Source organism: Solibacillus sp. FSL W8-0372, assembly GCF_037969735.1.
Classification (GTDB): Bacteria; Bacillota; Bacilli; order Bacillales_A; family Planococcaceae; genus Solibacillus; species Solibacillus faecavium.
Genome location: NZ_CP150204.1, coordinates 616,200 through 673,870, shown reverse-complemented (window position 1 = coordinate 673,870; position 57,671 = coordinate 616,200). Strand labels below are relative to the sequence as shown.

At 36.5% G+C, this 57,671-nt stretch carries 40 protein-coding genes (2 of these 40 cut by a window edge); 9 read left to right on the top strand and 31 right to left on the bottom strand.

Annotated elements, in window-relative coordinates; genetic code table 11:
• The 11 genes from flgL to MKY13_RS03145 all read right to left on the bottom strand — a co-directional run.
• Positions 1–310, bottom strand: the beginning of a protein-coding gene (gene flgL / locus MKY13_RS03195) for a flagellar hook-associated protein FlgL (protein ID WP_191698677.1). 650 nt of this gene lie to the left of the window's left edge; 310 of the gene's 960 nt are visible here — the first part of the coding sequence; it begins with the start codon at positions 308–310; the stop codon falls past the left edge of the window.
• Positions 311–343: 33 nt separating this feature from the next.
• Positions 344–2,092: a flagellar hook-associated protein FlgK gene (gene flgK / locus MKY13_RS03190; RefSeq protein ID WP_339215261.1), complete on the bottom strand. Its 1,749-nt coding sequence runs from the start codon at positions 2,090–2,092 to the stop codon at positions 344–346.
• A 147-nt stretch (positions 2,093–2,239) separates the two neighbouring features.
• A complete protein-coding gene (locus MKY13_RS03185) occupies positions 2,240–2,743 on the bottom strand; it encodes a flagellar protein FlgN (protein WP_339215259.1) in 504 nt (167 codons plus the stop codon).
• 33 nt (positions 2,744–2,776) lie between these two features.
• Entirely contained in the window at positions 2,777–3,037 is a 261-nt protein-coding gene (gene flgM, locus MKY13_RS03180; protein WP_191698680.1) for a flagellar biosynthesis anti-sigma factor FlgM, read from the bottom strand.
• 167 nt (positions 3,038–3,204) lie between these two features.
• Entirely contained in the window at positions 3,205–3,615 is a 411-nt protein-coding gene (locus MKY13_RS03175; protein ID WP_339215257.1) for a TIGR03826 family flagellar region protein, read from the bottom strand.
• Positions 3,616–3,716: 101 nt separating this feature from the next.
• On the bottom strand, positions 3,717–4,322 hold the full coding sequence (locus MKY13_RS03170) for a phosphoribosyltransferase family protein (RefSeq protein WP_339215255.1): 606 nt from the start codon (positions 4,320–4,322) through the stop codon (positions 3,717–3,719).
• Entirely contained in the window at positions 4,315–5,418 is a 1,104-nt protein-coding gene (locus MKY13_RS03165; protein ID WP_339216841.1) for a DEAD/DEAH box helicase family protein, read from the bottom strand. Before MKY13_RS03165 ends, MKY13_RS03170 begins: the two co-directional genes overlap by 8 nt.
• A gap of 1,275 nt (positions 5,419–6,693) precedes the next feature.
• Positions 6,694–7,536 (bottom strand): DegV family protein, encoded by an 843-nt coding sequence (locus MKY13_RS03160; RefSeq protein WP_339215253.1) that lies wholly within the window; start codon positions 7,534–7,536, stop codon positions 6,694–6,696.
• A gap of 171 nt (positions 7,537–7,707) precedes the next feature.
• The gene (locus MKY13_RS03155; protein WP_339215251.1) at positions 7,708–8,223 is read right to left on the bottom strand and encodes a nuclear transport factor 2 family protein; all 516 of its coding nucleotides are present in this window, start codon (positions 8,221–8,223) and stop codon (positions 7,708–7,710) included.
• Between the two features lie 256 nt (positions 8,224–8,479).
• Complete coding sequence (locus MKY13_RS03150; protein WP_191698686.1) at positions 8,480–9,154, bottom strand: response regulator transcription factor; 675 nt, start codon at positions 9,152–9,154, stop codon at positions 8,480–8,482.
• 22 nt (positions 9,155–9,176) lie between these two features.
• Entirely contained in the window at positions 9,177–10,340 is a 1,164-nt protein-coding gene (locus MKY13_RS03145; RefSeq protein WP_339215249.1) for a sensor histidine kinase, read from the bottom strand.
• Positions 10,341–10,501: 161 nt separating this feature from the next.
• Between MKY13_RS03145 and MKY13_RS03140 the strand changes: the two genes are divergently transcribed.
• A complete protein-coding gene (locus MKY13_RS03140; RefSeq protein ID WP_339215247.1) occupies positions 10,502–11,137 on the top strand; it encodes a YigZ family protein in 636 nt (211 codons plus the stop codon).
• Positions 11,138–11,271: 134 nt separating this feature from the next.
• Positions 11,272–12,321, top strand: a complete 1,050-nt coding sequence (locus tag MKY13_RS03135) for an LCP family protein (protein WP_191698689.1) — start codon at positions 11,272–11,274, stop codon at positions 12,319–12,321.
• Positions 12,322–12,438: 117 nt separating this feature from the next.
• On the opposite strand, the gene MKY13_RS03130 is transcribed toward MKY13_RS03135, so the two are convergent.
• Positions 12,439–13,494: an MraY family glycosyltransferase gene (locus tag MKY13_RS03130; RefSeq protein WP_191698690.1), complete on the bottom strand. Its 1,056-nt coding sequence runs from the start codon at positions 13,492–13,494 to the stop codon at positions 12,439–12,441.
• Between the two features lie 510 nt (positions 13,495–14,004).
• Here MKY13_RS03130 and secA2 point away from each other — a divergent pair.
• Both secA2 and MKY13_RS03120 read left to right on the top strand, forming a co-directional pair.
• The gene (secA2, locus tag MKY13_RS03125) at positions 14,005–16,365 is read left to right on the top strand and encodes an accessory Sec system translocase SecA2 (RefSeq protein WP_191698691.1); all 2,361 of its coding nucleotides are present in this window, start codon (positions 14,005–14,007) and stop codon (positions 16,363–16,365) included.
• A gap of 4 nt (positions 16,366–16,369) precedes the next feature.
• Positions 16,370–17,275, top strand: coding sequence for an accessory Sec system S-layer assembly protein (locus MKY13_RS03120; RefSeq protein ID WP_339215243.1), 906 nt, complete (start codon positions 16,370–16,372; stop codon positions 17,273–17,275).
• 558 nt (positions 17,276–17,833) lie between these two features.
• Here the strand turns inward: MKY13_RS03120 and MKY13_RS03115 are convergent.
• A complete protein-coding gene (locus MKY13_RS03115) occupies positions 17,834–18,385 on the bottom strand; it encodes a C40 family peptidase (RefSeq protein ID WP_191698693.1) in 552 nt (183 codons plus the stop codon).
• A gap of 319 nt (positions 18,386–18,704) precedes the next feature.
• On the bottom strand, positions 18,705–19,670 hold the full coding sequence (locus MKY13_RS03110) for a C40 family peptidase (RefSeq protein ID WP_191698694.1): 966 nt from the start codon (positions 19,668–19,670) through the stop codon (positions 18,705–18,707).
• 310 nt (positions 19,671–19,980) lie between these two features.
• Here MKY13_RS03110 and brnQ point away from each other — a divergent pair, with 310 nt between their 5' ends.
• Together brnQ and MKY13_RS03100 are read left to right on the top strand one after the other, a co-directional pair.
• Entirely contained in the window at positions 19,981–21,300 is a 1,320-nt protein-coding gene (gene brnQ, locus MKY13_RS03105; RefSeq protein ID WP_191698695.1) for a branched-chain amino acid transport system II carrier protein, read from the top strand.
• 140 nt (positions 21,301–21,440) lie between these two features.
• Entirely contained in the window at positions 21,441–22,808 is a 1,368-nt protein-coding gene (locus MKY13_RS03100; RefSeq protein ID WP_339215240.1) for a S41 family peptidase, read from the top strand.
• A gap of 45 nt (positions 22,809–22,853) precedes the next feature.
• On the opposite strand, the gene MKY13_RS03095 is transcribed toward MKY13_RS03100, so the two are convergent.
• The 4 genes from MKY13_RS03095 to MKY13_RS03080 all read right to left on the bottom strand — a co-directional run bounded on the left by MKY13_RS03095 (position 22,854) and on the right by MKY13_RS03080 (position 27,524).
• Positions 22,854–23,450: a TetR/AcrR family transcriptional regulator gene (locus MKY13_RS03095; RefSeq protein WP_191698697.1), complete on the bottom strand. Its 597-nt coding sequence runs from the start codon at positions 23,448–23,450 to the stop codon at positions 22,854–22,856.
• A 290-nt stretch (positions 23,451–23,740) separates the two neighbouring features.
• Positions 23,741–25,258: a murein biosynthesis integral membrane protein MurJ gene (gene murJ / locus MKY13_RS03090; RefSeq protein WP_339215238.1), complete on the bottom strand. Its 1,518-nt coding sequence runs from the start codon at positions 25,256–25,258 to the stop codon at positions 23,741–23,743.
• A gap of 35 nt (positions 25,259–25,293) precedes the next feature.
• Entirely contained in the window at positions 25,294–26,382 is a 1,089-nt protein-coding gene (locus MKY13_RS03085; RefSeq protein ID WP_339215236.1) for a glycosyltransferase, read from the bottom strand.
• Positions 26,379–27,524: a polysaccharide pyruvyl transferase family protein gene (locus MKY13_RS03080; RefSeq protein WP_339215234.1), complete on the bottom strand. Its 1,146-nt coding sequence runs from the start codon at positions 27,522–27,524 to the stop codon at positions 26,379–26,381. Before MKY13_RS03080 ends, MKY13_RS03085 begins: the two co-directional genes overlap by 4 nt.
• 332 nt (positions 27,525–27,856) lie before the next feature.
• Here MKY13_RS03080 and MKY13_RS03075 point away from each other — a divergent pair, with 332 nt between their 5' ends.
• Positions 27,857–28,801 (top strand): nuclease-related domain-containing protein, encoded by a 945-nt coding sequence (locus MKY13_RS03075; protein ID WP_339215232.1) that lies wholly within the window; start codon positions 27,857–27,859, stop codon positions 28,799–28,801.
• Positions 28,802–29,797: 996 nt separating this feature from the next.
• On the opposite strand, the gene MKY13_RS03070 is transcribed toward MKY13_RS03075, so the two are convergent.
• Positions 29,798–32,068: an S-layer homology domain-containing protein gene (locus MKY13_RS03070; RefSeq protein WP_339215230.1), complete on the bottom strand. Its 2,271-nt coding sequence runs from the start codon at positions 32,066–32,068 to the stop codon at positions 29,798–29,800.
• A 206-nt stretch (positions 32,069–32,274) separates the two neighbouring features.
• Positions 32,275–33,765, bottom strand: a complete 1,491-nt coding sequence (locus MKY13_RS03065) for an O-antigen ligase family protein (protein ID WP_339215228.1) — start codon at positions 33,763–33,765, stop codon at positions 32,275–32,277.
• Positions 33,766–34,087: 322 nt separating this feature from the next.
• Here MKY13_RS03065 and MKY13_RS03060 point away from each other — a divergent pair, with 322 nt between their 5' ends.
• Both MKY13_RS03060 and MKY13_RS03055 read left to right on the top strand, forming a co-directional pair.
• The gene (locus MKY13_RS03060; protein ID WP_191698704.1) at positions 34,088–34,354 is read left to right on the top strand and encodes a multidrug ABC transporter ATPase; all 267 of its coding nucleotides are present in this window, start codon (positions 34,088–34,090) and stop codon (positions 34,352–34,354) included.
• 295 nt (positions 34,355–34,649) lie between these two features.
• Positions 34,650–36,662 (top strand): S-layer homology domain-containing protein, encoded by a 2,013-nt coding sequence (locus tag MKY13_RS03055; protein ID WP_339215226.1) that lies wholly within the window; start codon positions 34,650–34,652, stop codon positions 36,660–36,662.
• 274 nt (positions 36,663–36,936) lie between these two features.
• On the opposite strand, the gene MKY13_RS03050 is transcribed toward MKY13_RS03055, so the two are convergent.
• From MKY13_RS03050 to MKY13_RS03000, 11 genes are all read right to left on the bottom strand, one after another.
• Positions 36,937–38,937, bottom strand: a complete 2,001-nt coding sequence (locus tag MKY13_RS03050) for an N-acetylmuramoyl-L-alanine amidase (protein WP_339216839.1) — start codon at positions 38,935–38,937, stop codon at positions 36,937–36,939.
• Positions 38,938–39,135: 198 nt separating this feature from the next.
• Positions 39,136–39,291, bottom strand: a complete 156-nt coding sequence (locus MKY13_RS03045) for a hypothetical protein (protein ID WP_339215224.1) — start codon at positions 39,289–39,291, stop codon at positions 39,136–39,138.
• A 126-nt stretch (positions 39,292–39,417) separates the two neighbouring features.
• Complete coding sequence (locus MKY13_RS03040; protein ID WP_339215222.1) at positions 39,418–40,356, bottom strand: C40 family peptidase; 939 nt, start codon at positions 40,354–40,356, stop codon at positions 39,418–39,420.
• A 281-nt stretch (positions 40,357–40,637) separates the two neighbouring features.
• Positions 40,638–41,699 (bottom strand): S-layer homology domain-containing protein, encoded by a 1,062-nt coding sequence (locus MKY13_RS03035; RefSeq protein WP_339215220.1) that lies wholly within the window; start codon positions 41,697–41,699, stop codon positions 40,638–40,640.
• A gap of 229 nt (positions 41,700–41,928) precedes the next feature.
• Entirely contained in the window at positions 41,929–46,023 is a 4,095-nt protein-coding gene (locus MKY13_RS03030; protein ID WP_339215218.1) for a hypothetical protein, read from the bottom strand.
• Between the two features lie 405 nt (positions 46,024–46,428).
• The gene (locus MKY13_RS03025) at positions 46,429–48,993 is read right to left on the bottom strand and encodes an S-layer homology domain-containing protein (protein WP_191698710.1); all 2,565 of its coding nucleotides are present in this window, start codon (positions 48,991–48,993) and stop codon (positions 46,429–46,431) included.
• 396 nt (positions 48,994–49,389) lie between these two features.
• Entirely contained in the window at positions 49,390–50,052 is a 663-nt protein-coding gene (locus MKY13_RS03020) for an S-layer homology domain-containing protein (protein ID WP_339215215.1), read from the bottom strand.
• 187 nt (positions 50,053–50,239) lie between these two features.
• A complete protein-coding gene (locus MKY13_RS03015; RefSeq protein WP_339215213.1) occupies positions 50,240–53,158 on the bottom strand; it encodes an S-layer homology domain-containing protein in 2,919 nt (972 codons plus the stop codon).
• Positions 53,159–53,335: 177 nt separating this feature from the next.
• The gene (locus MKY13_RS03010; RefSeq protein ID WP_191698713.1) at positions 53,336–56,110 is read right to left on the bottom strand and encodes an S-layer homology domain-containing protein; all 2,775 of its coding nucleotides are present in this window, start codon (positions 56,108–56,110) and stop codon (positions 53,336–53,338) included.
• Positions 56,111–56,143: 33 nt separating this feature from the next.
• Positions 56,144–56,392 carry a hypothetical protein gene (locus tag MKY13_RS03005; protein WP_191698714.1) on the bottom strand — a complete coding sequence of 83 codons (249 nt, stop codon included), beginning with the start codon at positions 56,390–56,392 and terminating at the stop codon, positions 56,144–56,146.
• A 117-nt stretch (positions 56,393–56,509) separates the two neighbouring features.
• Positions 56,510–57,671, bottom strand: the 3' portion of a protein-coding gene (locus tag MKY13_RS03000; RefSeq protein ID WP_191698715.1) for an S-layer homology domain-containing protein. It continues 1,547 nt past the right edge of the window; 1,162 of the gene's 2,709 nt are visible here — the last part of the coding sequence; its start codon lies off the right edge, out of view; its stop codon occupies positions 56,510–56,512.

The following is a 57,671-nucleotide window of genomic DNA, read 5'->3' as shown; positions in this document are numbered from 1 at the left end:
GTGTATTTGTATCATTTGCCGCTTGAATGATTAGCTCTTTCACACGGATTAGTGATGTTCCTACTTGGTCGAGAGCTTCATCAGTACCATCCAACCAGGTATTAGCTTGGTTCAAATTTCGTTGATATTGCTGATTTTTATCTAAATCAACACGGTATCCCATTCCTTTTACCGCAACTACTGGATCATCAGACGGGCGATTAATAATACTACCCGAATTTAATTGTTCTTGATACTTCGCCATTTTATTATAGCTATTATTTAAGTTACGAAGCATATTACTAGAGAGCATCGATTGTGTTACGCGCATCGTATTATTCCCTTCTTCCTAGCATGTTTTATATTATAAACCTACGCGGCCCATGCCGTTTATAATCTTGTCCAATGTTTCGTCGATCACAGTAATCATACGTGCATTCGCATTGTATGCTTGCTGGAATGTAATCATATTTGTCATTTCTTCATCCAGCGACACCGAGTTATGAGATGCACGATTGTTTTCGATTTGTAGATGTAACGTTGTTGAATTGTATTCATTTGTTACTGCTTGCTTTCCTTTTACACCAAGTTCTCCTATTAGTGATTTGTAATAAGATTGGAATGTGCCACCTTGTAAATTACCTAAAACAGCTGATTGCAATGCGGAAAGGCCGAGTATGTTTTTATTGTTACCTTCTTCTATTTTAAACATTAGTAATCCTGTTACAGGATCCACAGCTTGGGTATTGGTAGTTTGATCAATTATTGGTTCTAACCCACCTGCTGCGGCAACTTGTTTTGGATCAGTAATTGCCACCTGCATGTCTCTTGCAGTTGTTCCACCAAAAAAGTTAACTCCTTGTAGTCCTGTAAGATCTACCCCACCTGAGTGGACTGAATTAAATTGATCAATGATTTCTTTTGCCAATCCATCAATTTTTTTCATCATTTCAGGGTAAGTCCCTTGCACATTTTTAGCTGCATCTTCATAACCATAAGCATCGATTAATGCAGCTAATCTGCCTTTACTTGGTTCAAGAGCATTATGACTCACGTTCTTTTCATTACGTGGGTAAAGAAATTCCGGAACACTATAGTTTTGATCATAATCCGCATGATTCGGATCTTTAGCATTTGGATTATACGCTGGATTTATAGATTTAATAGGTACACTTGTCATCACAATATGAGAAAACGGTGAATAGCCTGCTGTTTGTGAATTGTCCACGTCACCATCGATTTCCTTATAAACGATATTACCTGCACCATCAAGAATCGGATTGCCTGTAGCATCTAGATCTGGTCCTACCGATGACAAACTCCCAAACTCTCTCCCTCGCACTAAATCAATTGAATTACCACTCGCATCTTTATACGTTATTGTCATACTTCCTTCAGCGATTGCTAGTGCATTACCGCCTGATTTTTCCAAAGATATAGAAACAGGAATAATATCGTTTAATTGATCGACTAAAACATCACGCGTATCGTAAAGATCATTTGGCATATATCCATTTGGCTCTACTGTTTGAATTTGCTTATTAATATCTGCAATTTGCTTCAGTAAGCTATTTACTTGATCCGTTACAACATTAATCTCATTCCCAATATTCCCTTGAATTTGCTTCAGCTGGGTATCCATATAGTTGAACGAATCAGCTAATGATTGTCCTTTTGAAATCATTACTTTACGAGCTGCTGTATCTTTAGGGTCGTCAATAACATCCTCCATCGACTTCCAAAATTCCGTAAACGCTTTGTTAATCCCAAACTCTGAAGGCTCGGCCATAATATCTTCCATCTGCGAAATTGACTTTGTTGTCGATTGCCAATAACCCAATTTATTCGTTTCTTGACGGTATTGTCGGTCCACGAATTCATCCCGAATCCGCTGAACAGAGCTTGCCTGCACCCCTGTTCCGATATGCCCAGCTGTTTTCCCGGTATTTAAGCCAGTACCTGGAAATCCTGGTGTTGTCTCCATATTAACTCGTTGACGAGAATAGCCTATTGTATTGGCATTTGAAATATTATGTCCTGTTGTATAAAGTGCTGATTGCTGTGTGTATAGGCCACGCTTACTTGCCTCAAGTCCCATAAATGTTGAACGCATTGTAGGACCTCCCTTTTAAGTATGTTTTTTAGTATTTATTAGAAAAACAGTGGTGTGTTATAAAAACGAACATTGCCTTTGTCTATGTCGGTTTTTTATCAAAAAACGCATGTATCGCTCCCGCTGCATGCGGAAGCTTACATGCGATTAGGCTTTAAATTCATTGAACGATCGTTTTGTAATTTCTGAATTCCCACGTATTTCAGCTCCGGAATAGTTGAACTGTTCTGTACGCTGTGGGCGCATCGCATCTAATGTGACGTTAATAAATTGTAGCGAATTAAGCACCATTTTTTGATTTAAGTCATTTTGCATTTTCAGCTGATTAAGTAAGGTAACTAAACGCTCGCGTACACTTACTAATGCTTCTTTTACTTCACTGTTTTCAGCAGCATTGATTACATCGGCAACAGACGGTGTGTCAGTGAGAGCAATTCCTTTTGCTCGGAGGTAATCCGTTACCATCGACTGACGCTGTTGCTCAAGTGTATTAATTGCCGCTACATGTGCCTGTTCATTTTTTATGAGCTGATCAAGCTTTTCCATATCACCTTGCTTAATGTACTCCGTTTTCGCAAGCGCTAGCTCAAGTAGACTTTTATGCATTTTCTCTAGCTTTTCCAACGTGGCGACGATATTGGCAATTGACATGTATTTAAGCGCTCCTTATTTCTATTTTTTTGATTAACCGCGGTAAAATTTGAGCATATCCTCTGCAACTTTTTTCGCGTCTACTTTGTAATTTCCTGAATCAATATCTTCTTTAATTTGTTTCACACGCTCTGCACGTTCATTGGCATATGTTGAAGATGCCTGCATTTCTTTTGCTTTTGATGATATTTCAATATGATCTGCAAAAGTTTTTGGAGTCTCTGCGTTTTTCACCGGACGAGCCTGCTTATTATAAGTATTGATCGCCTGAACATTAATAGGATTAATTTTCATTTTATAGACCTCCCTTTCATTAAAAGCATTGTCTGTTCTTTATTTCGACTACTTCATTGAATTGTTTATGCTTTATTCGAAAAAACACTACGAATGTATTAAAGTTATAAGCTTATTTTATGAAAAATAAAAACGAAGTCCTATTGAAACGACTTCGTTTTAAGACATTATTTTTTGTCTGAAAGATATGTGGTGCGGTCACGGCGTTTAATATCATTGCGAAACTCTTGGGCTGCTTCAAATGTGCGTAATTCTGATTTCATTTCACCTTGACACTTTTCACATAGTTTACCTTTGTTTGTTAAATGACCACAATTATCACATGGATAGCCTAGACTTGGGAATACGGCTGGGTGTAAACGACCTTTTCTCACCCATTTATATAACATTTCACGTTCGACCCCAGTCGCTTCTATAATCCGGTCTACATTCGCTGCTCGGTTTTCACGCTTACGTAAAAAGCGATAGACGATTTGGTACATATCCTCTTCCTTTTGCGCACAGTTATGGCATACCTCTCTTAAGCCTGTATAATTGAAAAACGAATCACACATAGGGCAATTCCTTAATTCCGCCATAGTTCTCCTCCTATTTCTTTCAACACTCTCTTTATTCATTATACATATTGCTCTGTCATTTTTAATGACAACTTTCCAAACTCTTTTAAAGGTAGTCATTGTTAGCCATGGATCAGTGTCAAGCCTTCCACCGTTTTTGCGCCAGCTTGCAGTAACGCCCTTTTCGCATGGTTTAAAGTTGTACCTGTCGTATAAATATCGTCCATTAAGAGTAAAGTTTGATCTTTTATTGCCTTTGCATTCACAACTTCAAAGAGCTGTGGTGTCTGCAATCTCTGCTCTCTTGTTTTTAACGCTTGCTGCTCATTTGAAAGCTTCTTTAAATGGTGAGCAAAGGGAATATTGGCTGCTTTGAGTAATTCATCAATGTGGGAAAATGTTCTTATTTTTAAATTTTCCGGATGCATTGGAATCGGGATAATAATCCGTTTCTCATTTTTGAGTTGTTCATGGAGAATTCGGTTGAATGCATGAGCAAGAACAATATCATGCAGAAATTTATACCGGTGCAAGTAATCTTTCATCGCTTCATTATAATGGTATAAAGACACAACTCCTTCTTCCTGTTGCTGTTCGATTCGATGAAAGCGTTGTTCACAACGGGGGCAAATTGTCTGGGTTAATGTATTTCTGAGAAGCTCTCCCCATCCAAAACTTTGGTTTAGTTCACGTTCACAAAGTAAGCAATGCTGAATGGGTTTATTCATAATGATTCATCTCCAGTATTTTCTTGCGCGCCTGATCCATTTCCATCGTAATGCCATGATGGAAAAATACAATATCACCTGATGGATACTTCACATTCCGTCCGACTCTCCCGCTAATTTGAATCAGTGCACTGGAGGTGAAAACTGGATTTTCCGATCCAACGACTGCTACTTGTACATTTTTTATCGTAATTCCGCGCTCTAATATCGTTGTCGTCAATAAACCTTTCCTTTCTTCATTGCGCAATTGTAATACTTTTTCTTTTCGGTCATGGTCTTCTGAATGGACACTTTCAATTGTAGGGTCGATTTCCTGAAATAGGGGTGTCGCTTGTTCCATTAATTCAATCGTCGAGAAAAAAATTAGGAATGGCTGATGATTTTGAAGCCGTTGTTCTACCCATCCTTTGAGTTTTTGAGGGATTTGTTGTTTGTGAAATGCTTTTTCATAATTCCAAAGTGCCTGATACCGTGGGACAGGTAGTAAATGTCCATGAAATCTTCGTGCGATAAAGGAGTAACCCCATTTTTCATTTCTTTGCTGAATGAGTAGTTTTGTTGAAGGGGTGGCGGTCACAAAGGCGATTGGTGCGTCAGCTTTTTTCGCTTTCATTACTGCACGCTGCAATGCTTCATCATATGTGTAAGGAAATGCATCGGCTTCGTCCACAATCATCACGTCAAATGCATTTTCAAATCGGTAAAGCTGATGTGTCGTTGCAAGTATTAACTGCGCAAATTGTGTGTCATTTTGTGCCCCGCCATATAGTGCATGAATCGTAATATTTTGAAAGACTTGCTGGAAGCGTGGATAAAGCTCTAGCACTACATCCGTTCTCGGTGTTGCTACACAAACTCTTTTTCCTGCTTTAAGTGATGCGTAAATGGGAGCGAAAAGGATTTCTGTTTTGCCAGCGCCGCATACTGCGAAAATAAGATGGTTGCGGTTATGCTGTATGCTTGTCGTGAGTTCGTTTGAGGCTTTTTGCTGATGAGCCGTGAGTTTTCCCGTCCAAGTAAATTCAACATGGGATTTCTGAATTCGAGAGCGGGGCTGCTCATTTTTCCAAATTATCAGTTCATCACAGCTACACATGCGCCCCATTGTAATGCAATGCCGGCAATAATGACACGTTTTCTCGCATTTAGCACAGTGAAAGGAAATAAATTTTTGCCGTTGTTCATTTATACAACGCCTGCATTTTAGTTTGGGCTTTGTAGTAACAGCAGGAGTGATTTCAAAATATCCCCGTTTAATATAAGATTCGATTTTAGCTTGTGGAAATGGGGTGTTGCGACGCGACCAAATTCGACCAGTGAAGAAATTCTCGATCGCAGGTTCCGGGATGAACCCATAGTAGAGGGTAGGTTTTTGTGAGTTGGATGCGGCGGTGGAATTGGAGTTTGCATTGGGACGGAATAATCGGTAATGCTTTTTAATAATTGGTGTAGGTGTTGTGGACATAGTTTTCGCTCCTTTACGGATTATTTTGTATGAAATTTTCAAATATCTATTGACCGGGTTTCTTTTCGTGTTGCTGTTTCTACTTTTCTCTATTCGAGTTCTACTATCTGCTCAAAAGCTTCCCCTTTTCTTAGTTCAGGTTCCACTTTCTGAAGGATATTTTCTAATATCAAATGCTAGGGCTACTTTTCAAGATCTAGTTTCTACCTTCCCCTGCTTACGTTCTACTTTCAGCTCAGAAGTTGCTACTTCTCTAAGCTCGGGTTCTACTTCCTAAATGAAGTTTTCTAATATCTAGTACCCAGGTTACTTTTCGTGCAGTAGTTTCTCATTTTCCTTGTTCATGTTCCACTTTCGGCTCAAAAGCTTCTACTTCTCTAGACTCAGGTTCTACTTTCTGAATGAAGTTTCTAATTTCAAATGTCGGGGTTACTCTTCGCTCCGCAGTTTCTACTTTTCCTTGTTCACGTTCTACTTTCGGCTCAAAAGCTTCTACTTTTCTAGACTCAGGTTCTACTTTCTAAATGCTATTTTCTAATATCTAGTGCCCAGGTTACTTTTCACCCGCAGGTTCTACTTTCCTCTGTTTACGTTCTACTTTCTGCTCAACAGCTTCTACTTCTTTGAGATCAGGTTCCACTTTCTTAATGAAGTTTTCTAATATCAAATGCACGGGTTACTTTTCACCCTGCAGTTTCTACTTTTCCCTGTTCACGTTCTACTTTCTGCTCAACAGCTTCTACTTCTCTTCGCTCAGTTTCTACTTTCTAAATAAAGTTTTCTAATATCTAATGCCTAGGTTACTTTTCTAAGCCCAGGTTCTACTTGCCGCCTCAAATTCTCCTCCAAATAAAAAAACAGCCACTCTACCAATAAATTAGTAGTGACTGTTTGTGCATAGTTTCATTACTTTTTCATCCAACCGATTGCAATAGCACCTTCACCTAAGTGTGTGCCGATTACCGGACCGAAATAGCTAAGCGTGAAATCGACTGTTGGATAAGCATCCGCTAGTGTGCCCATCCATTCGCGAGCTTCATCTTCACAGTTGGCATGAATAACTACTGCTTGAAGTGCACCATGCTTTTCTACTGCTGATGCTAATTGCTCTTCTACACGGCGTATTGCTTTTTTGCGTGTACGAATTTTTTCGAATGGGACAATTACTTTGTTCTCAAATGTTAATATTGGTTTTACTTGCAGTAAGCCACCAATTAATGCCGCTGCTGCCGATAGTCGACCGCCGCGTTGCAGATGCTGTAAATCGTCGACGATAATGTATTCATCCATCGTATGTTTCAATTCATTTAAGTGAGCAATGATCTGTTCCCCTGATGCACCTTCCAAAGCTAGTTTAGCAGCTTCCTTCACGTACATTCCTTGCAAATATGCCGCAACTTCCGAATCAAATGCGTAAATTTTCGTTCCTTCCACCATACCGCTTGCTTGTACAGCGCCTTGGAAAGTTCCGCTAATGCCGCTTGATAAATGGATAGTTACTATCTCATCATATTCTTTTCCTATTGTTTCAAAAAGCTCAACGAATTTTCCGACTGATGGCTGTGTTGTTTTAGGGAATTCTTTAGCACCACGCACTCGGTCATAAAACTCAGAAGCTGTAATATCAATTTCTTCATCATAAAACGTTCCTTCAATATTAACACTCAATGGAATCATATGAATATTGTACGTTTTTCGTTCTTCAAGTGTTAAATAGGCTGTACTATCTGTCACAATTGCTGTTTTCATTGCTCTCCCACTCTCCTATGTTCACTAGTTTACATGAACTCTATGTAATTGTGAACGAAAAAATGCCTTTTCTGAAGAGAACTTCCCTGTTTCATCGCATTTTTGTTATATGAAAAAAACATCTCGGCGATCATTTTCGCAAGATGTTTCTTCATGTATATATAAAATTTATTATTCACTGCCAATATAATAAATGCTTGATACTTTCCAGCCGTCTTCTTTCATAAATACAGTTACTTGACGACCAACCCCGGAAAGCTCAGCACCTGTTTTTATCTCTTTTGTTTCAGTCTTTAAATTGGAAAACACCTGTGCCTCTTCTTCACTGTAGTTTACAATTGTTATATCTTCTGCTGTACGCTTTACATCATATTGATTAAATACTGCGGATACGGCTTGGATATCTTCCTCATAATTGAAGCCTTTAGCATTTTTTGAAATAATATTTTTATAACGTTCTAAATCCTTTTCATTAAAGGCTTTTATATATTCATCAAAAGCAGATATAATATTCTTTTTTTCTTCCTCAGGAACTCCGGTAGCTTCCTGAATTGAATCACCTAAAATTTCAAAACCAACCGTACCTTCATCGATCGTTTTTTGCAATTTTTCCGGTGATGCGTCTTTTTCGTCCCCACAAGCTGCAAGTACAAATATCGACAGGACAGCTATTAACCACTTTTTCATATTTTCACAAACCTCCCGCAAAATATTTTAGCATACTACTATCTAAAATTCGATGTCCCGAACATTCTCTTAAGCATCTATAACACATATAGACGAAAGTTGTTCACAGATGTTTCTTATATTGGTGATAATCGAAGTAAATATAGCTGGGAAAATTAGCAAAACTATGAGCTTTATTAACGCAACGTACCAAATATTATTGCAAATAAAAAAACAGAGCTACCAAATTGGCTCTCTGTTTTATCATTACATAATTTTATCGAACCTCTACCCAGCCGTTTTTAATTGCTGTTACAACGGCTTGTGTACGGTCATTTACATTCATTTTTTGTAAAATGCTTGATACATGGTTTTTAACCGTTTTTTCCGAGATGAAAAGCGTCTCACCAATTGTACGGTTTGATTGACCATCTGTAAGTAATTGAAGCACTTCACATTCACGCTTTGTTAATAAGTGGAATGGACGGCGAATTTCTGTTTGGTGGAAATTCCCTTTATTTTCGTGCTCAGATAAGCGGCGGAATTCCGCTACCAAGTTTTTCGTTACTTTAGGATGCAAGTATGAACCACCATTTGAAACGACTTTAATCGCTTCCACGATTTCATCGGCATCCATCTCTTTTAGCATATAGCCTAAAGCACCTGATTTTAAAGCATGTGTTACATATGATTCGTCATCGTGAATTGATAACACCATTACTTTTGCATCCGGGTATTCTGCGATTAAGTCAGCTGTCGCTTCTACACCATTTTTGCCAGGCATATTAATATCCATTAATACTACATCAGGCTGATTTCTTTCATATAGATTTACTACATCTGCTCCATCATCACCTTCAGCAACAACCTCAAATGTATCTTCAAAATCTAAAATTCGTTTTACCCCTTCACGGAATAGTTGATGATCATCAACAATAATAATTTTCGTCATAAAAAAACCCCCTGGACACTATTTAATATATCTCTTCATTTTTTGATGGTAATGGAATTTTCATTAAAATGGTAGAACCTTTACCAATATTACTACTAATTTTTATAGAGCCTTTTAATAAATCAATTCTTTCTTTCATTCCTATAATACCAAATGCTCCCTGTCGAACATTTTCCGTATCAAACCCGGATCCGTTATCTTTCACGACAACATTTATTTCGGCTTCCAACCACTCAATTTTAACAATAATCTGAGTAGATTTTCCGTGTTTTATTGCATTATTTACACTTTCCTGCACTAAACGGAAAATCGCCACCTCATAATTAGAAGGAATTCTGCGCTCACTATTGTACGAGATGAATTGAATTTCCGTAGTCGGATTGTATTCCATCAGTGTAGATAAGTACTTTTTTAGTGTCGGGCCAATCCCTAAATCATCAAGTGCCATTGGACGTAAATCATAAATAATGCGTCGTACTTCAGATAATGCATTACGAACACTGACTTTTAAATCATTTATTTCGTTTAATGCAGCCTCTACGCCCTTTTCTCGGTATGTACGGTCAATCAGATTCGAGCGCATGAGTACATTTGCCATCATTTGTGCTGGCCCATCATGAATTTCCCGAGACAGACGCTTTCGTTCTTCTTCTTGAGCAGCAATTATCCGTATACCAAAGTCTTGCTTTATTTTTGCTTGTTCCAGCGCTGCCCCTACGTTTTTTAGATCGGTTGTTAAAAAATTTATAACAACATTTACTTGATTGACAATATGGTCCGCTCTTTCAATCGTATCATAAAGTGTACGCAATCGTCTTTCTAAATCGTCTCGCTTATCTCTAAGTTGTTTTTCACGTTCACGGCAAATGGTAACTTCTAATTGGAGCTTGCTTGTATTTTCATAAGCCTCACGAATTTGTTGTTCGGAATGTTCATTAAAATTTCTGCTCACAACAACTAACCGTTGTCTAGATAATTGCAATTTTCTTTCTAAGTTATCACTCTCATCGATGATAATCTTTATTTCTTGACGAACAATCTCTAATTCTTGTTGCATATCTTCGAAGCTTCTTCGACTTTGTTCACTTATTATAAATATATCATCTTTGGAATTTGTAATAGTTTCTAACATTCGATTAAATATTACATCCAGCGAGGCAACATCTATTTGATTATTTTCAAGCACTTTTTCCCCACCTTACTTCCCAAGAATGCGAACTGCTCTATCTTTTTATTATATTTACTACTATTATAGTACATACATATTATAGCATTATTCAAATATTTTTTAAGTTAAATTATGACCACAAATTAAAGACACTCATGGTAAAATAAGGAGAATATATAATGATAAATAACTATTTAACCGTAAAAGATTACGGAGAATCGGAAATAATCATATCAAAATCACGTTTTTTGACATATGTCAATCGTGCAGAGACAGAAGAGGAAGCTCTGCTTTTTATAGAAAAAATTAAAAAAATGCATGCCGGAGCTACTCATAACTGCTCTTGCTATCTGGTGGGTGAGCACGATCAAATTCAAAAAGCGAATGATGATGGGGAACCAAGTGGCACTGCAGGCGTTCCTATGTTAGAAGTTTTAAAAAAACAAGGTTTAAAAGATACGGTTGTTGTCGTAACCCGCTATTTCGGTGGCATAAAACTTGGTGGAGGCGGCTTAATCCGCGCCTATGGTAAAGCTACGACTGAAGGGATAGCCGCTGCCCAGGTTGTCGAGCGTAAATTGCATTATTTGATGAAAATTGGGATTGATTATGGATTTTTGGGGAAAATAGAAAATGAGATTCGTAGTTCGCACTATATGTTACAAGACATACTCTATGCAGAAAATGTTGAAGTTTGTGTGCACGTTCTAAAAGAGGAAGAACAGATTTTCACCGATTGGATAACGGAATTGACGAACGGGCAGGCAACAATAACAAATGAGGACGCACTGTTTATTGAGTTTTCTAAGGAGTAACGATGCTTCTGCTACTAAAGTATATATCGTTACTTTACGACAAAAGTAGATTGTAGTATATTAGATTAGATTGAAAACACTTATAATACTCGTTCTAATATAGTAACCTATCCCTAACCTAGAGGAGAATATTTATGAAAACAAGGCAAAATAAAAAGAAGGGCTCGTCGAAAATCAAAATGTTTTTCAAAGTTACGATGCTCCTTACCTTATCACTTGCAATATGTGCAAGCGCCTACGCTGTTTATTTAACAAAACAGGCTGAACATGCTGCAGATAACGCATATGAAGTGATAGAAGACCGGAAAATTTCAGAAAATCGCGAAGTAAAAGTCGAGCCGGCACAAGACAATGTTTCTATTTTAATCCTGGGTGTCGATGATAGTGAAAAGCGTGGTCAAGGCGCTGATAGCTCTCGTACAGATGCACTTTTGCTTGCCACTCTAAACAATAAAACTAAAACAGTTAAGTTAGTTAGTATTCCACGTGATTCCTACGTATACATTCCGCATATTGGAGGCAAGGATAAAATTAACCATGCCCATGCTCGTGGTGGTACACTTGCTTCTATTGAAACAGTGGAAGAATTATTCGATATTCCAATTGACTATTATGTACGTATGAACTTTAACGCCTTTATCGACATTGTTGATGCATTGGGTGGTATTGAAGCAGAAGTACCATATGCAATGCTCGAAAAAGATGAATTTGACCGGAATACGGTAAACTTACAACCAGGTTTACAGTCTTTAGATGGTCGAGAAGCACTTGCACTAGCCCGAACACGTAAGCAGGATAATGATATCGAACGCGGAAAACGCCAGCAGGAAATCATTAAAGCAATCGCTACTAAAGCTTCGTCATTTACATCAATAACAAAATACGATGATATCATTTCAGCAGTTGGCAACAATATGAAAACAGACATGACATTCACTGAAATGAAATCTTTCTTCAGCTACTTAACAAACGGTATGCCTCGTATTGATACACTAACGCTAGAAGGATATGACGATATGTCAACCGGTGTATACTACTACAAATTAGATGAAGAGGCACTGACCGAAGTAAGCCATATTTTGCAAAGTCATCTAGGAGTAAACCCTGAATCTACTAATATATCAGGTACCAGCTCCGAAACGAATTCTGCATATACAACAAAATCAAATACAGATACACAATAATCAGCCAATCTCCGTTCATTCGGAGATTGGTTTTTTTATACCAATGCCACAAAATGAACTATTCCCCAAATAAAAAACAAGTAAACAGCAATCAGCCATTTACTTGTTTCGATCTTTTCATTTATTGAATATTCGTACCAGGTTGAGCAACGGTTTATAGTTTTTGCCGGCAAGACCGATAATTTCTACAAATATTTCAATTGCCACTAAAATAACAGCAATCAGTAAAATCGCGCCCCATACTTTTGCCATTGAGAAAATTACGGCTGCGAGACCAAACATAGCTGCCATCGCATAAATAATCATTACTGTTTGAGAATGAGAGAAACCTACATCCAATAAACGGTGATGTAAATGTGATTTGTCCGGGTCTGACCACTTTTTACCATTACGTAAACGACGTACAATGGCAAAGAATGTATCAGAAATTGGAACACCTAGCATAATCACAGGAATAACGAATGAAATAACTGCTACATTTTTAAAGCCTAAAAGAGCTAGTACAGAAATCATAAATCCTAAAAACAGTGCCCCGGTATCTCCCATGAAAATTTTAGCAGGATGAAAATTGAAAAACAGAAAACCGATTGTCGCTGCAGCTAAAATGGCTGCCATTGCAATAACGATACCATTCCCCATAATCATCGCCATAACCGCCAATGTAATTAAGGCAATTGTCGATACACCTGCAGCAAGTCCATCTAATCCATCGATTAAATTAATTGCATTCGTAATGCCGACAATCCAAATAATAGTAAATGGAATACCTAACCAACCAAATTCTAGTTCTCCACCAAATGGTAAGTTAATATTTTCAATTTGAATGCCACCAACAAATACAACGATACAAGCTGCAATAATTTGACCAAGCAATTTAGCCTTTGCGGAAATCTCTCGCATATCATCCACAATACCTGTAATCACAATAATTGTCGCAGCAATTAAGATCGCATATAAGTAATTACTTTGAAAGTCCGTAACAAATTTTAAAAGTAAAATTCCAATCATAAACGCACCAAAAATTGCTAAGCCACCCAGTCTCGGCATAATGCGAGCATGCACTTTACGATAGTTTGGGGCATCTACAGCTCCAAGGCGAAAAGCCAATCGCTTCACAAGCGGAGTTAGTATAATTGCAGCAATAAAAGCTACGATTAAAGACACGTAAATCATGTCTCTCCTCCTTAATTTTTGTAGGGTCAAAACAATACGATTAATCGTAGCGTTTAAATTTCATAAAACTCTACATTATTTTTCATGATTAGTATAGCATGATTACTTCATAAAATATAGATATATTTCCTACCACTATATTTTCGTTTATTTACCATTAATTTCATAACTATGTTTTATATGGTTACATTAATAAGATAAATAGAGGAAGGAATTTCGTTATTGACCTAAAAAAGAGCTACATCATTCAAATAACAGTAATGTCTTCCCTTATTTTGTTTATTAGAAAAGCAACTCTATGTATGGTGATGAGTCTTTTATATAACAAATAATTTGTATAAAAATAGATCATTATTAAAAAAGACATTACTCTTTATCGTATAAATTTCCATATTATTTCTCTTATTCCTATCAATCCCCTTTAGTTCGGTAGTCTTTTTCAGCAAAATTTGATAAAATAATTGAGTGTCTACTATATTAAAGTAGCCAATTTTAAAGGAGAGTAAAATAATGTTCTCAATTTTCAAACGCAGTAAAGAGCAAACTAGTGCTCGAGAGCTAAAAAAATACTACAAAACTGTAGAGCAAATTAATAAACTCGAAGCCATATATAGTCCAATGTCAGACGACGAGCTTCGAAATATGACATTTACATTTAAAGAACGTTTAGAAAACGGTGAGCAGCTTAATGACATTATCCCTGATGCATTTGCTGTTGTCCGTGAAGCTTCCAAACGTGTATTAAACATGCGCCATTTCGATGTTCAGTTGATTGGTGGTCTTGTATTAACAGAAGGTAATATTGCCGAAATGCCAACAGGCGAAGGTAAAACATTAGTTGCTTCCCTTCCTTCCTACGTACGTGCATTAGAAGGCAAAGGGGTTCACGTTATTACAGTAAATGATTACTTAGCAAAACGTGACTTCGAATTAATCGGACAAATCCACCGTTTCCTTGGTTTAACAGTTGGTCTGAACGTACCGATGATGGAACCGACAGCTAAAAAAGAAGCGTATAACGCGGATATTACATATGGTGTCGGAACGGAATTTGGTTTCGATTACTTACGTGATAACATGGCTCACACTATTGGCGACAAAGTTCAGCGTCCATACCACTTCGCTATTATTGATGAGGTGGACTCTGTTTTAATCGACGAAGCGAAAACACCGTTGATTATTGCGGGTAAAATGGGAGCCAATGAAGAATTGCACCGTATTGCTGCTATGCTTGCCAAACGTTTCAAGCCTGAAGAAGATTATGATTTTGACGATGAGACGAAAGCAACTTCTTTAACAGATCAAGGTATTGAAAAAGTTGAAGCTGCATTCGGTATCGACAATTTGTATGATTTAGATCATCAAACTTTATACCATTACGTTATTCAGGCAGTTCGTGCGCACGTTATGTTTGAGCTTGATGTCGATTACATCGTACGTGACGACAAAATTGAGCTAGTAGATATGTTCACAGGTCGTATCATGGAAGGTCGTTCACTTTCAGATGGCTTACACCAAGCAATCGAAGCAAAAGAAGGCGTAACGATCACTGAAGAAAACAAAGCACAGGCACAAGTTACAATTCAAAACTACTTCCGTATGTACCCGAAATTATCAGGGATGACTGGTACTGCGAAAACGCAAGAAAAAGAGATATTGGAAGTTTACGGTATGCGCGTTATTCAAATTCCAACGAATCGTCCGCGCCGCCGTGTTGACCAACCCGATCTCGTATTTGAAAAGATTGAGCAAAAATACGAATACGTGGCCCAGGAAGCATTACGCCGCCATGAAAAAGGTCAACCGGTATTAATCGGAACTACCTCTATTTTACAATCCGAAAAAGTCGCAAGTTACTTAAAGAAATACGGGTTGGATTTCCAATTATTAAATGCGAAAACAGTCGAGCAAGAGGTTGAATTAATCTCAGAGGCAGGCCAAAAAAGCCGTATTACAGTTGCCACTAACATGGCCGGTCGTGGTACGGATATCGTATTGGGAGATGGCGTTGAAGAGCTTGGCGGTCTGTTTGTTATCGGAACAGAAAAGCACGAAAGCCGTCGTGTTGACAACCAGTTACGCGGACGTTCCGGTCGTCAAGGAGACTTAGGTGAAAGTCAATTTATCCTATCCCTTGAAGACGATATGTTCAAGCGTTTCGCAAAAGATGATGTAGAAAAATTCCGCAAAAAAATGACTACTAACGACATTGGTGTCGTGCAGAATAAAGAAGTAACAGAGTTGATCGAACGTACACAACGTATCGTTGAAGGTGCACATTTCTCTATGCGTGAATACAACTTAAAGCTTGATGATGTGATTAATGATCAGCGTCGAATTGTCTATGATTTACGCGATAAAGTATTAAAGAATGAAGATATAATTCCTTTACTAATTCGAATGATGTATGAAACAGTGGACTTTGCAGTTCGTGAAAATGCCCCAGAAGATAAGGATGTTATTGAATGGGATTTCGATAAAATGGAGAAAACAGTAAACTCTCTATTTATTGAACCTGTCATAGTAAATCGCGATGAAACAAAAGTGAAAAATTTACTTGATGCAATGGATCCTCCTGTAAAACAGTTAAAGGCTGTAATCGAAAGCTTTGAGGAAAACGAACAAATTATGTCAGTTATTCCAAAGGTAATGCTAAGCTATATCGATCATATGTGGGTGAAACATTTAGAGCAAATGGCGCATTTAAAAGAAGGTATTGGCTTACGTCATTACCAACAAGAAGACCCAATGAGAATTTACCAACGCGAAGGGCTAGAACTATTTGGTAAAAACTATCAGGAGCTTCGTCGTACAATTGTGGAAGAACTTGTTGCATTTATGAAAAATATTACGATGAATGTGGAGGAATAACAGAATGGGTTTATTCGATTTATTTAAAAAAGGTGACAAAGTAGGTAAAGATAGTGCTGTTGATTCATCATCAGTCGTAGAAACATCTGGTAAAGCTTCTAAAAAAGATGAAAATCGTGATGTCATTACAAAATTATCTTTCCATCCTGAATGGGATGTACCGCAAGAACAAAAATATGTATTTAATTTCTTAGCAAATGATTTAGCACCATTAAAACCAAATCAATTATCATTATCGGCAATTAATATTGAGCCTTCTATGTCTAACGGTTCATGGAATGTAAAAGCATTTTTCCGTTCTTCATTATCCGAAGCAATTGAATTAGGCGATATTGAATTATTAATTTTAGATAAAGATGACAACCGTCTAGCTTCACACTATTTTGACTTCAAAGAGCTAGGCGTAATTCCGGCAGAAAGTGCACGTCCATGGATTTTCAATTTCCCTGCTTCTTCCATTTCAGCAGACGAAGTACCAGAAGAAGGCTGGAAGATTTCATTCAACTTATTATCATTGCGTGGTCATCAATTAGACTTGGATGATACATGGAAAAAACAATTACCAAAGGATCAGCAAGAAAAGCTTGCAGAAATCGTAAAAACTTTACCGAAATTAGGAAAAACAGAAGTTAACTTTACAGGATTACAAGCTAAGATGAACAATGACGGTAGCTTACATGCATCTATCTTTATCCGTAATGGTCATGATAAAGCGATTAATCTGGAACAATTACCACTTGAAATTATGGATGCCCGTAATGTTGTTGTAGCAAAAGGCTCATTCAAATTAGAACCTGTCTTATCTGTACAGCCGAATACGACAAAGCCTTGGACATTTATTTTCCCGAAAGAATTAGTTACTGTTAAAGGAATTGATCTTTCCCGCTGGACAGCCCGTGTACCACAATAGAAATTAATTATCATACACAGCATTCGGAATTTATATTCTCTTCCGAATGCTGTGTTTTCTTTTGTGTGTGAGGATTTAATAGACAATATATATGTCGCAGAAAATTTTATGAGATCGCTTGTTATTAGCCGCATTCTTTTGATAAGTAGAAACTTTTTTGCCGAATGTTGAAACTCCGCCCTGAAATGGAGAAGCTCTGCCTCCTTATGTAGAACACTTCACTTCAAAAGTAGAACGACCACTTTTATTGTCCTCCTTCATTTGAAAAGTAGAAACTTTTTTGCCGAATGTTGAAACTCCTCCCTGAAATGTAGAAACTCTTCCTCCTTATGTAGAACACTTCACTTCAAAAGTAGAACGACCACTTTTATTGTCTTCCTTTATTTGAATAGTAGAAACTTTTTTGCCGAATGTTGAAACTTCGCCCTGAAATGTAGAACATCGAACATCGTCTACTCCTATAAGAGAACCTAAAACTCAAATTAAAAAATCCCCCACTCTAGTAAAAGAGTGAGAGATCTATATATGCAGTATGTAGTAGTGTGTATAAGCTATGTATTATTCTGCTTCTGGCGTGTTATCAACATCTGAATCATCTTCTGTAGCTGCTGCAATTGCTTCTGCTGTAGAGAAGTTAGCCACGCGTTTTGCGCCTACATATTTATTACCCCAGTAATATTTGTCGTTAATACTTGTTTTAATAACACCCTTGCTTGTCGATGCATGGATAAATTTACCTGATCCAATATAAATCCCTACATGAGAGACACGTTTACCAGATGTATTGAAAAATACTAAATCCCCCGGCTCCAATTCACTTTTCTTTACTGAAGTTCCTTGATTGTACATATCTGAAGATGTACGTTCTAGGGAAGTAATACCCAGTTCTTTAAATACGTGACGTACATAGCCTGAGCAATCAAAACCTTTTGCTGATGTACCGCCATATGAATAACGTACCCCTATATACTTAGAAGAGATTTCTTTCAGCTCTTCAACGGAGTAAGCTGATTCCGCAGAAGCTTCGTTTTCATTCAATGGTGTGAAGAAAATGACGAAGGCTGCTGCCAAAGTTAGTACCGAATTGCGTATTAATTTAAAGTAATCCATCGTGTTCCCCCAACATCAATTAATTTTCTGAAAACTTAACTGATATCAGATTAACATGATATTACAGAATATAACATTACAGTTCTGTAACAATAAGGTTACATATACCCTATTTTGTCATTCTTTAAACTCATAATAAAAACCTATTTATAATAGAGGTTTAGAACTATATTACTGGAAAAAAGAAGCTATTCCTTTGTAATAATTACCTTAAAGCGACCTCTATGTTGTAATAAATGTAACATTAAGGTTCGGTTATGTAATAGAAAAAGAACTAGTAAACGACATACTACGTGTATTTATTAGTTCTTTTTCTAAATTATTTTAAATTATTTAGTCGTTTATAAGCAACAAAGCGTTCTGACCAGTATTTTTCATTAACATTTGAAATCGTGATTCCTTTAGAACCAGCATGTATAAATTCATCATTCCCCAAATAAATCCCCATATGAGAAATAGTCGGAATAAAGGTGTTTTTGAAAAACACTAAATCTCCTGGCACCGGTTGCGCTACCTTCGTTGTATCCTGCTCGAAATACATAAGACTACTTTTACGATCCATTTGAATACCTACTGAATTGAATACAAAGTTTACGAAGCCACTGCAGTCAAAACCTTCAATAGTTGTCCCGCCATATTTATAAGGGGTACCTATTGTTCCATTTGCAATAGCAATGGCATGAGTATATAAAGCTTCCGTCTGATGCGAAACAGTACCAGGTAAGGCAAGTTCCCTGCTTAATTGCTTCTCAATCACTTCATCTGCGGTTTGTTTAAAGTTAATTTCGGCTTCGACGTTCGCGGCAGTCGGTGCTTCAACAGCTTGATCCTTTTTAGCTTGTGTGCCAATTGCAAGCTTTTGTCCGACTTTGATGGCATCAGAATTCAAGTTATTCCATTGCTTTAAACTTACAATCGATACGTTATACTTTTTAGCAATATTTGTTAAATTATCACCTTTAGCTACTGTATGAAAATGAGCGCTTTCTGGCACTTTCACCTTTTCTTCTACAACAGAAATTGCTTTAACTTTACTTATTCCGGTTGTAGTAACAGTATTCTTAATAGGAGCTACTACTAGTTTTTGTGCTATGTAAATCCGATCTTCAGTTAGTTTATTCCATTGCTTCAGCTGATGTATTGTCGTGTTGTGGGCTTTCGCAATTTTTGTTAATGTATCCCCCTTTTTTACCGAATAAGAAGGTGCGGCTTCTACAGTTGGCGTTACTAGTAAGGCTGTCGAAAATACTATTCCCGTTAGCATTACCTTCCATTTAATATTCATTTGGAAAACTCCTCCTTCTACTATGAAACTCCTAATCAAATCTATTTTACTTAATTTACAATAGAGGAAACAACATGCCAATAGATAGAACAACAATAAAAATATTAACAAATTATGAATATTATTATACTTCATTACCTATTAAGTGTTAATTGAATTTTGTCCAAATTGCGTAAATTATGGTACAGGGTAAATTTACCTTGCTCGTTATACTTGTTTTTTACTATTTTTATGATAGAATTAATTTCTGTGAAAAGATTTAAATTTTTAGAAAGTTTTGTATTTTCAAATTAAAAGGAGTTCAGTCAACATGAGTAACAAGACAAGTTTTATTCGTGATAATATCGCGGTAGGTTTTATGTTATTTGCGCTTTTCCTAGGTGCAGGTAATATCATATTCCCGCCCCAATTAGGTCAAATGGCAGGGGAAAATATACTAATATCTATGATTGGATTTTTAATAACAGGAGTAGGGCTACCTCTTTTAGGTATAATTGCCGTTGCAAAAAATGGCGGTGATTTGGAAGTATTAGCAGGTCGTATTAATCCATATTTCGGAATCATCTTTACTTCTATTATTTATTTATCTATTGGACCATTCTTTGCGATTCCGCGAACAGGTGCCGTATCATATTCAATCGGGGTTGCACCGTTTTTATCTGATACAATGCAGGAAAGCTGGGTCCCATTATTTATTACAACTATCTTATTTTTCGGATTAACATTCTACTTAGCATACAATCCGACAAAAATAGTCGATCGTGTAGGGAAAATTTTAACACCGGCTCTTTTAATCGTTATTTGTTTCCTTGCGATTAAAGCGATTATTACTCCAATGGGTGAGATTGGTGAGTCACAAGGCGCATATATAAATAATGCTTTCGGTGAATCATTCATACAAGGCTATTTAACGATGGATGTACTTGCCTCATTAGTATTTGGTATTGTAATCATTCAATCTTTAGTAGCTCGAGGAGTAACTGAAAAAGCACAACAAATTAAAATCACTGTCTTTGCAGGCATTGTCGCTGCACTTGGGTTAGCCTTTGTATATGTATCATTAGGATATATCGGAGTGACGAGTACTTCAGCTATTGGCTTCCATAAAGATGGCGGAACTATTATCTCATTAGCTGCACAACAACTTTACGGTCAAGCAGGTAATATTATTTTATCGGCAGTCATCATTTTAGCGTGTTTAACAACATCAGTTGGTTTGTTATCGGCAAATGCGACTTTCTTCCATAAAATTTTCCCTAAAGTTTCTTATCAAGTGTATTTAGTTATTTTTGCGCTATTCAGTTTCGGTGTTTCAAACTTTGGCCTAGAAGATTTAATTAACTTATCATTACCAGTATTAGTAGCGATTTATCCGTTTGCCATTGTGCTTATGTTATTCGCACTATTCGGTAACTTATTTAACCATGCACCAAGCGTTTATGGCATGGCATTAATATTTACAGGAATTGTTGCGATTTATGATGGCATAAAACAAGCTGGTTTTGAAATTGAAGCCTATGATAATTTCCTATCAATATTCCCATTATACGAGCAAGGTATCGCATGGGTTGTCCCAGCATTGGTCGGCGGGGTTATCGGCTACATTATGTACTTAGTAAAACGAAAATAAGTGTGATGATAAAGAGGGTACGTTAAAAGAGGAAACTTTTAATGTACCCTCTTTAACTATGGCGTATAATAGAAATAACAATAATATGGAAGTTATTCTATTCCCATTATTCCACAAAAATAAATTAATGAGGTGGACTCATGATAAAAAAGCATTTGTCAGCACTGCTATTTTTCATTTTGTGCTTAACAATTCCATTTACTGTGCTTTCTGCTCCTCTGGAGGAAGCAAAGCAAATCGTGAAGGAAAACTATGTCGGCACAATCAATGGTGATATCAACCGCGCAACAAGTATCGAGCAACTAATGAATATGCTCGACCCATATTCAACCTACTTTACCATAGAGGAATTTGAAGAATTCATTAATGGCGTTGAGCTTACTTCAGTCGGAATAGGCGTAGTCATTGAAAAAGTAGAAAAAGGTATTTTAATTACCGAGGTTATTGAGGGAGGCAGTGCAAAAAGTGCTGGCTTAAAAGTAGGTGACATTATTACTGAAGTCGATGGCGTGTCTACTCCCCCCCTTACAATCGATCAAGCCTCTTCCCGTATTAAAGGAGCGGAAAAAACTACAGTCTCTTTAACGTTATTACGTGAAGATGGTACCACTTTAAAAAAGAATTTAACACGTAAAGCTTTTTCAATGCCAAATGTAGAGACGAAGATTTTATATGGAAACACCGGCTATATTTCCTTAAACTCATTTTCAAATGATACTGCCAGCTTAGTAACAAAAGCGATTCGTGATTTGAAAAATAAAGGAGCCAAAACGTTTATATTTGATTTACAAAATAATGGTGGGGGTTATGTGACCGCAGCAGAGCAGCTCATTGGAATGTTCCCCAATGCTATCTATGCTTACAAAATTACCGAAGCTACCGGAACTTCCAATGTCCGTTCTATTAAACAGTCCAGTACATTCCCACCTGATACGAAGTTACTCATAAATAAATTTAGTGCCAGCTCATCGGAAATGACAGCAGCCGCACTTTTGGATCAAAAGTCCGCAATATTATATGGGCAAACAACGTATGGAAAAGGCTCAATGCAGGGGTTTTATGAACTTGAAGATGGCAGCTTCCTAAAATTAACGGTTGGCCATTTCTACGGTCCAAATGGTACGAAAATTAACGAGGTTGGAGTAAAACCGAATATACAAACTGTGAGTAATCCACTCTTCAAAGCTCATTACGATACAATTGCATCTAACTTAAACAATTATAAAGAAATAACATCCTTAAAAAACGTACCATTAAATAAAACATTTAAAATCAACTTTTCTGATAATCTTGCTAAATCAATTGATACGACATCAATAGACTTAGTTGAACTTGGCGGGAACATTGTTGAAACATCCTATAAAGTATCAGGGCGACAGCTTCTAGTCACACCCAAAAATGAGTTAACAGCCGGAAAAGAGTATACCTTAATTATTCATCCAAAAGTTAAAGGAGAAAAAGGCAATAAATTAAAAACAGGTATTTACTTGCATGTTACAACAAAATAAAAGAAAAGAGACGATTCGAATTTAGTTACGAATCGTCTCTTATATTTATTGATGAACTAAGCTTTTCTCATTTGAAAAATAAATCATACTAATATCTTGGGCTAATTGCTCTGGATTTGTTTTATTCGTTAATAAGTTTGTTAGTGTTAAACGTTCCATCGACCCGATCAAACTTTCTGCTAGAACTGTCGCATTAACCTGTTTCGCTACTGAATACTCATTTAAATTATTGTTAATGACATTTTCTAATTTCGAAACAAGCATTTGCTTTACAGCCGTAGATTGCTCTGCATCATAAAATCCGATTTTCGTTAAGTTAGGATTTTTCATGAAATAGTCAAACATCTTTTTTAAATTTTTTTGAATAATGTCTGTTGCATAGTTTTCATTAGTTACATCATTTGATGCGTCGGAAAATAGTTCAACTAATTCATTTTGGAACTGTTCATTTAAATCATTAAATAATGTTTCTTTACTTTGGAAATATAAATAAAATGTAGGCTGCGTTAAATTTGCTGCTTTTACTATGTCACTTATTTTCGTTTGATGATAACCGTATGTAGAAAATAACTCAATTGCCTTTTCTAGTAATAGCTTTTTGCTTTTTTCACCGCTTGAATTTACACGACGTCCTCTTGCCATACCTCTCCACCCTTATCTCTATTTTAGATGATTAGTACATCATATAATTAATTCCAATTATTCCAAATACAATTATATATTAATTTTTTCTTAAAATAAAGGTATCTGTCATAAATATAAGATATCATTGCATATTATGCAGTCTATTAACATTACTTTTGAATATTTTAATTGTTAGCAATCCGTAAATTGTCCTGCAAAGTAAAAAGTTTGGCTTTATAAAGGACTTATTTCGCCATTAAATTCCTTTACCGACAAAAAAGCGCATCCTCATTCGGATACGCCTTTCTTTATTTTTTCCTGGAAATTTTCGCTTTTACTTTCTCTGCAATTTGCTGAAGCTCCTGTATTTTGAAGACAAAAAGTATTATGAAATAACTAATTGAAGCAATTACAAATGTGAGTATAATATGCATCCACTTTTGATCAATTACAATCCATTCGGCAATCGCCCAGTTAACCGCAATAAACACTAATCCAATTGCTGCCAGTTTTATGAACTGACCAATATTCTTGTTTACAAGCTTTAATTGGTACTTACTATGTAAAACAATAATAAGTAGCAGGAAGTTCACGATTGCACTGACTAATGTACCTAGTGCTACTGCATTTGCACCTAAAGCATCAATCGTAGCTAATACAACTGCGATATTCACACCGAATACTGTTAAAATACTAAAGATCATCGGTAGTACAGAGTTACCCTTTGCATAATAGAAACGTGTAATATACGTATTCGCGGCCAGGAAGAACATCGTTGTACTGAATACTTGCAGTAATGGTGCTGTAATTGCTGTAGATTCAGATCCGAATTTATTATATTCAAATACTATCCGGATAATTCCCTCTGCCTGGAAGTAGAAGAACACGGAAACAGGTAGAACAAGTATGTATAGTAAGCGCATTCCACGAACGTAAAGTGCTTTTACAGACTCTGTATCCCCTTCTCCCTCTTTTCTACTGAGTAACGGGAAAATTACCGTCGTTACAGCGGTCATTAAGATTGCCTGTGGGAACTGTGACATTTTGGTTGCATAGTTCATTGCAGACCGAACCCCTTCTTCAAGCATTGCTGAAAAGAAACTCTGGATTAGTATATAAACCTGGGCTGTGGCACCACCAAGTAAAATAGGTAATGCTACTTTCCATAGCATTTTTTGATCTTCTGCCCCTTTTAAGCTCGGCTTAAATGACATTTCCTTCACATTGCGTACACCATATACTAAGAACAGGAACATACAAACGGCACCAACCAATGCACCGATACCCATTCCAATTGGTCCCATCATAATAGATAATACAACCGATACGATTAAAAATGAGCCATTATATATAAGTACAGAAAATGCCGATAAATGGTAGCGGCCCTGTACATTTAAAATACCACTCATCCAAGTCGATAACACGAGCATAATCGTTGATGGCATCATCCAAAAGTACAGAGAGCGCAGTATTTCATATTCTGCTTCGTCTTTCACATGGAAAAACTGCATTAATATCGGATCTGCCAAAACCAAAAACAAAATGACAACAAGCGTAATGGTAATGAGTATCGTTGTAAATGTACGACGAATATATTCCGTAATACTTGACGTAGTTTTATGGTAAACCGATATAAATGCAGTCGTAAACGCCCCGCCAATTACTAAATACAAAAAGTTAGGGATCGTATAAGCATTAACAATACTATCCGAATATAGCGTTGTTCCGAATGCGGTTGCGATATATGTCTCCCGGGCAAAGCCAACTAACCTAGCTATTATATTAATAACAGCTACTGCCCCTATTATTTTTAAAATTCCTTTCAACGCTTATCACAATCCTTTATTTAATTACAGTTACTTTATTTGGCATGTGTTGTGTAGAGCTCTTTTAGACGAGTAATAATTTCTTTAGCATCATGAAGTTCAAGCAGTTCGTTCACTCGTGATTCATTTACTTGCATACCTTCTTTTACTGCATTTTCAAGTGCGAGCTGTAGCAGAATCTCATCTTTAGGTGGGACTAATACGCCAGCACCATCTGCCAACATGTAATGCAAGCCTCCGACATCAGATGCAATTACAGGTGTCCCACTGCTCATCGCCTCTAACGCTACTAATCCAAGCCCCTCAATATAGGAAGGAAGGACAAAAACGTCCGCTGCCTGGAAATACCGGGCTAATTCATGCTGTGGCATTGGCTCAATAAAATGAATGTCGGCATTACCTTGTGCAAGTTCCTTCACTTTACTTGTAAAATTCGCATCCTTTGTCGATCCTACACAGTAAAGCGCTGATTGGCCAGGTGCGCTTTCAGTAACTTTATTGAAGGCTTGTATAAGTTCTGCGACACCTTTTTCTCGAATAATATTGCCCACAAACAGAAAGTTCGTTTTTTCCGGATTCAATCCGAGCTGTACAGCAGTCTGTTTTTTATCTTCTGTTTTTTTGAAAACATTACGGTCAATACCCATACTCATAACCGTAATTTTATCGTTAGGGACATTGAAGCTCTTTTCAATTGTTGCCGCAAGCTCTTCCCCAACCGCAATGACATGGTCAGCCGATTGCAGAATTTTCTCAGTAAACTGGCGAATTTGCCCACCCTTTTTGGCCATTTTATTAATATCTCCGCCATGAGCTGTTACGATATAAGGAATATTGTAGCGTTTTTTTAAATAATAGCTAAACAGTCCGCTCGGAAAGACATAGTGACTATGTGTGAGCGAAATTTCTCGCTTATTAGCGCGGAAAGTACGCATAACATTTCGCGCCCATTTCGCATATTTAAACAATACATTTTTCTTTCCTGTTGCCGGATTCGTATTAACAGCTAGTAATGTTTCGATACCTTCTTGTTCAAGTTGCTCAACCTGATTTTTCACAAAAATGCCGTAAGCTAAATGCTCCTTTGATGGATACATATTGCTAATGACTAAAACTTTTTTCATGATCTTTTAGCACCTTCTTTTAAAAGCCGCTCTCCTAATGCTGATTTTTCTTTAAATGATGCATTTGTACGAGTAGCTAATTTTTGTGCACCGTTCCAATCTAAAGCCATATCGTTAAAAAGCATTGCAAATTTATCGTCTGATTTATGAAGTTCTTCGATTGGTAAAGAATAATTTCCTAGCCCTGCCATTTGTAAAAAGTCATTTACTTTCACATGGTATGATACACCAATAATCGGCGTTTTTGCATCTGTTGCTAAAATCAGTGAGTGCAGTCGTGTACCGATTAATACATCGAATGTAGCTGTAAGATCTAAAATGCGTTGGGGCGGTAAATTTTCATCAATGATTTTTGTGTTTTGTGCATGCTTCATTTTAGCCTGAATATCTTTAGTTACGTCAGCATCTTGTGGATATTTCGTTGCAAAAAACGTAACTTCAACTTGCTGCTCTTCAATTAAACGGTCTAGGTTTTTCGCCATGCCATCAATATAGTTTTCGTATTTTTTCTCATCGCCTGTTGGCCAGTACGAAGCATTATAATAAGGTACCGCTGTCACACCTACTGATTTTGGTTTTTCACTATAATTTGAACGTTCTACTTCTAAACTAAATGCCGGGTCCCCAATTACAGGCACATCCCGTTTTACCCCGATGGATTTTAAAAGTGTTTGCGATTGCGGGTCGCGCACAGAAATATTTTGGGCATGCTTTGCCATGTAGCGTATAAACCATTTCCCCAAACCAGTATTAAGTGGACCAGCTCCACAGCCATATACAACATAAGGTACATTGTTATTATGGGCCATCATCGCATATGAGCCGTATAATGGGGCTTCACGTTTATAAAGATCCATTAAAATACCACCGCCGCCAATAACGACGAAATCGAGATTTTTTACCACTTTAGAATTCTCTTTATATGTTTTAGCGAACGTTTTTACCGCATTTCCATTTTTGTAATATAACGGAGCACTTTGGACACTATAACGTTCTGCTGTTTGTTTCGGATTATTGCTAAACACCGTTATATTTTGTGTATCTATTTGAAATACCTTTTGCAGTTGGCGAATGATACTTAATAAAATCGCCTCATCCCCATTGTTATCATTTCCGTAATTTCCGACAATTCCAATTTTCATCTATACAATCATCCTTTGAATCAAGCATTTATGTATGCCTGGTTTATTTCATTTTCATTTGAAAAAAGGGGGTGCAAAACTAACTTAGGAACCCCCTTCCACTTAATAAATTATATTTTAAGTATAGCATAATGTTCGTTTGAAACGATATTCCCGAAAGTGAGATTACTTTATTCAATACGAAAAAATGTGTTTTTTCATTTAAATGACGGTTTGTATTTAGTATTGGTTGCGACCTGGTGATTTCAGTCGTTTTTTCTTGGAAAATAGTCTATTTAACCCTATTTGCAGGAAAGTTAATTTTGATATAAATTGCAGTTAGGGGTGAGAAATTGCATAAATCAGAAAACTACTATTATATGGAGGCTCTTGTTTCTAGGTTATTAGCAGATGATGTAGATTTCATTAAAGTACAGGAGAAGTATTATCGAATTCTAGCTGGCATATCAGGAGAAGAAAAATTACATCGTGTATTAGCAGATTATCATTTTAAAGATGATGCAACAATTCTTTATAATTTTGAATGTGTAAATGAGAAGGGTTTTTCCCATGAAATTGATGCCATTGTTTTAACGACTAGATTTCTCCTCATTATCGAGGTAAAACAAATATCAGGTACATTATTTTATAAACCACTTTTCCATGAATTTGCCCGACTAACTGAGGAGGGTGTCTTAGAAAATTTTCCGAATCCGTTTGACCAAGCTTTTCGTCATCAGCTCTTTCTCTCTCATCAGCTTTCAAAATGGTCGATTCAGTTACCCGTTTTATATATTGTTGTTAATGCTAATATTCGAACAAAATTAGACCAATCCTTAAATAACTCGCCCATCATTCATTTAAGTGGAATGCCTCTGTTTCTAGAAAAATTATATGCAAATCATCATGAAACATCGGTAGATTTAGAGCATTTAAAAAATAAATTAAAGTCTTTATCTTGCCGGCTTCCCCCTAAGATGAAAGTGGAGAGTCATCGTTTACGTAAAGGAGTACTTTGCGTAAAATGCCAATTTCAAAATGTCATGTATTATCACTTTGGGTTGTGGATTTGCTCACAATGCGGCGAAAAGAATAAGGATGCAATATATCTGGCATTGCATCAATACCGGATTTTAATTAACGATCGTATTACAAATCGGGAATTAAGAGATTTTGTAGGGATTGAAAGCAAAGCTGTCGCTTCCAAACTTCTTAAAAGATTGAAGTTAAAGCAATTAGGTAGTGGACGAGGTGTTTATTACTTGATCCCTGATGATATTTTAGAGCGTAGGATTTGATGAGGTAGTAATGAAGATATTTATTTTTTTGCAGGGGTTTTTACCTAGAATTTTGCTTTCTTCGTATCGGGTTCTACTTTTCAGCTCATGCTTTCTACTTTTTATCAGCGAGGTTCTACTTCCGGCGTACTAGGATCTACTTTTGCCAAGGGACGTTCTACTTTTTAAACGGCATTTGCTAATACTCTCGCCGGCCTCTACTTTTCAGCTGATACTTTCTATTTTTTACTGAAAAGGTTCTACTTCCGGTGTACATGGTTCTACTTTCGTCACGGAGCGTTCTACTTTTTAAACGGCATTTGCTAATACTCTCGCTGGGTTCTACTTTTCAGCTGATACTTTCTACTTTTTACTGAAAAGGTTCTACTTCCGGTGTACATGGTTCTACTTTCGCCACGGAGCGTTCTACTTTTTAAACGGCATTTGCTAATACTCTCGCTGGGTTCTAATTTTCAGCTGATACTTTCTACTTTTTACTGAAAAGGTTCTACTTCCGGTGTACATGGTTCTACTTTCGCCACGGAGCGTTCTACTTTTTAAACGGCATTTGCTAATACTCTCGCTGGGTTCTACTTTTCAGCTGATACTTTCTACTTTTTACTGAAAAGGTTCTACTTCCGGTGTACATGGTTCTACTTTCGCCACGGAGCGTTCTACTTTTTAAACGGCATTTGCTAATACTCTCGCCGGCCTCTACTTTTTAGCTGATACTTTCTACTTTTTACTGAAAAAGTTCTACTTCCGGTGTGCTAGGATCTACTTTTGCCAAGGGACATTCTACTTTTCAAACGACATTCCCAAATACTTACAACCTGTTCAAATTAACTTAATTTTGCCCACCTTATTTATTAATATAAATCTCCATTCAATATTCCTTCGCTTTAACTTCATTTCACTTGTTCCTCCCTCTCTCCCCACTCTCCTCTGTTTCCCCCAAAAAAAGCCTTTGTAAAAGCTGCGATTCCTCGCTGCAGCTTTACAAAGGCTCTCGAATATTTATTGCTGTGTGATTGTGCGGTATAAGAATAAACTGAAGTGCATACGTGATACTTCTACACCCGGTTTGAATGTATTGTCTTCATAACCCGTTGTAATCTCATTTGCCGCTAACGTATGAATATAATCATACGCCCAATGCTTTGTGCTTACATCTTTGAATTTGGCAGCAGTTGTACCTGTTAAGCCATATGCTTCAACAAGAATTTTTGACATTTGTGCACGAGTCAAAGGTTTACCTGGCTCGAACTTGCCATCACCTGTACCACTCATAATACCTGCTTGGACAATAGCAGCAACTGCACCATAATATGTGTTGTTCGTTGATAAATCGCTAAATCCAGGGTTCGCAACATCTTTTGTTGATAAACCTAAGGCACGCGTTAACAGAACAGCCGCCTGACCACGATTTAAAGCTAATTCCGGTTTAAATGTTCCATCCGGATAACCACTGATTAATTTATTTTCAACTAAATATGATATTTCAGTTTTATATCGATTGTTTACTGAAATATCTTTAAACAATGCCTTTTCTGCTGCCTTTACAACGATTTCTTTAGAAACGGATTTCGTTCCTAATGTTGCCGTTACACGGGCAGTACCTTCTTTACCATTTGATTTGAATACGCCCGAACTAAATACTGAACCAATATCTCCATCTATTGACCATTGAATTTGTGAATCATTATAAATTAACGGTTCATTATTTGCCCCAGTAACATTTGCTTTTAACTGAATTGATGCATTTGGTGCAACCGGTCCTGTTATACCTGAAATGGAAAGTCCGGCTGGTGCATCCACTACATTAAAGCTAATCGATTGAACAGCACCTTGATTCGATACAGTTAATCGTTCAGATCCTGGAGAAACTGCTGTATAGCTTAAGCCATTTACTGAAACTGTATTATTTTGTGGCGTAATCGTAAAATCACTTGCATTCATCGGTAGTGGATTGTAATACTCATCCAACACATAATTTGGTGTAAGTTTTACTGTTGCTCCCACTAATAATGTGCCAACTTTATCACGAGTTACTTGGATATGTTTTGGAGCATTTGTTGTTGGTGCTGTACTAATCGCTTCAATGATTGCAGAAACGCGACGTTGTGTGCCTCCAGACGGTGTATTCGCTAATACTACTGTATTACTTCCATATTTACGTATACCCATCGTTGTTGAGCCACCACCATCTAAATTGATGGCACGATCAAATCCAAGACTTACTAAATAATCTGCAAACTGCGTTAATGTCATCCCAGCACTTGAACTAACACGTCCATCTACTGTAATTAAGTGTACCTTCTTCTTGTCTTTACTAATTGCAATCGCTGTACGTGGCGCAGTTTCTCTTGCACGTGAACTTGATTCATTCATTGTTACATTTTTCTTGCCGTCTAGTACTAGTAATGGACCACTCGCCATCATAAACTGAGCATCCATCCAGCGGTTATCGATTGAGAAATTTACTGAAATTTCATCACCAATCTTAATACCTCTGTATTTATCGCCCCAATTCGAGCCATTAAATGAAAGTACAAAACCGTTACGGGGAATTTTTGCCTTCGCTTCATCATCATAGCCGCGAATTGCTGTTACTTTCCCAGTTAACGTTTGACCAAACTTCGTTGCACCAATTGTATTGCCTGTTTCCACAATAAATTCCATTCCTTTACCACCATTTGGTGTCATGGAACTATGGTTTTGTGGTGTATAAATAACCGCTTCATTATCTCCGCGTTTAACGTTCAGACCATTTACTTCATTTGTCTCACCATTGTATGTAACGTTAATTTTGCTGTTGTAGTATGCAATTTCACCATTACCATCCTTCGTAATACCGAAAGCAATCGGCTGACTTACATAATTGGAGCTTGAGCTAGATATAACGCTTGGTGTTACGATTGTGTTATATTGAGAAATCAAATATAAAGGATAGCCATCACCCATATTATAGAAGTTGGAATTGATAGCACCAACTACTCTGTTCCCTTCCTTTGAACGATTATTCGCATGTTGCGTTGTCGTCATCAGAGTATTAATAGGGTTTGGTAAACCTAAACCAATTTTAGTAAAAGAATTAGCTAAATCTACTTCTAAGTGATTTACTATATTCGTTTTTGATCCTTTATGTGTATAGTTTGAATATTTTACCCCTGGCGATAGCGGATACGAGTCATTTGTCGATTGTGCTGCGCTAGCAAATTGTGGTGTACTGAAAATTAATGCAAACACCATTAACATTGCTAAAATTAAGGATTTTTTTGTTTTCATAATATGTGCTTCCTGTGTAATTTGAAGCAAGTCACCTTCCTCTCTTTTTACCTATATCTTACCTTAACAAATTTTTGCCAAAGAAACTATTAATCTTTTGTTACATTTTACAAAAAATCATACTTTTCAACATAAAATTACATGTTTTAAGAAAAATTAGTAGAAATCAAAAAAGAACTACCTTACAAGAGGTAGTTCCATTCATATTATTCTGCTTTTTGTTTTTCATAATCGCAAAGTTTGAGCATTGGGTACATCGTGCGCATGCTTGCAAATATACCAAAGAGAATAAAGTAAAAGAGCACATATACTTTTAATTCCCAAATATTATAGAAGAAACCTGCTACACCTGTTGCAAACCATAGCCCAAATAAATATTGACCGAACACCGTTTTACGTTCCTTCCAGTACATCCATACCATTGCCAGTAGGAAGCCTGCAAATAGAAGCACACCTACCGCGCCAGTTTCTGCAATAACTTGGATGTATTGGTTATCAGAGTAGAAGTTCTTGCCGCCATAAATATCTGAACGAATTCCGTATTCTTCATATATTGGTGAATCATACGATAACGTTGCAGAGCCACCGAATGTACCAAAGCCCGCACCTGTAATAGGGTAATCTTTTAATACTTCAATTCCCTTTTTAATATAGAACATTCGACCGCTTTCCTGCATTAACTCCAGTGTGTCATCTGAAAACGTTTCAGTGAAGCGGTTACTGATTCCGCCTGAAATTTCATCTGGTGCTACTGTGTTTTCTACACCTAAGTTCTGTAAAAATGTAACGCCCCAGTTGACTGGTAAATAAATTAATACAATGGATACGATCAACGTAACGCCTATCTTCTTCAATAACTGCCAATTGCGTGCAATTAACATAAAGAAAAGGACGAATACGAACGCTGCGATCCAAGTACCACGAGATAATGTCAGTAATAGCATACCAAAGAATGCCACTTGCGCGATACGTAGACTCCATTTAAATTCAGTATCTTTATATACCCAACGCAGGAAAAATACCGCGCTGATTGCAAAGAACATGACTAAAGCCAATGAGTTTGGATTGTTAAGCATTCCATATATACGCACAAAGTTAGTAGATGAAAGGATCTTTTGAGTCCAAACTTCTGGCATTAATAATTGGCGCATCGATAATTTTTCGACGATACCTTGCACAAAAATGATGGCACCTGAAAATACAGTCACCCAAGCAAGTTTTACAAGGAAATTTTTCGGCAATTCACTTCGGCTAATAATATAATACAACAAATACATTACGCCGAATGTACGTAATTGGAACACAATCGCTCCAAGTGATACACCGTTTTTATAACCGATAACCGCCCCAAAAATTAAAAAGGCAAAAAAGAAATATTCAAATGGTTTAAAGTGGAACCATGTTTTAAATTTCTTTGTATTCAACAGGAACATTCGTAACAATACTACAATCGTTATTAAATCTCCTATTAGTTTAAGTCCAGGGTTTAGTTCAATAAAAAGTGTACGGAAAATTACGTACGGTACTAAGATCACTAAACTTTGAAATGGCTTGAAAAATGCAAATAGTACAAAGAATATAGCAGTACTGATTTGTGCTATAGCTGGTGGTAGCAGTGTTGCCGCACAAAGTACAATCATTGCTCCCAAGATTTCGAGCCACTCATTTTTATTCATTTTGACAGAAATGTCCTTCATAGATGTCCCAAACCCTTTCTTATATGTAGTTCCCTATTTAGATGAGTTTTGCTCATGTGGATTAAGACGAACTTAAGTATAATATGGTTACAATTATAATACAATGTTCATACAAAACACATATTAATATTATAGGAATGCCGTTTTAAAAGAATAAAGTTTAATAGAAGCTTGCTGATATATTCGGTATTTTTGTGAAGGCGCCACCACGAGGAGCTTGCGCTATTGTTAAACTAAGTTATTTACCAAATTTCTGAGCAATATTCATATTTGCTCATTATCTCCATAAGATGTATATAACACTAGTTTGGAGGTCATAGCATTGCAAAATAATAACCGCAAAAAAAATACTGAAGCAATTCCGGAGAACTCACCAGTCCTTCAGGCAGCTTCACTTGAGGTTATAGCAGGTTTATTAGCTACGCTTTCTGAAGGGATTTCTACGTTTGCGACTGCACTTGCTATACAAGAAGCACAGCAACTGACAATTAATAATACGAACAATAACGTGGATATAAAAGGTATTCAAGAACAGCTAAATTATTTAACTAAAGAAGTAAAAAAAATTTCCAAGGCTTTAAATATATAAAGTTTCTTGTTTCATATGTAAGTCACCAGTTATTTGAATCGTATCCTCCACACTTTGTCTCCAAATCTCCCATTTACTTCTACACACCTTTTATTGTTAAGCTTAATCTCCTTCATTTACCAAGTAGGTTTAGCATATAGCTTCATATTGTTAAATCTACTTCAGTTTTCTCTATCACACTTCCGTAAAACCATTTTTTTACAATTATATTACAAACGAATAAAGAATTACTATTTTTCTATTATTCACTCTCATAAATTGTTAAAATAACCAATAGGGAAAGGAGCGTGAATATGTGTTTAAAAAAATAATTGGACTAGCACTCGCTTTTGTCGTAGCTTTGTCTTTTACAACACAGTCAACATCTCATGCAAATGATATAAAAGGCCATCAAATGGTGAATGAATTAACATATTGGTCAAATCTAGGTGTTATACGACCTGACAGTAAAGGTAACTATAACCCGAACCGCGCTGTTACGCGTGGCGAATTCGCTTCATATATAACGCGTGCACTTCAGTTACCAGCTTCTTCTACATATACTTTTAAAGATTTAAAAGCTGGCAATGAACTTACACTTGATATTCAGGCTGCTGCGGGGGCAAATATTTTAAGTGGTTATCCGGATGGCACATTCCGTCCAAATGAAAAGATTACACGTCAGCATATGGCAGGCTTTTTACAAAAAGCGCTGCGCTATTCTAACGTGCCGCTTGATGGACAACCTTTAACGTTTAAAGACAATAACAAAATCAGCGACCAATTTAAGCCTGCTGTCGCTACAAATGTTTATTACAATATTATCCGTGGATCACATACAAACAAAGGTGTGTTTTTTGACCCACAAGGAAATGCAACAATCGGTCATGCTGCTGCTTTTTTATTCCGAATGAACAGCACTATTCAAAATTTTGCTGTAAAAGAGGATGACAATAATTCAGGTCCAGTTGTAACACCACCTGCTCCAAATCCTAATGTTTATTATGTAGGTAAAATTTCAAAGGGTGTCATTGATAAAAATCCTCCTGTTTACTTTAACTATGAGCAAGCAGAAGCAGCATTAAATAGTTCTGGTTCAAACCTTATATTAAAAGGCGACAAAATTATTAAAATGTCTGCAGGTATTGCTTCTGCAACTGCAACTACAGTAACGGTTTATTCAGACCAAAAATTTACGAAGTCATTATCATATGCTACGAAAGGGTCTCAATTTAAATATTTTGGAAGCAATGATCAATATGCAATCGTTCAATTAGCTGATACAAAAGGCTATGTGAAAATCGATGAAGTAGCATTAACACCGACAAGCTTAATTAAAGGACAAGATTTCTATTTTGTTGAAGGCGGTTACTTAACACATCGTACGTATAATCATAGTTCACAAAAATATAATTGGGATTATGTTATTAGTGAAGCACCTGCGTTTATGCAGCGTGGCGCACAATATTACAGCCAAGATGGTGTAAACTTCTATTCAGATGTATTCTTAACGAAAAAAATAGGGACACATTATCCTTACTTCCAATTCCAATCTATTCGTCAGCCTTCCAACTATACTGCTGAAGAGTTAGATAATATGATTATGACATTATTACTGGAACGTCAGGCAATTCCAACTTCTCCTCAATACGCCAAAGCACCGATTGAATCTCGTTTAATCGGTATGGGTAAATTGTTGAAACAGGTAGAAGCACAATATAATGTTAATGCTTTATTTATTTTAGCGGCATCAATGCACGAAGGTGATTACGGGGTAAGTAAAAATGCCTTAACGAAAAATAACATTTTCGGTATAAAAGTTTTTGATACTGATCCTACATTAGGTGAAACTTATGCATCACGTGATGATAGTGTAATGGCCTTTATTAATCGCTATGTGAACTTAAATTATGCACCACAGTCAGGCGGCTATGCAAAAGGAGCAGCACCTGGTAATAAAACGTCGGGTATGAATGTTCACTACGCATCTGATCCTTTCTGGGGCAGTAAAATTGCCGGTCATATGTACCGTATGGACAACCGATTCGGCAAAAAGGATTACAAACAAGCTAAATTAGCATTTGTGTCATATGAAAACGGTCATTTAGTAAACGTCCGTACAGAACCATCAACAAATTCACCAGTTCACTTCACTTATAAAGCAAAATATGTAGGGGAAACAGGCGTGTTTGGTTACCCAGTTGCAATCGTCGAAGAAGCGAAGGGTACAGACGGCTATGTATGGTACAAGATTCTTTCTGATAATAACCCGCCTGCTAAACACGGTTGGGTACGCTCCGATTTAGTTCAGCTTATTCCAGAAAATTAACTTAAAAATCCAGCACTTCGGTTTTAATCGGGGTGCTGGTTTTTTTGTATATAAACTGATATTCGCCACTTCACAACCTTTAATAGACAAAAATTAAAAGATAATCGCCATTTACCTTCACTTAATATCCACTTTCAAATACATATTAGACATTTTCAGGGAAATATTCGCCACTTTTATTTTATAATGTCCACTTACCAAATTTAATCGCCACTTCAACATAAAAAATCCAAGCTCCTCCCCTTATTAAAGAAAGAAACTTGGATTTTAAAAACTATTTCGTATAATATTCGACAATGCCATTATAAATAGATTGAGCAAAAATTTCGATGTACTCATCAGATACTAATTTATTGTAATCTTCACTATTTGTTAAGAAACCGAGTTCTACTAATACAGCGGGCATAACTTGTCCTTTAATAACTACATAATCTGCACGCTTCACACCGCGATTATACATTTTAGCATTTTTGACAATTTCATTATTAATGGCTGTTGCTAATGCAAAATCTTCTTTTTCATTTGCATTAGACGTCACACTGTAAAATGTTTCTGTCCCTTTTGCCGTTTCTTTTGAAGCTGCATTTGCATGTAGACTGATGAAAATCTCACCGTTTTCATTTTTCGCATATTTAACACGCTCTTCTAAGCTCGGGAACGTATCACCTATACGAGTCATTTTTACCGTTGCGCCGTCTTTTTCAAGCTTTTGCTTAACTAGGTTGGCAACTTTTAAAACGATTTCCTTTTCACGTGCATTCTTTTTAACTGCTCCAGGGTCTTTTCCGCCATGTCCAGGGTCAAGCACGATAATGCGATCCTTCACAGCCGGACCTGTTTGATTGAGTAGCTGTAAATATGTTTTATTAATATAACCATTAATACCGTTATACGTTATTTCAGCCCAATTTCCTGATAATGAATGTACTTCCACAAGTGTGCCTCGTTTAATTTGACCAAGCGAACGAGATGTACCTAACGCTGACTCCCGAATATGTAATGCATCAACTGTCGCTTTGCCAATTGTATTCGTTAATAGCTGTTGTGGAGGTGTCAGTGGCTTTTCCGGCTGACTATTTTCTGCTCCACCTTCAGCAGGTGGTTCAGGCGTATTTTGTTCCTCTTCCACTACTGTAGTTGGAGGTTCCACTGTCGGGTTGTCTTCTACTACAGGTGGTACCACAACTTCTTCTACCGGCAAAGTATCCTGTGTTTGTGAAATGCGGACATAACCTGGTAAACCATTGACTAATGTGACATACCAATTACCAACCGTTCCATAAACGGCAATTACTTCTTTATCTGCTATGGAACTAACAATATCAGAACTAACATCACGCTTTTGGTAGACTTGAATATCATTTAGTGCGTAAACATTTTTTTGAACTTTATTGATTAACTGTCCTGATTCATCAGTGAAATCAACATAATCTTTATAAACATAGGCATAACGCCCCTCGTATGAAACTTTCAGCCAACCATCCTGTTGTACTTCAAAAACTTTAAATGGTGTGCCTGTGTTTACTTTTGTTAAAACGTTTGAGGCATTTGCAGAAGAAGCAGATAATCGTACATTCAGGTTATCAACTTTAGCTTTAGCAGAAGCAATCGCAGCCGAAGCATCAGGTACGCTAACTCCTTGAACTGGCAAAGGTAACCGATACTTTTCTGACGATGCACGTGCGATAAATGATGCAAACTGTGCACGTGTTACTGAATTTTTAGGATTATACTTTTCTGCATCTACTGTAATTCCATTAAAATAAATAGCCGCTACATATGGATAATAGCTGTATGTCGGACTAATATCTTTAAATGGCACTTCCAGCTTACCTGTTTCGTTAGTATTTAATTTAAAAGCAATCGCTAAAACTTTACTCATTTCTTCACGTGTTAAAGGTGTATTCGGTGCAAATTTCCCTTTTGATTGCTCTGAGAAAAATCCTAATTTTACAGCACTTTCTACATATCCTGAAAGCTCCGTTCCTACTGTCACATCAGAAAACGAAGAATTTTGTACAGTTAGTGGTTTGTTCTTCGTTGCAACAACGACCATTTTTGCCGCTTGTCCACGCGTTACATGTGCATTTGGCTTGTACAGGGTTTTCCCATTTTCAGTGTACCCCTTGATGACACCTGCATTTACTAAATAAGAAATCTCTCCGTATGCCCCGTTTGTAGAAGGGACATCGGCAAAGCTTGTGCTGGCATTTGCCATATTTAATGGGAACATTGACATGAAGATGATTGTCACCGTCATGATGAAACTGCGCATAGACAATGTATAAATCCTCCCTTCTATTAGATAATTATCATTTTACCAAATAATTCATAAAATTAATATGCAGTAAAGTTAGTAAATTGATATTTTTCTATTTTATAGAAATTAATTAGAGGTGAGTACTTCTACATTGGAAAGAGAAGTTCTACATTTCGAGCGGATGGGTATACTTTCCTAATCAAATTTTCTACTTTAGTCAAAATAGTCTCTACTTTCTATCTGAGAAGTTCTAATAAAGTACATGCCTTCTACTTTTGTCGCAAACTGTTCCACATTAGCAACAAAAAATTCTACTTTCTCAGCGTTCTGTTCTACTTTGCTTGCGCATGCTTCCACTTTTCCCATCAAACATTCTATTTCCCACTCAATAAAAAGGAAGCACAAACAATTTCTGTTTGTGCTTCCCATAGGTAGTACTTCCCTGCAAGGTATATCTATTGATATATGTAGAAGTTACTGAATCTTATTATTAAATTATTGTAAACGGTTAATGAAAGCCGTTAAATGTTTTAACATTACATTATCGTTCGTACCGAAAGTGCCATCACCTTTACCATTTGTGATGCCGTTTGATGCTAAAATCGAAATGTCGTTATGTGCCCAATGTGATGCTGGGACATCTGTAAACTTTAAATTGTCTGATGCCATTTTTAGATCAAATGCTTTTACTAATACTTTTGCCATTTGAGCTCGTGTTAATGGTGAACCTGCATTGAATTTGCCGTTTTCGTCACCTGTGAAAATGCCTAGTTTATAAAGTGCTGTTGCTGCACCTGCATATTTTGAAGATGATTTAATATCCGTAAATGGTGAATTTGTATCAGATGTATCTAAACCTAAAGTTTCTGCTAATTGAATCGCTACTTCACCACGTGAGGCATAAACAGTGAAATCGATTGCTGAGTTCTTTACTTCCTCTTTTTCAATTGAAGATGCTGCTGCGACAACTTTTTCACTTTCGCCAAAGCTCGCTACTCGTTTAGCGCCAACATATCTTTTCGCCCAATAAGAAGACGTTATATTAGCTTCCGTTACGCCTGTGCTTGTACCAGCATGGATAAACTTGTTACCACCTAATGAAATACCCACGTGTGATACTCCGCCGCTTGTATTGAAAAATACTAAGTCGCCTGGTTGTAAATCAGATTTTGAAACGGCTTTCCCTTGTTTATATTGAGCAGCTGCTGTACGACTTAAATCATGTCCTAATTGACTGAACACTAATTTAGTGAAACCAGAACAATCTAACCCGCGTGCTGTTGTTCCTCCATAAACGTATGGTACACCGATATATTTAGAAGCTGTTGCTGTTAATTCTGAAGCTGATGATGCTTGTACTGTATTTGAACCCGTCCCTACACCTGAAAAAATCATGAAAGTTGCAAAGATCGGTAATAAAATTTTCTTTTTCACTTAACTTGAAACTCCCTTCAAATAGGCCTCGATACTATATTCGAGGTATAACATAACAGAAAACTTTTTTGTTCATGTTTATTTAACCTAATAACAGGGTAACATATATTGTTGTGATGTTATTTTTCACTTGTGTAACAGTTATAGTATTTTTGATATAAAAACAAAAAACACGAAATCCCTGCGTTTAAGCGAGGATTTCGTGTTTTAAATAGAAATTAACTTATCATTAAACTCTCATTGTAATATTACTGTAATGTAGAGCACTAGAATTTACCATATTATTTACTAGAAAAATGCTGAACTACATAATATTTACCATTTTTATCTTTTTCAATACCGATTCCCATATGAGTATACGTACTTTTTAAAATATTTTCCCGATGTTTCGGTGAAGCCATCCATGCAGCAACGGTCGTTTCAGGTGTTTTGAAATTACGGGCTATATTTTCACCATAGCTTGTATATTCATAGTCAAACAATGTTGCCAAATCCCATGGATTCCCGTAAAACTTTGAATAATGTTCGAAGTAGTTACGTTTTACCATGTCCTTTGCTTTTATAATGGCAAGTTGTGTCAACTTCAAATCTTGATTGACTGCTGAATATCCCTCATTTTTACGTTCCTTATTAACTAAATCCAATATTTTCTTCTCCCATTGCTTATGGTGATTAACTGTATCGATATAGTCTTTCTGTAAAAGGTCATAAACTATTTCTAAGTTTTGGACCTTTTGTCTAAATTCCATACCGCGCTTTGTTAATGCAGCTACATGTGCACGGGTTACAAATTCATTTGGCTCAAATTTGGTAGCTGTCTTCCCCTTTACAATCTCTACATCCTCCAATGATTCAATATAGTCCTTTGCCCAATAGCCTTTAGGTAAATCTTTGAATTTCGTTTTATTTTTTGAATCAACTTCAACTGCATAGGCAAGGGCAATCATTTTTGAAATATGTGCGCGCTTTAACGGTTCTTCAGGATTAAATTTGCTTTCATTTTGAATGATCCCTAATTCGGCCAATTTAGTAATTTCCTTATAATATAAATGATTGCTTGGTACGTCGCTAAAGTTTGGGACAAAATCAGTTGTCAAATCTATCCCCATAGTTCGCGCTATTATACTAGCCGCTTCTGCACGAGTGGTCATACTATTCGGCTTGAAGGTGCCATCTGCAAATCCTTCCATAAAGCCTTTTCCTGCTAGTTCATAAATTATCGGTGCTGCCCAATAACTACTTTTTACATCAGTAAATTTTGGAGCCGTTTGTGCATAAGACGTTGGAGTTTGCATTTGAAATAGACAAGCAATAATAAACCCCGTTGCTAAAAATCGTTTCAACCCAAAAAAGCCCCCTTAATCTGTCATTTCTTACTATTATACTATGATAAATTTGCAAGCTTCACAATTATTCGCACTGCCATTATCTTTTACTTTCTTACTTTTCTTCCTTAAAGAACAAAAAAATATACCTTTTACGAATAACGCAAAAGGTATTGTAACACTTTTTTATATTATCAATTTTTCAAAAGATTACAAGTAAAAAATTCCATCTATTAAGATAATTCTCTTACAGTCCTAAATCAAAAATAGCCGCCTGTAGTTTGTTGTAATTTTTCACTAATGCTTTTTGATTTACTGTTAAGCGTTCGTAAGCTGTTTTTGCTGATTTTGCTCTTGAAGCATATGTTCTTAACGTTGAATCCAAATCATCTATTTGCTTTATGACACGTTGTGCTGCCTTTAAATCTCTTTCAGCTTGCTGCAGATCCGAATAGTTTAATACTTGACGCTTCGATCCAGAAGGAAGAGCTTTATATGCAGCCAATGCTTCCGTTACATCTGTTTCGAAGTTACTTGATGTTGAATTTAATGACGCAATAATTGTCGTCACTTTTTGTACTTCAGTCATATCAAGTACGGCCTGCTGTAATTTATAGTAATTTGTAACTTTTAGTTTTTCTTCTTCCGATAATCGGTCATACGCCAGCTTTGCCGCTTCCATATTTCCTTGGAAGTACTTATCATTCGGCTTCAAGCCTGCAATTAATGTGTATACGTGAATGACATTAGATAAATTTGAATACTGGTCCATGTTAGTAACGTATTGCTTTTGTTTGTCATCCAATTTTTTTAAAGCATTATTAACCGTGTTGAATTGACGGCTTAAATCATTTCTTGGATTGCTTAAACCATCAATTGCCTTAATTGCCGCTTCAATCGGCTTAATATACTTCTCTTGCTCTTTTAGTTCGGATTCTAGAGTAACACCTTTTTTGTTTGCAGAATTTAACGATTTAAAGGCTTCGCGCGCTTCTTTTATTTTCGAAATAAATTCATTTGGTGGTACTGTATTCAAAGCTCGAATCATCGCATCTACTTTAGCGCCACCTTCTACATTTAGTTCATGCTCCTGCAATGTCGCTAAATTTGATATTTTTGCCACTAAGTTCGCTGGCAATACATTAAATAAAGCTCTTGCCGCTTGTGTTTCCTCAACAAATGTTTTGCTTGACGGTTTAATCGAGTTAATCGCATTCATTACTTTAAATATTGAAGTGAAATCGCCTAAAAACTGCTCTGTATTTAATAACAATGCACGCTCAGATATCGACAATTTTTCATAAGCTTTACCAGCCGCATTATATTTTGATATAAAGGTACGCGCATTAGATGGGTCTAAAGCTAAAATATCTGAATCCAATTTTAAAACAGGCTTCACTGCACGTTCGCGAGTTGTTAAATCTTTATAGTTCATAACGAGCTTTTGATCTGATTTTGATAAACTGTCATAACCATTGCGCGCATCGATTAACTTTTGAATATAGTTTTCTGCTGTTGGAATTGCGATATCGATTAAAGCCATTACTTCTTTTGCATTTGAAACACCCAATTCAGCTGTCGCAAGTTTTGTTATATTGTGTACTAACTCTTGCTCTGTTGGTGACAATAAAGCATATTCTGCGCGTATCGCGGCTACATCTATTTCATATGTTTTAGAGCCTACACGTAATTTTTCAATACGGTCAATTAAGTTTGCTGCTTTTAAAATATTTTTCAGCTTTGAATCATAGTTAAATACATCTCTCTTTTGCTTGTCCGTTAAACGATCATAAGCTTTTTGAGCAGCCGAAACCTTATTTGAGTATGAGCGATCTGTGTGAACAGGAAGTTTATTGATTTGCTCAATCACTCGTAAGGACGCTTTATAATCACGCTCTAAGTCTGTTAGCAGCTTTGCATTACTTACATTGCGTTTTGCTGTCGAATCAAGCCCCTTATACAAAGTAGATACTTCTGCTAAATCTGTTATAAATCCTTCCCCAGACTTCGTTTGTAAAGCATCAATTCTTTGCTCAATTGTAGAAGCAGATGTGACTACCGCTTGGAATTCTGTTAGTTTCTGACCATAGTCAGTATGAAGCTTTGTTTTAATGATATCTAAATTCGTTGTTGGATCTGTAGGTACTGTATATCCTTTCAATAATTCATCGAATTTATTTTTAGCAGTTGATAATTTTTCTTTGAAATCTTTTGCTGTTGGACGGATTGCATCGATTTCTTGCATTAATTTTGCTATTGGTAATAACTCTTCTAGTTTTGCATAGTTGTAGACAATCGCTTTCATCGGTGCTGTTAATTTATTGTAAGACGTTTCAACTGTAGTTGTTTTACGAGCAAAGTCTTTGGCTTTTACATCAATTGCATCGATTGCTTTAATTGTATCTAGGGCAACCTTGTTTGCTCGCTCTAACTCAGTTAATGTTTTTATATTTTTTACTAAGCGTTTGCCGTTTGATGATAGAGAATTATATGTTTCACGTATTGTAAAAATTTGTTGTAAATCAATAGAAGTCGCATTTTTTAACGTTAGAATATCGGCATCCAATTTAACAGCTAATGCTTGCTCATCTTTTAGTGCTTGTAAGTGAGTCTTCAAAAAACCGTGAAGCTTTTCGATATATTTTGCATCATCTAATGGAATTGCACTTTTAATTGTATCCCAATCGTTCAATGTATTTTGTGCTGTAAGTAAATCATCCGCATATGTTGCGCTTGTTACTTTTAATTTTGCTACCTGATCAGCAATATTAGCAATTGGCATTAACGCTTCGAGACGTGCTCGGTTTGTGATAAGTTTTTGTTCGTTTGTTTCAGGTTTTCCGTGTTCTGCTATAACTTTCGAATATGATGACTCAGCAGAACGTACTTTCGTTACAAAGCTTGTTACACTCGATAACTTCTTCGTATCCGCTAAATTTTTGTCATCCAGATTCAGGAGGATATCTGTTTTAATACCCTCAATTAATTTTATAACGTTTGCTGCAGTTGAAGAAGATTTTTCCCATGAAGTGAGTAATTCCAATGCTTCTTTTAATACATATTTCCGCTCGGTTGGAGATAAATCGTTGTAAGCTTTTCTAGCATCAGTGACAGCCGTTGTTGCATTTTCTACTTTTATAGCAGTAATTTTACCTTCTACTGCTATTGCTTTTTCTATTGACGTTTGCATTTCTATTATTTTATCAGCATTCGTAATAAAATCTTTTTCAACAGTCGAAAGCTCTTCATAAACCTTCACCACGTTTGGTAAATCCAAGCGTAGTATATCTGAGTTAGATGCAAGTTTAGATAAACGTGTAATTTCAGTGACTATTTTTAGAGCATTGTTGTAACTCTCCATGTCCTCATAGTTGGTAACTAACGCTTTTTGGAGTGCAGACAATTTCTCATATTCCGTAACAATCGCAGTTACTTTTGAGTTAAATGTTGTCGCAGTTGGAGGATTTACTTTAATAGCCTCTATTTTATCTTCTACAGATTTGGCTTTTGTAATATCTAATTCTGCATCCTTAATAAACTGCTCGATTCCTACTGTGTCCTTAACTATTTGAATTTTTAAGGTTTCTTTAAATATCTCTGTATCCGGGATTTCACTAAATGCTTTTCGTGCAATTTCAACAGCGCTCACATACGTATCCTTTATTATTATGTTTGCCTGTGAAGCAATAATTATTGGCGTAATTGAATCCTTCATAAAGGAATCGATCTTTTCTACATCTTCTTTTTTATCGTCTAATTTTTCAATCAATTCTCGAGTAACAAATTGTTCAATAAATTTGCCCTCTCCATTACCATCGTAATATTTAAGGGTAGAAAGAAAATCAGTAGAAGTAAGAACAGCTTCAGAGGCTGCCGTACTTAAATCTGTTGATAATTTATTTAATTTATCCTTTAAATCTTGAAGTTCTACTAAAGCTTGATTTGTATCTGAAACTAAATTCTTGTTTTTTGTTGTTAATTTGCCTACTAAATTAGATAAAGATACGGCATCTTTTCTAGCCTCTATAAAACCTTCTAAATACTTAATTTTAGTATCAATTAATTTAACATTAGAATCACCTAAAATAGTTCTTTCGTCATCAGACATCGTATTAAATTTAGTTCTCTCCACTTTAATACCCTGTTCAATCTGTTCAATATTGTCACTTGGTAATCCTTCATTTGCTACCTTAAAACTATTTAATAATTCCTCTGCAGTAATAGAAGCTACAACATTAAATGGTGTTGAAGTTTCACTTGCCTGTACTTCCCCAGCTTGTGCGACGATTGCCGGTGTGATTAGTAGACCTGCCATTAATCCCATTTTCAAATTTTTTTTCATCGTGTAATCCCTTCCTTTTCAGGTATTTCTCCGATACTCGTTCATAATCCTAGTATAACTATCGGCAAATTTTCACATTTTTTTAGTTAATATTGATGGAACGAGGGGGTGAGGAAAAGGGTCTTTTGGTAAGAAATTATAAGATGATATTATATTCGACATTTGGTTTGCTTTATTCGCCAAAGGTACACACTTAATAGTCAACTTGACTTACATATTCGTCAATCCGGCTTTCTTAATCGCCACTCTGCATGATATAATCGTCAATTTACCATTTAATAGACAAATTTAATTTTTATTCGCCACTTCCTCAAGTATAATCGCCACTTTTAGCGAATAACGTCTTCCAGATTTTAATTTATAAACCAAAAAACACCTATCCAATTAAGAATAGGTGTTCCTTCATTATAATGCGTCTGTATATAATTGGCCTGCTGGTAGATAGTCGGACATTCCGATTTCCTCAAGACCATTTTTGATTTTCATCGTATAGCCATATTGATTAACCGATAAATAATTTGCTTTTGAAATAATCATTTCTTCATATAATGGTAATTGCGATGGATCCACATCTTTCCAGTATTTATATGAGTTAATTAAGTCTTCAAGCGTTAAATGTTGATAATCATCGCCTGCAAATTCGCCTTTCGCATTGACACGGTACCAAATATCACCATTTGCACGGATCCATTTATTTTTCTCGATCTGTAATGCACGGCTAACTGCTGTTGCGGCTTCTAAATATTTTGTATCTTGGAATTCCTGATAAGCTAATAATAAAATATTCATTCCACCAAGTAAATGGTTCATGGAAGCATGTGTTGTTACTTGCTGATTAACCGGGAAGTAATCCGAAATATAATAGGCATTGCTATTAATATTTATAACATGTCCTGCCGCTTTACGAGATGCTAAAAGGTCAGCGTAATTGCGTAACGGTTCTTTATAATTAGGGATATTAAACTCTGCACCAGAATTATAATAGAATAACGCAATTTGCTCATTGAAACGAGTGTCGATAAATGGTGCTGTTATATCGTACAAGTTCTTTAAATACGTACTTGTTACTTCTGTCTTCCAATAAGGTGCATCACCTTTAAATTTATCTAAGCTGATAAATGAGTTTTTCACTACGTTCGCAAAATAACGATCGCCTTGTTCTTTAAATAATACAAGGGCTCGATCCTCTTTCACTAGTAGTAGATTACGTCCAAAACCTTGATATGATTTTGGCATTGGCTCTGTTGTTGTAGCCATTTTATTGAATGGACCTTCTGCAGTATACCAGCTGTTACGCTTTTTATAGTTTAGAGCTGTTTCAAGCATCCAACCATTCATATTTTCATCCGTTTTAAATAATCGTTCGTTTGAATCCATATACCACGTATCAACAATATCATTTCCATTTGATGTTAACGTATAGAAGCTAAATAGCTCTTCACCTAACAACGCGTAAGAATATGCCTCATATTCTGATTGCAGGTCACGCATATAGCTTGTACCGCCTGTATCTTTATAGCTTTGTGTCAACTGTTTTGAGCGATAAGCTTGTCCTACCATTCGATCTGTTGCCAGCTTTTCATTCGACATAATCCGCATAAGACCTGTAGGGTATGATGATGAATCATAGCCAAATACATCATTTGCATTTTTCGAAATCGGGAAACGATCATAACGGTATAAACGATAATTCGTTACATTTGACGCTTTATGGAATAAATCCACTGTTAATTTTGAGCTGCCTTTATTAGTTAAAGTAGTAAATACAAAGTCATCACCGTTTTCCAGTGCACGGATTGTCACCTTTACAGTTGCGCCTTGATTGCCGACTGCATAATTATAAATCGTATCTTTCGCAACACCGTAAGTTTCAGTCGTTGTTCCTTTAAATGCAATCGGTGCTGTTGAACGAAGATAAAGAGGATTTGTATCAGATGTTACTTGCACAAAATTCATTTCTGTACGATTGATTTTAAAAGTCTTTGAAACATCCGCTGCTTGTACTGTATATTCATTTTTAGTAATTTTATTAGTTGCAACTAGTGCCCGGTGAAGCATCACAGAAAATGTCACACGATTTACAGTCGCTTTCGGATCATACGTACCGTCTTCACGACCTGTAGTAATACCATGCTGAGCAAGGATTTTTACATTTTCACGATGTGATTCACTAATTTTGTTCCAGTCTTTGAATGTTAATGTTGCTCCAGTATCTTTTAAGTCAAATGCCCGTACTAAAGTAGTTGCCATCTGTTCACGAGTTAATGCATCTGATACACCGAAGCGACCATCCGGTTTACCACCGAAAATACCTGCATTATATGTAGAGAATACCCCTTGTAAAAAACTCGATTTATTACTAACATCCGAAAACTTATTTTGATATTTTGCGTCAGGAAGCTTTAGTGCGCCTTTAAAAAGATTTGCTGCCTGGCCACGGTTAATATTTAAGTTTGGACGGAATTCTGCATCCGGATAACCGCCGATAACACCCATTTCAACAAGTTGCATTACTTCATTTTTTGCCCAAAAGCTATTTGGAACGTCTGCAAGTTTTTGCTTAACCGTTAAATGAGAGCCTGCTTGTTGCGCTTTAGCTGGTTGCTCTGTTGTATTGTTTTGCTCTGTATCTGCTGTTGATTGCTCTGTACTTTCAGAAGCGTCCTGTTCTTCCGTTATTGCTGGTTTTTCAGGTGTTGTTGCTTCAGGCTGAGCCAGTGTAGGACTGTTCAATTGTTCAGGCTGTACTTCAGTGGAACTTGATGTCGCATCTTTTTCAGCCGTCACTGTATCCTGTTGCTCGACAGTATTTTCAACGGAGCTTGTCGTTTGATTTGTAGTAGTTTGTGGAATTTGTACTGTTGGATTTTCAGCTTCGACTGTTCCTTCTACGTTTGCATAAGTTGCACCTGGTAATGCAGTAGAGAAAAATAACAGCGAGGCTAACAGTGCTGATTTAATTTTTGACATTAGAACGAATTCCCTCCTTTTTTTCAATAACGTTATAAATTATACCGAATATTCCCTGTTATTTCATTGAATAATACAATTTTTAATAGAATAGTAATATTTCATTTAAAGTGTAGCATGAAGGCTAGTATAGTGCGATGGTAATAGTTGAATCAGTTGCTATGTTTTGCTTAGTTTGAAAAGAGCAGTGACTAATAACCGAGGCAATTTCTACTTTTCGAAGTAATGATTCTACTTTCCTCTTTAATGTGTCACCTTTTCTCCGTTAAAGTTCCACTTTGTACACGTAACTTTCTACTTCTCATCAAAGAGTTTCTACTTTTGCCCGGCTTTATTGATAATATTCATCAAAAATACACTTGAGTCTACTTTCTCTCAAGTGTATATTTTCAAAATCTATTCAACACTAATAACCGTTAAGTCATCTGATTTAGCCTCAATTGCGTTATATAAAAATGTTGCCAATTGCCCGCGCGTCAGTTTCATATTCGGGCTAAAAGTAGTGGCTGTCGTACCTTTTGTAATTCCGTAATCTACTAACGTTTGAATATACTGTTTTGTCGCTTCATCAGTAAGTTTATTGACATCCGTAAATTTCGTTTTCGTCTGAGTAGATTGTTGTAATTCAAAGCCTATCGTTAACATTTTCGCTAACTGGGCACGTGTTAAAGTCACATTTGGTCTAAATTCATCACCATATCCATTGACGATCCCTGCTTTTGATAATGCTGTTACTGCATCATAGTATTTGCTTGATGAAGGAACATCCTTGAATAAAGTTTTCTGATCAGCAATTCCCCTTAGCCCTAGCGCATTTGCTAAAAATAGGGCTGCTTCTCCACGCGTCGCCGGTTTTCCCGGTTCATAGGTAGTTGCTGTCATACCCATAATAATTCCATTATTATATAAGTTTAAAATAGCTTTTGCATGCGAATTTGATTCTTTCACATCAGTAAAGGGATTTTTAGTAGACGCTTCAGCAGACAATCCCGTTAACGGAATAATTGTAGCAACTACGAGAGCCAGAGTAATAATGGATGTGTAAAATATTCTTTTCATCTCTATTATTTCCTTTCTATTAAAGCATTAGCGCAATTATACAATACATTTCCCTGTAAATGTATATTGTACTTTCGTTACTTCTCCCAATGCAGTAACAAATTAGCTGGTACAAAAAAGAAAAACCAATTTACTATTGAGAAAATTGGTTTTTACGTGTAGAACTTTATCCTATTCTTTATAAAAATTAATTATTTACTAAAGATGTTTGTATATTAAAAGTATCAACTAACGAATTACCCGCTTCATCTTTTACAGTGTCCACCCCAGCACCTTTTTTAACAGTTACGGTTGTACCTGCTGTAAAGTTATCCGTTAATGTAACCGTTACTTTATTGCCTGTTGTTGATGAAACTACTGATTCAATGCCGATTGCTGTACCTGAAGCATTCTCAACTACAAATGAATCCGTACCCAGTCCGCTTATATTTTCGCTAAATGTCAGTTCAATTTGGTTGGCTGATAGGAATGTTGCTGCATTTAGTACTGGTCGAATATTTTCTTTTAAACTCACTTCTGCTGTTAAATTTGGTTGTGATGCAACTGAATCTTTCGCCTTCACACCACTAATAAGTAAATTACGTGGACCTGTTGACGTTGTTTCATTAGGTGCCAGTGTTAAAGTGACTGTATTTAATGCCCCACTTGATACTTGCGCATGCGTAACTCTAGCATTTGGGATAGAATAATTGCTTGCTATAGCTGCTGTATTCGCATCAAGATCGTGATTAAACACTAATCTTACTTGATCGTTAGTTAATGTTGGATCTGTCGTTGATGTTGTGACAGCTGGTGTTTCTAATATATTATTATTATTTGCATAATCTGTTGTACGTTGGAAAGTCACAGCCTTATTTCCAGCATTGACACCATATGCACTTTTCAATTCTGTAAATGATAATGTTACATTATAAGTAGCATTATCGGCATCGCCAGCGCCTAATAAATCGTCTAACTTCACACGTAATACTGATCGATTATTATTATCTCTATATGCAAGGTTTGTTGCTGTTCCGTTGAAGGTATGTGTAACGCCGCCTTTTACGTAGTTACCTGAAGCGGTTACACGTGATGCTGCAATTAAACTTACATCCCTATTCAATGTAATATCCAAATATTCGAAGTTTCCATCTCTTGCTACTGTTGTAGCTGCTACTTCCGGAGCAGCACTATCGATTGTAAATGAATGTGTATTGGCAAATGTATTCGTTTCCCCTGAAATATCCGTAATTGTTCTCCCAGGAGCTGTTCCAATATTGTATACGCCATTCAAATCAGATGTGGCAGTAATCGTAAATGATCGATTGTCACCAGGAACCTCATCAATAGCAGTAATAGGATTAATAGAAGTACCTAACCGTAATTCTAAATCTGCAATTGCTGGCTTACGAATGCGCTCTGAAAATGTCAGTTTGAACGTTCTAGGCCCTGTTTGTGAAATGCTTGTAAGTGTCGGCTTCACACCATCAGCCCCACCCATTGTAAAACTAGTAGTTAATGGATTTGGTGAACTAAAATTCCCTGCAATATCGCGTAAACCTGCAAATGTTACAGTAATCGGCGTATTAGCAGCCAGTGGTTGTCCATTTACCATAGCATTTGATAAATCAAAATCTGCATACCAGTTTCCTGTTCCAATGTCTCCAGTGATACCCGTTACATTCGTTCCATTTGCCAGTCTAAATGTAATACTACTATTACTAAATGAACGTAATGGTTCCGAGAATGTGACGCGGACTGTTTTGGCATCCCTATTGACTGTGCTTATTAGTGTAGGTGCAACCGTATCTGTTCCGAAGTTGATAATTTCATCATATGGCGTTACCGATGTACCTGCTGTATTTTTTACATCTTTTACTTTTACGACATAGCGACCTGATAATGCTGCCACTCCATTTGATGAAATTGTTAAGGTACGACCATCCTCACTTAATTGTCCCTGTGTGAATGATATTGAATTTGAGTTATCCACACCCGTTATAGTGATGTAGTTCGCTATTTGTGCTTGTGTTAAGTTAGCTGGGAGATTTACTCTTTGGTTAAATTTAATTTCTACTTGACCGCCATTTAGCGATTTTGCTGAAGCCACTTTCACTTCTGTCACGGTATACGTAACTTTTGCTGTATAATCTTTCCCATCAATTTTAAACGAAACAGTTGTTTCCTCATTTTCAGGAAGGTTATTTTCCAACGTAACATTATGCTCAGAATTATCACTTAATGTTACTTTTAATGTATTGGCTCCTGTTACTTCCGCAGTTTTCACTGTCAAGTTTGCTTTGTAAGTTACAGTGGCTGTATATTTTTTTCCTGCAATATCAAAAGTAACGATTGTCTCCTTACCTTCCTCTAGAGCCGTATCCAATTTCACTGTATGAACAGTATCATCTTCAAGCGTAACTCTTAATGTCGAGGCATCTACTACTTCTACTGCTTTGAAATTTGATTCTGGTGCTTCTACTTGCAGCAATTTAAATAAGAATGATGAAAACTGACCGCGTGTAGTGGAGCCTTTTGGATTAAAGTTTGGTACCCCTGTCACATTATAGTAATCCAATACTCTTATGGCTGAGCGAGCCTCTGCTTTCGCTGCATTATAATCGACAACATCTTCTTTGAAATTTTGCTTCTGTACATGACCTACATAGTCAAAACCATTAATGTTTGTATAGGCACGCACTAAAACAACTGCCATATTTTCACGTGTAATAGAATCGTTTGGTAGTAATCTGCCGTTACTTCCATTGAATACACCATTATCTTTCACTAATGCAGCGTACTGTAAAAGCTCATCCTGTGATGTGCTGCGTAAATCGGTAAAACGCATATTTGTTTTATAGTCAGCGGGTACCTTATAACCTTGTGATACTAAGTATTTACCTAATAATTTCACCACGTCTGATCTAGTTAATGTACGATTAGGCTTAAATGTCCCGTCCGGGTATCCTGAAATAATTCCTTGACTGACAAGGGACTCAATGGCTAATTCATGTGTATTTCCTGCTGTATCGGAAAAACTGGCAGCACTTACTGCAGGAACAATTGCTGAGGCAACTAAAGTGGCCGTTGCGGCTGATGCTACAAATTTTCGGTACTTTTTCTTCATAGTAATTAACCTCCTAGTAATCTAACACAGTAAAATTACTGTAATTTTCCTAAAACGCTTACAAAGTATGCGATTCCACTAATTGTTAGAAAATAAACTATTTTTAAATAAGTTAATTCAAAAGTATTATAAAACAAGAAAAAGAGCATATCTATTGAAATAGATATGCTCCAAATATTAGAAGTTTATATTTTGAGGAACCGTAAACTGTATTGGTGAGAGATTTAATTTATTATTCGAAATGTCACTGATAGTCGATGTTGCTGTTTGCGTAACTTCTACTATTTGATTTGCTGTTAAGGCCTGTGCTAGACGTATGGAAACCTGATTGCTTGACTGTCCTGTCATATATACTTGCGCTATTGGGGCTACAGTTCCATTTACCTTCACTTCAAACGAGTTATTTAATGCATTTTTCACTGCTTCATTAAATGTCAGTGTAATTGTATCAAAGCCCGAAACATTTGTATTTAAATATTGCGGTGCGATATTTTCCTTCAAGTAAACAAGTACTGTTTGCGGATCCATCGACACAATAGAATTTAAAGCCCGTAAGTTACTAACCGTTAAATTTGTACCGCGGTCATAAATAATATCGCCCTCTTTAAGTGTTAAATACACTTTATATGGCTCATTATGATTGACGATTGCTCGCTGAATCGTCACACCGTCTAACGCATAGTTTTGTAGATTTGATGCTGATACACCATCCACATGTGTAGAAAATGTAAGGACAATGGTTTTATTGTCAATACTTGATCCCTGTCTTGCATTATACGCAGTTTCAACACTTAATAAAGAAAGTTTTTCTTCTGTTTGTGCAAAGTCCGCGCCTCGCGTAAAGTTTACTTGGTATGCAGGGTTTACCGCCTGCCCATACTCACTCATCACACCTGTAAATGTAGCGCCTACCGAATATGTGTATCCTGCATTTGTTGTAACTCCCGTTAGCGTACTTAAACGTACACGGACAACTTTATCATTAGTAGCTGATTTTTCCAGCTGTCCTACTAAAGGCGCAGCGAGCGGATACGTATAGCCATTCAAAATATAGCTGCCTGTTAGATTTACTTGAGCGAATGCCGCTGTCTCTACATTTCGGTCAAATGCAAATTCCAAATACTCAATACCTTTATCTTTCACTACATTTGTACTTACAATAGAAGGAACTGTCGTATCCGCTACAAAGTTATATGCCGTTGAAAATACATTCACTTCACCGGACAAATCTGTAATATAACGTCCAGGTGTTGTCGAAATAGTTGTATAGCCATTTAAAGAGCCATTTGTAGTTACAATAAATGATTTGGAATCTTCTTTATCTATAACGACACTTGAAATCCCTGGAGAATACGTATTTTGGACAATTGAAATATCTGCAGGTACGATAGTACGGATCTCTTCTGAGAAAGTCAGCTTAAATTTTTTTGCTCCTAATTGTGTAACATTCACTAAATTCGGTACAACGCCGTCTTTATCCCCTTTTGAGATGTACGTTGTTAATGGATTTGGCGAAGATAAATTATTTGCAATATCAACGATTGTCCCAAATGTAACCGTAATTGAAGTACCTGGTGCCAAAAGCTGACCGCGGGCTGTAGCTGCAGATAAATCATAAATAACTTCCGTTGCATTTTTTTCAATTGTACCCTGAATTCCGGAAACAACTGAGCCATCCGCTAATTTAAACTGTGTAACGCCAATCGGATTTGTAACCGGCTCTGTAAAAATTACTTTTACTTTAGTTGCAGCGACATTTTCCACTTTCAATACTGCTGGAGCTGTTTTATCCGCTACAAATGTCGCAATATCATCATATTTATTGAGCTTTTTCGCTGTTGCTGATTCTATCCCATCAACTACTACACGATAGCGACCTTCCATCCCTGTTGTCGCATTAATTGTTACTGTTAATGTACGCTTATCTTCACTTAGTTGTCCTTTTAATAATTGTACTTGTCCAAGGCGATCAATACCTGTTACTGCTACAAGCTTATTAATAGCCGCTGTATTTAACTCTGTCCCTAGCTTTACCGGCTGATTAAACGCTATAGCAATTTGCCCACCGTTCGGATTTGTAACAGAAGAGATTTTTAAATCCGGTACTTCAAATTTTACCTTTGTCGTAAAACTTTGTTCCCCTACTTCAAAAGTTACTTCAGTTTCAACATTTTCTACTAATGGCGTTTTTAACGTTACAATATAAGCTTTGTCATCTGATAATACAACACGCAGTTTATCCGCTGCCTGTACCTCTACTGTCTTAATCGTTAATACCGGCTTTTCTGGCTCTGGTTGAGGTACTTCTACTAACAACATGTTATATAGGAAAGAAGCAAACTGACCACGCTTTGTCGGGTCTTTCGGGTTATATGTTGATTGTTTCGTGACACCATGATAAGCAAGCGTTTTGATCGACTCCTGATGCTCATCTGATGTACGTGATAAATCACTAATATTTGATCTATATTCCGAATCAAGCATTGGCGTTACATAGTCATATTCATTAATAACTTTAAAAGCACGCACTAAAACAGTTGCCATTTGGTCACGACGCAACTGATCACGGTGCATAAGCGCACCATTACTCCCCTGGAATACACCGACATCCTTTACTAATGCCGCATACTGTAGAAGTTCATCCTGAGATTTTGCCGTTAAGTCGGTAAAGCGCATTTTCGTTTTGTAATCTTCCGGTACCTTATGACCTAATGAAACTAAATATTTCCCTAAAAGCTTTACCACATCTGAACGCGTTAAATTTTGATTAGGCTTAAACGTACCATCCGGATAGCCACCAATGATCCCTTGTTCCGCCAATGAAGTAATCGCATTTTCATGACCGCTTCCTTTAATATCTGAAAATGATGCTGCACTAGCTACTGGAACAATTGCAGTAGATGCTAGAACAACAGCTGTTGCTGATGCTAGAAATCTAGTATTTTTTTTCATATGTAATTCCTCCAATTTTATAAGTTTATAGTTTTATATATGTAATAACTTTATTTGATTATGACTAACTTCAGATATTACTAGATTTGAATTATCCAAATAAACTGTTTGATCTTTATCGATTAAAGCAAACTCTACGACAACTACTTCTTCATATTTCCAATTTTTAAAGAGTGATATTACTTCTTTACAATGAATTTCTAGAACATTCATTTTTGATTGAAAATAACCTTGAACTTCCAGTAAGAGCCCATTTATTTTCAATTGACTAAAAAAATGCATACTAATCCCTCCATAGTAAATATTGTATAGAATTATACTATATTTTACAAATTTTCTCACAAAAAAAAAGCTCCCTCTATTAAAAATAGAGGAAGCCGAAAATCGAAACTGCTAATATTACTTAGCTTTTACTTCGATATTTAATTTTTGAGCGTTAGCGCGTGCGCCTTTATCTGTAACAGATGCGTTACCGATAACTTTTACAGCTACAGTATCTACTAATGAGAAGTTAATTGCATCAGATAAAGTTACACGGATTGTGTTTTCTTTACCAGCTACTGGAGTTGCATTTGCTAATGTAGTACGAGAAGCTTGACCATCAACGATTAATGAGAAGTCAGAAGCGAATGTACCGCCGAATTGAACAGCTTCATTATATGTTAATTCGATTGTTTGGTTATCTACGATTACTGCAGAAGTTAATTCTGGAGCTTTTGTATCTTGTACAGCAATTGTTTGCTCATAAGCTTTAACTGTTTTAGTGCCAGCTAAGTTTTGAACGTTTGATACTTTCATTACAGCTGTGTTGTTATCAGCAGTAATTGTACCTTCAGCTAATGTGATTGTCGCTACACGGTTGTTGTCAGAAATTGTAATTGTAGCACCAGTTAATGCTTTACCATCTAATGTGTAGTTAGCTAAATCAGTTGCAGAACCTGCTACTGCGCCACCTTTTACTGCTTCTGGGAAAGTAACTTTAATTGTGTCAGCAGAAGTTGTATCGAATGAGCCTGCAGCCATTACAAATTCAGTTGAAGTTTTAGCAGTACCAAAGTCAAATGTCATGTTGAATGCATCTGATTTGTTAGCAGCTAAAGCTAAATCAGTTACTAAGTCTTTGTTGAATGTTACAGCTAGTTTACCTTCAACTAATACTGGAGTAGCAAATTTGAATGATACTTTCTTAGAACCTTTTTCAACTGAACCAGTTAAAGAGTTTAATGTAGAATCTACTTTACCTTCAGCGTTAACAACAGTTGCAATTGTACCGAAGTTAATACCAGATTTAGCAGCTAATGCTTCGTTGAATTCTACAACGATTTCTTCTACTTTACCATCTTCATCAACAATGATGTCATAGCCAGTTGCTACTGGTTTAACAGCGTCTTTTGTTAATGTAACAGATTTTGTAGTAGCAGCAAATTTGTTACCTAAAGCATCAGTCATTGTACCGCCTAATACTACAGTGAAAGTACGTGAATCTTTGTTAGCAAAGATTGTGTTGTCGTCTAATTCTACTAAGAATTGTTTGTTGTCAGATTTTTCTACAACTGTTGCA

Bases quoted from the DNA above. Each gene is read 5' to 3' on its own strand.
- flgK (WP_339215261.1), bottom strand. From the start codon at position 2,092: ATGCGTTCAACATTTATGGGACTTGAGGCAAGTAAGCGTGGCCTATAC.
- MKY13_RS03185 (WP_339215259.1), bottom strand. From the start codon at position 2,743: ATGTCAATTGCCAATATCGTCGCCACGTTGGAAAAGCTAGAGAAAATG.
- flgM (WP_191698680.1), bottom strand. From the start codon at position 3,037: ATGAAAATTAATCCTATTAATGTTCAGGCGATCAATACTTATAATAAG.
- MKY13_RS03175 (WP_339215257.1), bottom strand. From the start codon at position 3,615: ATGGCGGAATTAAGGAATTGCCCTATGTGTGATTCGTTTTTCAATTAT.
- MKY13_RS03170 (WP_339215255.1), bottom strand. From the start codon at position 4,322: ATGAATAAACCCATTCAGCATTGCTTACTTTGTGAACGTGAACTAAAC.
- MKY13_RS03165 (WP_339216841.1), bottom strand. From the start codon at position 5,418: ATGTGTAGCTGTGATGAACTGATAATTTGGAAAAATGAGCAGCCCCGC.
- MKY13_RS03160 (WP_339215253.1), bottom strand. From the start codon at position 7,536: ATGAAAACAGCAATTGTGACAGATAGTACAGCCTATTTAACACTTGAA.
- MKY13_RS03155 (WP_339215251.1), bottom strand. From the start codon at position 8,223: ATGAAAAAGTGGTTAATAGCTGTCCTGTCGATATTTGTACTTGCAGCT.
- MKY13_RS03150 (WP_191698686.1), bottom strand. From the start codon at position 9,154: ATGACGAAAATTATTATTGTTGATGATCATCAACTATTCCGTGAAGGG.
- MKY13_RS03140 (WP_339215247.1), top strand. From the start codon at position 10,502: ATGATAAATAACTATTTAACCGTAAAAGATTACGGAGAATCGGAAATA.
- MKY13_RS03135 (WP_191698689.1), top strand. From the start codon at position 11,272: ATGAAAACAAGGCAAAATAAAAAGAAGGGCTCGTCGAAAATCAAAATG.
- MKY13_RS03130 (WP_191698690.1), bottom strand. From the start codon at position 13,494: ATGATTTACGTGTCTTTAATCGTAGCTTTTATTGCTGCAATTATACTA.
- secA2 (WP_191698691.1), top strand. From the start codon at position 14,005: ATGTTCTCAATTTTCAAACGCAGTAAAGAGCAAACTAGTGCTCGAGAG.
- MKY13_RS03120 (WP_339215243.1), top strand. From the start codon at position 16,370: ATGGGTTTATTCGATTTATTTAAAAAAGGTGACAAAGTAGGTAAAGAT.
- MKY13_RS03115 (WP_191698693.1), bottom strand. From the start codon at position 18,385: ATGGATTACTTTAAATTAATACGCAATTCGGTACTAACTTTGGCAGCA.
- MKY13_RS03110 (WP_191698694.1), bottom strand. From the start codon at position 19,670: ATGAATATTAAATGGAAGGTAATGCTAACGGGAATAGTATTTTCGACA.
- brnQ (WP_191698695.1), top strand. From the start codon at position 19,981: ATGAGTAACAAGACAAGTTTTATTCGTGATAATATCGCGGTAGGTTTT.
- MKY13_RS03100 (WP_339215240.1), top strand. From the start codon at position 21,441: ATGATAAAAAAGCATTTGTCAGCACTGCTATTTTTCATTTTGTGCTTA.
- MKY13_RS03095 (WP_191698697.1), bottom strand. From the start codon at position 23,450: ATGGCAAGAGGACGTCGTGTAAATTCAAGCGGTGAAAAAAGCAAAAAG.
- MKY13_RS03085 (WP_339215236.1), bottom strand. From the start codon at position 26,382: ATGAAAAAAGTTTTAGTCATTAGCAATATGTATCCATCAAAGGAGCAT.
- MKY13_RS03080 (WP_339215234.1), bottom strand. From the start codon at position 27,524: ATGAAAATTGGAATTGTCGGAAATTACGGAAATGATAACAATGGGGAT.
- MKY13_RS03070 (WP_339215230.1), bottom strand. From the start codon at position 32,068: ATGAAAACAAAAAAATCCTTAATTTTAGCAATGTTAATGGTGTTTGCA.
- MKY13_RS03065 (WP_339215228.1), bottom strand. From the start codon at position 33,765: ATGAAGGACATTTCTGTCAAAATGAATAAAAATGAGTGGCTCGAAATC.
- MKY13_RS03050 (WP_339216839.1), bottom strand. From the start codon at position 38,937: ATGCGCAGTTTCATCATGACGGTGACAATCATCTTCATGTCAATGTTC.
- MKY13_RS03030 (WP_339215218.1), bottom strand. From the start codon at position 46,023: ATGAAAAAAAATTTGAAAATGGGATTAATGGCAGGTCTACTAATCACA.
- MKY13_RS03025 (WP_191698710.1), bottom strand. From the start codon at position 48,993: ATGTCAAAAATTAAATCAGCACTGTTAGCCTCGCTGTTATTTTTCTCT.
- MKY13_RS03020 (WP_339215215.1), bottom strand. From the start codon at position 50,052: ATGAAAAGAATATTTTACACATCCATTATTACTCTGGCTCTCGTAGTT.
- MKY13_RS03015 (WP_339215213.1), bottom strand. From the start codon at position 53,158: ATGAAGAAAAAGTACCGAAAATTTGTAGCATCAGCCGCAACGGCCACT.
- MKY13_RS03010 (WP_191698713.1), bottom strand. From the start codon at position 56,110: ATGAAAAAAAATACTAGATTTCTAGCATCAGCAACAGCTGTTGTTCTA.
- MKY13_RS03005 (WP_191698714.1), bottom strand. From the start codon at position 56,392: ATGCATTTTTTTAGTCAATTGAAAATAAATGGGCTCTTACTGGAAGTT.